Below are 44673 nucleotides of genomic sequence, written 5' to 3'. Positions count from 1 at the left end.
CTCAGACGCTTCAACGCAATCGTAGACGGCTTCGTTCTGGCCTCCCAAATATGAACCCGAAGCAAATCTGTGCGCACACTAGCCCCTTGTGGGAGAAGGTGGATCGGCGCGCAGCGCCGAGACGGATGAGGGGTGTTGGAAGGAATGAGGCTGCGGTGATTGCGTACGTCTCACTCCGCTGGAGCACCCTCATCCGTCCGAGCTTCGCTCGGCCACCTTCTCCCACAAGGGGAGAAGGGAAAGTCGCGCTCACCCCTCCACCGTCTCCGACTGGATCAAGCTTTCCAGCATATCCAGCAGGCGCTCGTGCTCCTCGGCGCCGTAGCGCTTTTCGATGGCGTCGTAGATGGCGATGCGCTCGGGCGCCAGTTCCTCGATCAGCGCCACGCCGGTCGGGCTAATCGCGAGCAGCGCTCGGCGGCCGTCGTCCTTGACCTTGTTGCGGGTGATGAACTCCCGCTCCTCCATCGCCTTGATGATGCGAGTCAGGCTGGGCGGCAAGATCGAGGCGCGGTTGGCGAGCTCGGTCGCTTCCAACGGCCCTGTCTCCGCAAGCACACGCAGCACGCGCCATTGCTGCTCGGTGATGTCGTGGCGGGCAAGCATCGGCCGGAAATGCGCCATGATCACTTCGCGGGCGCGAAGCAGAGCCATCGGCAGCGAACGGCGAGTGCTAGGCGGTAGCAAATCAGGTCTCCGAAAAATCCAGTACGACTCGCGGCAAATATTAAGGCTCGGGTCGCAGCTATATCCGCGATTTTGCCGAGAGCGGCAATCCCACCCGCGGAAGCTGCGTCCGCATAGAGAACGACGCTTGACATTCGGCCGTCAAGATGTAATTCACATGTTAACTACAAGGCGGAGGAAACCCTTGCCGCACATGGCGATCGAATATTCGGCGAATCTCGACACGAAGGTCGACATGACCGAGCTCTGCGCGCTGGTCGCGCGCACCGTCCTCGAAACCGGTCTGTTCGAGCCCGGCGCGGTGAGAGTGCGCGCCTTCCGCGCGGAAGCCTATGCGATTGCCGACCGGCTGCCTGAAAACGGCTTCATCGACATGAATTTCCGTATCGGCAAGGGCCGCCGCGCCGAGGAGAAGAAGCGCGCCGGCGAGGCGATCTTCGCGGCCGTCACGGATCATCTCGGGTCGCTGTTTGCCACGCCGCATTTCGCGCTGTCGCTGGAGATCCGCGAGATCGACGCCGAGCTCAGCTGGAAGAAGAACGCCATCCATCCGCGACTCCGTAGCAAGTAAACGGGCGCGGCAAATAATCGAGAACAGGAAAGACCATGGCGGCACTGGACGACAATCTGAGGAAGGCCGGAGCCTATCTCGAACGCTTCCGCAAGGACGGCGTGCTCAACCAGATCGGCGGCGACGCCGCGCCCGCGGCGGATGGCTCGACATATGAGACCATCTCGCCGATCGATCTGAAGCCGATCGCCAGGGTTGCGCGTGGCAAGGCCGCAGACATCGACCGCGCGGCCAAGGCGGCGAAGGCCGCGTTCAAGGACTGGGCTGCAATCTCCGGCGATGCCCGCAAGAAGCTGCTCCACAAAATCGCCGACGCCATCGTCGCGCGCGCCGAGGAGATCGCCTTCGTCGAATGCATGGACACCGGCCAGTCGTTGAAGTTCATGGCCAAGGCTGCGCTGCGCGGCGCGGAAAACTTCCGCTTCTATGCCGACCGCGCGCCGGAAGCGCGCGACGGCCGCTCGCTCAGGGCGCCCAACCAGGTCAATCTGACGACGCGCGTGCCGATCGGCCCGGTCGGCGTGATCACGCCGTGGAACACGCCGTTCATGCTCTCGACCTGGAAGATCGCGCCGGCTTTGGCCGCCGGCTGCACGATCGTCCACAAGCCGGCGGAGCTGTCGCCGCTGACCGCCCGGCTGCTGGTCGAGATCGCCGAGGAAGCAGGACTCCCCAAGGGCGTATGGAACCTGGTCAACGGTTTTGGCGAGGACGCCGGCCGGGCGCTGACCGAACACCCTGATATCAAGGCGATCGGCTTCGTCGGCGAAAGCCGCACCGGCTCTATGATCATGCGCCAAGGAGCGGAAACGCTGAAGCGGGTGCATTTCGAGCTCGGCGGCAAGAACCCGGTCATCGTCTTCGCCGACGCCGATTTGGAGCGCGCCGCGGACGCCGCCGTCTTCATGATCTATTCGCTCAACGGCGAGCGCTGCACCTCGTCGTCGCGCCTTCTGGTCGAGGCGTCCGTCCACGACAAATTCACCGACCTGGTGGCAGAGAAGGCCAGGCGCATCAGGATCGGCCATCCGCTCGATCCCGAAACCGTAGTCGGCCCGCTGATCCATCCGGTGCATGAGGAGAAGGTGCTGTCCTATATCGAGATCGGCAAATCGGAGGGCGCGGTGGTTGCCGCCGGCGGCGGCAAGTTCGCCGGCCCTGGCGGCGGCTGCTATGTCAGCCCGACATTGTTCGTGGGCGCTACCAATAAGATGCGCATCGCCCAGGAAGAAATTTTTGGACCGGTGCTGACCGCCATCCCGTTCAAGGACGAGGCCGAGGCGCTCGCTTTGGCCAACGACACGCAATACGGCCTGACCGGTTATCTGTGGACCTCGGACGTCACCCGCGCGTTGCGCTTCACCGATGCGCTCGACGCCGGCATGATCTGGGTGAATTCGGAGAATGTGCGCCACCTGCCGACGCCGTTCGGCGGCGTCAAGAGTTCGGGCATCGGCCGCGACGGCGGCGACTGGTCGTTCGACTTCTACATGGAAACCAAGAACATCGCGTTCGCCACGGCGCCGCATTCGATCCAGAAGCTCGGCGGCTGACCGGAGACACATGATGGCCCTGCCTCAAACCAACCTCCACCCTGCCTTCAATATCGTGCGGCTCTCCCATGTCGAGCTAACCGTCACCGACCTTGCCAAATCCCGCGCCTTCTATGTCGACACGCTCGGCCTTCAGGTGACCGACGAGACCAGCGACGCGATCTATCTGCGCGCGCTGGAAGAGCGTGGCCATCACTGCATCGTGCTGCGCAAGGCGACGACGCCGGAAGCGCGCGACCTCGGCTTCAAGGTGTTTTCCGACGAGGATCTCGACAAGGCAGCGCACTTCTTCGCGGCCAAGGGCCTGCCGGTGGAATGGGTCGAGCGTCCCTACCAGTCTCGCACCTTCCGCACCCGCGACCCGCACGGCATTCCGCTCGAATTCTATTCGAAGATGGAGCGGCTGCCGCCGATCCATCAGAAATACGCGCTGTATAAGGGCGTGAAGCCGCTGCGCATCGACCACTTCAACTGCTTCTCGCCGAATGTCGATGAAGCGGTGGCCTTCTACAACGAGCTCGGCTTCCGCGTGACCGAGTACACCGAGGACGCTGAAACCGGGAAGTTGTGGGCCGCCTGGACGCACCGCAAGGGCGGCGTGCACGACATCGCCTTCACCAACGGTCTTGGCCCACGGCTGCACCACGTCGCATTCTGGGTGCCGACGCCGCTCAACATCATCGACCTGCTCGACCTGATGGCGACCACGGGCTGGCTGCCGAACATCGAGCGCGGGCCCGGCCGGCACGGCATCTCAAACGCCTTCTTCCTCTACATCCGCGATCCCGACAACCATCGCATCGAGATCTATTGCTCGGACTACCAGACGGTCGATCCGGACCTCGAGCCGATCAAATGGGACCTGAAGGACCCGCAGCGCCAGACACTATGGGGCGCGCCGGCGCCCAGGAGCTGGTTCGAGGAAGGCAGCCTCTTTGCCGGGGTGACGCCGCGCCAGTCGGATCTGGCAGCCTCGCCGATCATCGCGCCCTAGTCTTTCGATGGCATCGTTCCTTCGCGCCCCCCTCTGTCCTGCCGGACATCTCCCCCACAAGGGGGGAGATCGGCAGCTTCTATGTGGAGTCTAAGCATGAGCGCGGGACGTCTCGCCACCTTCACCGCCGGCGGCAAGACGCGTTACGGCGCGATCACCGAAAAAGGCGTCGTCGACCTTTCTGCGCGCCATCGCGAATGGCCGACATTGCGCCAGGTGATCGAGGCCGGCGCGCTGGTGAAACTCGCCGAAGCGGCCGAAGGCTTCACCGCCGACTTCCGGGTCGAGGACATCGCCTACGAGATCCCGATCCCCTCCCCGGAAAAGATCATCTGCGTCGGTGTCAACTATCCGGACCGCAACGAGGAGTACAAGGACGGGCAGGCAGCGCCCTCGAACCCGTCGCTGTTCATCCGCTTCCCGCGTTCCTTCGTCGGCCATGGCGCGCCGCTGGTGCGGCCGCCGGACTCTTCGCAGCTCGACTATGAAGGCGAAATCGTCATCGTCATCGGCAAGGGCGGGCGACGGATCGCCCAGGTGGATGCGCTTGGCCACATCGCGGCGCTTTCGCTGTGCAATGAAGGCACGATCCGCGACTGGGTGCGCCACGCCAAATTCAACGTCACGCAGGGCAAGAATTTCGACCGCAGCGGCTCAATCGGGCCGTGGCTGGTGCCGTTCACCGATGAGGCGCAGATCGCCGATATCGGCCTCACCACCCGCGTCAACGGCGAGGTGCGCCAGCAGGACCGCACCGGGCGCATGATCTTTTCCTTCCGCAAGATCATCAATTACATCTCGACCTTCACCACGCTGGTTGCCGGCGACGTCATCGTCACCGGCACGCCGACCGGCGCCGGCGCCCGTTTCGATCCGCCGATCTGGCTGAAGCCGGGCGACGTCATCGAGGTCGAGGCCGAGGGCATCGGACTTCTGCGCAACGGCGTCGTCGACGAAGGAGCCGGCCGATGATGACGGAAAGCCAAGTCGAGGACGCCGCCTACAGGCTGTTCGAAGCCGAGCGCGGTCGCCGGCAGATCGGGCTGCTCAGCCTCGATTTTCCGCAAGCGACGATGGATGACGCCTATCGCGTGCAGGCGGCGCTGGTGAAGCGGAAGGTCGCATCGGGGCTCACGGTCAAGGGCTGGAAGATTGGCCTGACCTCGAAAGCGATGCAGTCGGCGCTCAGCATCGACATCCCGGATTCCGGCACCCTGTTCGACGACATGTTCTTCGAGGACGGCAGCACGGTGCCTGCTGGCCGCTTCATCCAGCCGCGCATCGAGGCCGAGATCGCCTTCGTCACGAAGGCGCCGCTCGCCGGTCCCGACGTGTCGATCGACGACGTGCTCGACGCCACGGATTACATCACGCCGGCGCTGGAGATCCTCGACACCCGCATCGAGCGGATGAACAAGGAGACCGGCAAGATCAGGACCTTCTTCGACACGATCTCGGACAATGCCGCCAATGCAGGCATCGTCGTCGGCGGCCGCGCGGCCGGACCGCGCGAGGCGGACCTGCGCTGGATTGGCGCCATCGTGTCGCGCAATGGCGAGGTCGAGGAGACAGGGCTCGGCGCCGGCGTGCTCGATCATCCCGCCAAAGGCATCGTCTGGCTCGCCAACCGGCTCCACCAATACGACATGCAGATCGAGGCCGGACAGGTCGTGCTGTCGGGTTCCTTCATCCGTCCGGTCGAATGCGGACATGGCGACCAGATCCTCTCGGATTTCGGACCTTTTGGTGCAATCCGCATCGCCTTCGCCTGATCCCGTTAATCTTCTCTTCTTTTTGCGCAGTTCCGGAGGGAAAACCGCCGCGCACTTTTGGAAAGAAAAAGGCCGGGCGCGAAAAGCGGCCCGGCCAAGAAATGAAGGTCATAACCTTCAGAGGGGAACATCGTCCGGCGCAATGGGAGGAAAACACCGGACGACACCCGTTATGTGGGCTTTGGCCGATCCGTTTGCGACGAACAGAATTCCAAAAACTGTCCAAAATGCGAAAAAATCTCGCTCGAGCAGTGCAAATGTTCAGCCGGCGGCCGCTGCTTTTTCCAGCAGATCGGCATAGTGCCGTCGCGCGACGTCCGGATGCGATCTCAGCCGGCTCTTCAGCACATTGGTTCCGACGTTGCGGAAGAGCGGATTATCGGGATCGCTGGCCGGGCCGCGCGCTTCGGCCGCCAGTTCCTCCGGCAGGTCGAGCAGCGGAATGGTCGCGTCGAGACGGGCGCTGAAGAAGAACGGCACCGAGATGCGTTCGACGCCAGCCGGCGGCGTGACGACGCGGTGCACGGTTGCCCTCAGATATCCGTTCGAGGCCAGTTCGAGCAGCTCGCCGATATTGACCACGAGCGTCCGCGGGATCGGATCCACATCGACCCAGCTGCCGTCATACTCGACCTGCAGCCCCTTGTTCTCGTCCTGAAGCAGAAGGGTGAGGAAGCCGCCGTCCTTGTGCGCCCCGACGCCCTGGTCGTCGCCGGTAGCGTCGCGACCGGGATAGCGAACGATCTTCATGCGGTGGTTCGGTTCGCCGCGATAGATCGGATCGAAGGCGTCTTCCGGCTGGTCAAGGGAGAGCGCGAAGGCCTGGAGCAGGCGGATCGCCACCTCGGTCGCCTTGGCCTGCCAGGCAAGCAGCACAGGCTTGAGATCGGGGAGCGCTGCAGGCCATTGGTTCGGGCCCTGCAGCCGTGTCCAGGCCGGCACATCTGGCCCTTGCGGAAGTGTCGCGCGCTCGACGCCGATGTCGAGCTGCTCGCGCCAGTCGGCCTTGCCCTTGGTCAGTTCGCCGCCGGAGCGCGTGTAGCCACGGAACTGCGGCGACTTCGCCATCTCGATGGCGAGCTTGTCGGCCTCCGGCAAGACGAAGAAACTTCGCGCGGCATCGAGCACAGCGTCGATGTCCGGCTGACTTATGCCATGGCCGCTGAGGTAGAAGAAGCCGACGTCGCGGGCTGCCGTGCGCAGATCAAACAAGAAAGTCCGCCGCTCCGACGCGCCCTGTTCCAGGCGATCGAGATCGAGCACCGGAATTATTCTGGCCATGGACAGGCTCCTCTTGCGACAACTCTTTGTTTTTCGCAATTCCGGACGGAAAACCGCTGCGCACTTTTCTTGGAATTGCTCTGGCGATCCCGCCGCACGATGACATGCGCGGCATTGCGGGTGAAGAAACGCGCCGACCAATCTCGCTGTAAACGGAGCAAGCCGGCGCTCAATTCACGGGCTTTGCGGCAAATAACGTTCGATGCGACCACCGCTTGCTGCGCGTCGCTCATCCGCGATGATCCAGCCGCGCCACCAGCCGGTCGCCGATCCACTGGAAGCCGCAGACCAGCACGATCAGGACGATGACCACGGCGATCATCACGCTGGTCTCGAAGCGCTGGTAGCCGTAGCGGATGGCGAGATCGCCAAGTCCGCCTGCGCCGATGGCGCCGGCCATGGCGGAGGCGCCGACCAGCGTCACCAGCGTCACCGTGAAGCCGGCGACGATGCCGGGCAGAGCCTCCGGCATCAGCACCTCGCGGACGATCGTCCAACGGTTGCCGCCCATGGCGCGCGCCGCCTCGATCAGGCCATGGTCCACCTCGCGCAGCGACACTTCGGCGATGCGAGCATAATAGGGCGTCGCCGCGATCGACAGCGGAACGATCGCCGCCCAGGTGCCGATCGAGGTGCCGACGATCAGCCGCGTCACCGGAATCAGCGCCACCAGGAGGATGATGAAAGGGACGGAGCGGAAGCCGTTGATCAAAGCGCCGAGAATGCGGTTCACCCAGAGGTTTTCGGCGATGCCGCCACGATCGGTGGCGACGAGCGCGAGACCGAGCGGCAGGCCGAAGACGAGCGAGATGAGGCCGGAAGCGCCGGTCATCAGGACGGTCTCCCAGATCGAGCGGAGCAGGAGTTCAAACAGGACCGGCGACATGGCCAAGCACCTCCACATGCGCGCCGCGGTTTTTCAGGAATGCGATTGTCCGCGCGAGACGCGCGGCGTCGGCGCCGGAGACGGCGAGGAACAGCGTGCCGACAGGCTGCTCTTGGACATGATCGATGCCGCCATGCACGAGACGGAATGGGCCAGGCACGCTGGCGCTTAGATCAGACAGCAGCGAACCCCGTGCCGCCTCACCTGCCACATCAACCTTAAGGATCGTTTCAGCGCCTTCGCCCGCGGCCAGCCGGCCGGCGATCTCGGGCGGTAATTGAGGCCGGATGCCGCCGAGCAGGCTGCGGGTGATGTCGGACTTCGGATCGGCGAAGACCTGCCAGACCGCGCCCTCTTCGACGATCCGGCCGGCATCGATCACCGCCACGCGGTCGGCGATCGAGCGGATCACTTCCATCTCATGCGTGATGAGCAGGATGGTTAGGCCGAGCCTGGAATTGATGTCCTTGAGCAGGGCGAGGATCGAGCGCGTCGTCTCCGGATCGAGCGCCGAAGTCGCCTCGTCTGAGAGCAGCAGCGCAGGACGAGCGGCGAGCGCCCTAGCAATGCCGACACGCTGCTTCTGACCGCCTGAGAGCGAGGCTGGATAGGCCTTGGCCTTCTCCGACAGCCCGACGAGCTGCAGCAGCTCGGCGGCGCGCGCCATGCGCTCGGCGCGCGGCCGGCCTTCGATCTTGAGCGGCAGCGCGACGTTTTCCTCAACGGTCTTCGCCGACAAGAGATTGAAGTGCTGGAAGACCATGCCGATGCGGCGGCGCAGCGGCTGCAAGTCGCGCTCGCCAAGTCGACTGATCTCGCGGCCCTCGATGAAGACCTCGCCCGAATCCGGCCGCTCCAGGCCGTTCAGGCAGCGGATCAGCGTCGACTTGCCAGCGCCGCTGCGGCCGATGATGCCGAGGATCTCGCCCTTCTGAACCGTGAGCGAGACCCCATCGAGCGCCGCCGTCGCGCCAAAGCGACGCTTCAGGCCGACGAGGCGGACAACATCTTCCAACCCCTTGGGCTGGATGGTGGCCGGATCGACCATCTTGGCCGTGACATGCTGGTTCATCTCTCTATCCGTTTCAGCGCCGCGCAAATGCGACGGCGGCCCGCTCAACGGCGGACCGCCCGTTCCTGCCAGCCAAGCCCCGATCAATAGGCGCTGATCCCCGTGCCCTTGTAGACCAGGTCGAACTCGGCCTTCACGGTGTCGTTCTGATAGGCGGCGACCAGGGTCTTCACCCAGGGCTCGTTCTCAGCTCCGGCCTTGACGGCGATGAAGTTGCGGTAGGGATTGTCGGCCACCGCCTCCTGCGCGATGCGGTTTTCGGGCGAAAGCCCGCTCTTCAGCGCCCAATCGGTGTTGACCACGGCGGCATCGAGATCGTCGACCGAGCGGCCGACGATGCCGGCGTCGAGTTCCTTGATCTCGAGCTTCTTCGGGTTGTCGGCAATGTCGGCGGTCGTCGCCAGGATGCCGGTGCCGTCCTTCAGCTTGATCAGGCCCTCATGCTCCAGCACATGCAGCGCGCGGCCCTCGTTGGACGGATCGTTCGGCAGGCCTATGACGGCGCCTTCCGGCAGGTCGGCGACCTTGGCGTGCTTCTTCGAATAGAGGCCGATCGGCCAGACGCCGGTATAGCCGACCGGCACGATGTGATAGCCTTGCGTCTTGATCTGGTTGTCGAGATAGGGCTTGTGCTGGAAGGCGTTGGCGTCGATCTCGCCGCGCTCCAGCGCTTCGTTGGGCTGGGTGTAGTCGTTGAAGACCACGGTCTCGATCGTCAGCCCCTTCTTGGCCGCCTCGGCGGTGACGACCCGCCAGACATCCTCGTCTTCGCCGCTGATGATGCCGACCTTGATCGCCTTCTTATCCTCGGCGAAGGACGGCGACGGCGCGGTGAGGCCGATGACGGCAAATGTCGCGGCGAGAAGCGCGGCAAGTCCGGCGCGCCTGGTGAGTGCCGTAGCGAGAGAATTTGAAGCGTTGCCGCGTTCGGACATGATGCGTTCCTTGCGATCCTGAAATCATTTCGGCCTGGCGGAATGCGAAGCCTCGATATCAGCATCACCAATGCTGCCCGCTTGGGCAAAGAAGCGCATTTCCTATCGAACGGAACGTGGAAAATATTCTCTCAAAGATTTTGTGACTTGGAGAATGCTGGCCGCCGGTGAGCAGATGCTCGATCTTCGACAGGTCGAAGCTGCAGCGCTATGAAGCCCGTTGCGCGGCGCGCCAGGGCAAGGGGTCATGCCCCGGCAGCCTCGATACGGTCGGCAGACCTCTGGCTTCCTGAACGCCGAAGCCCAATCGTGTCAGGCAGGCACGCGCCAAAGCCGCATTGCTGTCGATGACGATCAATCCGTTCGTATCATTGAGGCTGGCGGCCACCACCGATAGTTCGGTGCAGCCGAGCAGCGCGGCATCGGCGCCGGCCAATTGCGTGAGATGAAGCGCGCGCTCTGTCTCGGCCGCCGCATCGGCGATCGAGCCGGCCTTGACGAGAGCGATCGCGCTATCGACGCGTTCCTGAAACTCCGCGTTTGCGGGAAGGCAGAGCTCGAACCCCGCCGCCGATATCTTGTCCTGGTAGAAACCGGAGACGAGCGTGCCTCGGGTTGCAAGGTTCGCAACCCGGCCGCGGTTCAAGCTGCGACGGATTTCCGCCACCACCGCGTCGCCGATGTGGATGATCTCCGCATGCGAGTTCGCAGCCAGTTGATCGTACCAATGGTGGGCGGTGTTGCACGGCATCGCGATGCAGGCGACGCCGAGCGCATCGAGCGTCGCGACCGCGGCTTGCAGAGGCGCCAGCGGCCCATGATGGCCGGCGAGGATCGCTTCGGTCCTGTCCGGGAGCTGCGGCACGCTGAGGATGACGGCCGGCACATGTTCGTTGTCGCGCAGCGCCTCGGTCATCCGGGTCAGCTTGAAGTAGAAGTCCGCCGATGCAAGCGGGCCGAGACCGCCTATGATGCCGAGCTCAGGACGGATGCTGTCGTCGATCATCGGACGGGCTCGGCTTCGGGCACTTCCGAGACGGCTTCAACAGGCTGCGCCCCCTCCCTGTGGCTGGGCGCGATCATTGCCGTGCTCGCCGCGACGGTGCTGACGCTGGACAGCGTCATCAGCGTATCCACGGCCGCGTCCACCGCGACGAACAGGGCGAACGCCGCTTCGAAGGGAAGCTTCAGGTAACTGCACACGATGGACATCTGGGACAGGATGAGCAGGCTGCCCATGCCGCCGGTCGTGAGCGCGAGAAGCGCCGAAACAATGCCGACGAGCAGGAGGTCGGGCACGCCAAGCGGATGGCCGTAGAGCTGGGCGATGAACAGGGTGCCTGAGGTGTAGAGAAGCGCGGGGCCGGTCCGCAGCAAGGCCGCCTGCAGCGGCACGAGCAGCTCGACGACCACCAGGCTGAACCTCAGCCGCTCGCTCAACAGGTTGATGACCCACGGCAACGAGGCGACCGTGGAGCGCGTGGTGATCGCCACCATGAGAAGGGGCTGAAGGGTCTTGGTCGTGGTCCAGTAGCTGCGTCGCGACCGGATGGCGATAATTGCAAATGCAACGGCGAGGAATGTGAGGCAGGACAGGCCCATCACCAGCAGGTAGCCGCCCATCAACGTGAGCGGCTTGGTTCCGGTCGAGGCGGTCTGATCGGCGATCAGGACGAAGGTTGCGAAGGGCAGTCCCCAGACGAACCAGTTGGTGAGCACCGTGCAGGCCCGGTAGACGGCATTGAGCGCCTGGGACAGGCTCATGGACGAGGGCTGGGGAACCTTGCCCATTGCAAGGCCGAAAAGCAGGCAGAACAGCAAGACCTGAATGGTCTGGCCGGAGGCGAGCGCGTTGAAGACGTTGTTCGGCACCAGGTCGAGCAGGATCGAATGCTCACCGTTTGCGTTCCCGTTGGACGGCGGCGGCTGGAACGGGAATGCGAGATCGGTGGATACGCTGCCCTGGGAATTGATGAACTCGCCGAGCTCGATCCGCGACTGCGGATTCTCGATCTGGCCGGGCTGCAGGATCAGCGAATATGTGCCGCTCACCAGCACGGCCAGGAACGAGACGACCAGCACGGCTATGCCGACCTTGCCCAGGTAACGGACGGATTTCGGGTCCTGGACCATCGCCGTGATGGAGAAGATGACCGACGACACCAGGTAGGGCAGGACGACCATCTTGAGGAAATTCAAGTAGACCTGCGCGACAGGGCTGATCGCATGGGAAAAGGCTGGGTAGTAGAGACCGCACAGGATCCCGGCCAGAATCATCGCGATCGTCGTCACCGGCGAGCGCAATATGCGCCTCGCCGCCAGGCGCCAATCGAAAGGCAGGGGCGCGGCTAGTTCGGAGACGGCCATGGTCAGGCTTTGCTCCCCTGGCGATAGCGCGCGATGATCTCGTCGGTGTTGAGAACCTGCTGACCGCGCGCGAGATCGAGATAGAGGTCGACAAAGGCCGCGAGATGCGGATTGTCCGGCCTCACACCGATCGCGATGGTGTCGACCTTGTCCGTCAGCGTGATCGAACGCGCCACGACGGTCATCGACGGATCGTCGACCATCAGCTTCTTGATCTCGAAGTCGTCGCGATAGGCCATGTCGATCGTGCCGCTCCGGATCGCGTCGACAACCGTATTCCATCCCGCGAAGCGACGGATCTGCGCGTTCGGGAAGGTCGTGGCCGCATAGGTGGCGAATGAGGAGCCCTCGATCACGCCGAGATCGCCTGAGAAGTCGCGGATGATCTGTTCCGGCGGCTTGCCCTGCGTAATGCGCGCCAGGTTGAGGCGGTTGGCGAGCAGCCCCTGATGCAGCATGGCATAGGGTCGCGAATAGAGGATCGAGCGCCCGCGCTGAAGGGTGCGGCTGAGCTTGCCGATCGCCATGTCCGCCTGGCCGGACATCAGCTGTTTCACCATGCCGTCGAAGGTTACGGCGGATCGGTCGAACACCGGCTCGACGCCAAGCTCCGCGGCTATGCCGCGGGCCAGTTCCATGTCGATGCCCTTGTCCCCCGACCCATCGGCCGGGAAGAACGGATCGGAAGCGAAAGCCGGCATGGCGATGCGCAGCGCATTGTTGCCCGTGGCAGGCTTCGGGGCGTTCTCCGCCTGAGCGTTAGCTGATCGCACCTGCGCGATCAGCAACCCGCCGCCTCCGGCCGCAAGCAAGGTACGACGTGTAAGCGACATGCGCGTTCTCAATTCGTGCAAGAGAGCCGGACAAACAGATCTGACCAATTCGCAGTTATGCACGGCGAAGTTAAACAAACGTATCCTTTAAAGCTTTAAATATACTAGCAGACACAGCAACCCCGGCATCGCTTAACATGCAATTGCTCTAATATATCGAGAGCCGCGCAAGCACCGTCCAAGGTCCGCCGATCGCGCTACCCCGGCATGGATCGTCAGAATGTCTCGACCCATGGCCTGAGTTCGACCTCGAAGCTCCAGGCGCTGCGATGCTGGCGATGGACCGCGAGATAGGTCTCGGCGATTGCGTCGGGCGACAGGCGGCGATCGGGACGATCGGGATCGGCCGCCTGTCCGGGCGGTTCGATCTGGCCATCGATAATGAAATGCGCGACGTGGATGTTTTTGGGGCTGAGCTCGCGCGCCATCGACTGCGCCAGTCCACGCAGCCCGAATTTCGGCATGGCGAAGCCGGCCGAGCCGGAGAAGCCCTTGAGGCTCGCGGTAGCGCCGGTGAACAGGATCGAGCCGGAGCCGCGCTCAGCAAGCCGGCGCGCTGCCTGCTGGCCGACGAGGAAGCCGCCATAGGCACCGACGAGCAGGGCCTGCTTGACCACCTCGGGATCGAGCTCGGCGATCGGGCCGCGCGTGCGGCCGCTGGCATTGAAGACGGCAATTTCGAGCGGGCCGGCCTTGTCGGCCGCTTCGAACAGCCGTGCCACCGAGGCGGCGTCCGAGACGTCGGTTTCCACCGCCTGCGCGCCGGTCTCCTGGGTCAGCGCCGCGAGCTTGTCGATATTGCGGGCGGCAAGGACGACGCGATAGCCCTCCTTGCCGAGGAGCCGCGCCAGCGAGGCGCTGAGGCCCTGCCCAGCGCCTGCGATTACTGCAACATTGGCTGCCATGTCGTTCCTCCTTGCGATGTGACGTTCGGCCGGTGCCGACGGTCGCACAGGCTCGCGCCTTCCGCGGCAGGAGGCAAGAACGGCGTTGCTCGATTTTCACCGTTCGACGCAAAAAGCCGTGAAGCGATGCGAGGCTTCGCTGACTGCGGCGAAGGACTTGCCTGCCGGACAGATCCGTCCGACACGTGGTTCAACGGCGATTCGAGGAGCGACCATGGAACCAATCTGGGCCGTCGGGCTGATGACCGGCACGGTGCTCGACGGCAATGTCGACGTGGCGCTGATCAAGACCGACGGCGAGCGCATCGCCGACTTCGGCACCTATGCGCTAGCGCCCTACCCGCAATCGATCCGCAGCCTGCTCGAAGAGACGCTGCGGCAGGCGCGCGCCTGGAATTTTGAAGGGCCGGAGCCGGCGATCTTCCGCGAGGCCGAGGACGCGTTGACACGCGCTCAGTCGGCCGCGGTCAGGGATCTCGTCGAGAGCTATGGGATGAGCATGGCCGATATCGGCGTCGTCGGCTTCCACGGCCAGACTGTGCTGCATCGTGCCCCTCAGCCGGGACGGATCGGCCGGACGCGCCAGCTCGGCGACGGCGAGCTGATGGCGGCGCTTCTCGGCACCAAGGTCGCCTATGACTTCCGCTCAGCCGATGTGGCCGCCGGCGGGCAAGGCGCGCCTCTGGCTGCCGCCTATCATACGGCGCTGCTCAAGGAGGCGGACGCCAGCGGCGACACCGCCGTCCTCAACCTCGGCGGCGTCGGCAACATCACCTGGTGGGACGGCAAGGACGCAATCGTCGCCTTTGACACCGGACCGGCCAATGCGCCGGTCAACGATTTCATCAAGTCGAAGGGCCTCGGCGAGATGGACCGCGACGGCAAGCTCGCGGCCGCGGGCACGGTCGACGAGGCAAGGCTCGAGCAGTTGCTCCAGCATCCCTTTCTTACCAAGCCTTACCCGAAGTCGCTCGACCGCTTCGATTTCACGGCGGCGATGGCCGATGGGCTCGGCGTGGAGGATGGGGCTGCAACGCTGACGGCCTTCACGGTGTCCGCCGTCGGCAAGGCGCTCGACCTCTTGCCGCGCCGGCCGAAGCGGCTGGCGGTCAGCGGCGGCGGCCGCCACAACCCGACAATGATGGCGATGCTTGGCCGCCGCGCCGGCGTCGAAGTCGTGCAAGCCGAGACGCTAGGCTGGAAGGGCGACGCGGTGGAGGCGGAGTGCTTTGCGTTCCTGGCGGTGCGGGTGCTGCGCGGCCTGCCGATCAGCTTTCCGAGCACAACAGGTGCGCCGCAGCCGATGCGCGGCGGAAAGCTGGCAGGCTAGACCATGATCCCGAAAAGTGGAGGCCGATTTTTTGCTACGCTGACCTTCGGTTCGGAAAAGATCATCGTCAAAACAAGAAACTGATCACGAGGACAGCTTCTTCTGCAAGAACATCCGGCTGCGGCCGACCGGAAAGTCGGGAAGCGTACCGAACGGCTGGTAGCCCTGGCGCTGATAGACCTTGGCGGCAGTCGGGTTGAAAGTGTCGATCCAGGCGGCCTGGCAGCCGCGCGCCAGCGCTTCCCGCTCCGCGGCGTCCAGCATTTCAGCGGCGATGCGCCGGCCGCGCAGCTTTTCGTCGACCCAGAGCCATTGCACATAAAGCCAGCCCCACGCGGTGTAACCGGATATACCGGCGACGATCGCTCCGGCATCGTCGCGCACGAAGACGGCAAGCGCCTTCCGGGCTGAAGCGCCGACATCGCCGTCATTGAAAGCGGTGAGGCTCTCGCCGAGAAAAGCGAGGTCCCGAGGCAAGGGCTCGGCGGTAATCTCGAGCGTGGTCTTCATCGTGGCTCCGGGTGCGGTTCGCAAGCCAGCCTTAGCGAAGGAGCGAACAGAGACGCAAGCCTATTGCCTCCTATTGCCGGCCACCACCCGATGGCCATGCCGCGGCCGACGCAGCCACCAGCATCAGCAGGGCGGCGACCAGGGCGCAGTTGGCGAAGCCGAGGCCTGTGTAGAGCGGACCGAAACCGGCGGTGCCGACGGTCACGGCGAGATACGTGACCGCGCTGTTCAGGCCCATGATGGTGCCGCGCCGCGCAGGGTCGAGCGCGGTGAGGCGCATGACCAGCACGTTCAGCCCGAAATGGTTGGCCAGGCCCCAGGCGGCGATCGTCGCCATCAGCGGGCCGAAGCCACCGCTAACCAAGGCCATCGCGACATAGACGGCGGCGACCAGCAGATAGGCGAAGGGCATGACGCGACGCGCGCCGAGACGGTCGATGATGCCGTCGAGCAATGCGGCCGCGCCGAAGCCGAGGCCGTAAGCGACTGCCGCGAGGCCGTTGGCGCTGACCGGCTCGCCGAGGTCTTTGTGGAGATGGTCGCCGAGATAGCCGTAGACGCCGTAGAAGGCGGTCATGAAGGCGCCGCAAGCGATGAGAAGCGGAATGATCCCAGGCACGGCGAGCGCGCCAAGCGGCGAAGGTGCGGGACCGCTCTTCCTGGTGTCGCGCAGCGAGCTCATCGTCAGACCTGCGACGGCGGTTCCGGCGAGAAGCGCAACGGCGGCGAAGACAGCGCGCCAATGGACGAGATCGGCCAGCACGGCTGACAACGAGACGCCGGCGACCATGGAGAGCGTCCAGCCGGTCAACACGACGCCGATCGTGCCGCTCTCGCGGCCGGCCGGCGCGATCGCCGCCGAACTGGCATAGATCGCCGGCATGGCGATGCCAGCGGCAACGCCGGCAACAAGCTGGGCCGCGACCAGCGCCGTCACCGTCGGCGCGAGCGCGCTGGCCACCAGCGCCAGTGCAAGCAAAAGCAAAGCGCCCTGCAGCATGCGGCGCGCGCCGATCCTGTCGATGTAGCGGGCGAGAAAAAGCGCGCTGGCCGATGTGCCAAGGCCGAAGGCGGCAGCGGCCGTCATCACCGCCGGCACGCTTGTCCCGAACGATGCCGCGACAGCGGACGCGATCGGTCCGAGAACCAGCGAGTTGGAGCCGATGACGGCGATGCAGCCGGTGAGCAGATAGGCGGCCGCCGGGATGGGCGCGCGCGACGCCGCAGCCATAATTGCTGATTGATCACTGTTCGACATATCTCCATAATGGCCGAATTAAATTCAGCATCAATGGAGAACTTCCATATGGACGCAGAAACAGATGACGTTCAGCGGAACAGGCAACCTGCCCGCGATGTCGACCCGATCGACCGAAAAATATTAGGTGCGCTGGTCGATGACGCGACCATCAGCTATGCCGAGCTCGGCGAGCGCGTCGGCCTGTCGCCGCCGGCGGCGCATGAGCGGGTGAAGCGGCTCAGGCGCAGCGGCGCCATCCGCGCCACCTCGGCGATCATCGATCCGAAGGCGGTGAAGAAGCCGCTGCTTGCCTTCGTGCATATCGACACAAGAGGCTGGGGCAAGACACCGGAGCTGATGGCGATTTCGGAATGCCCGGAAGTCGAGGAGATCCATTCGGTCGCCGGCGACACCTGCATGCTGCTCAAGGTGCGCACCGAGGACACGCGCGCGCTCGAAGGTCTGCTGTCGCGCATTTACGAGACGCCGGGCGTGGTCTCGACGCGCAGCTATGTGGTGCTGTCGACCTATCTCGAACGGCCGGTGCAGCCCGAGATCACGGCCGAATGGCCGGCGCCTCGGCACATGGCGACGCCGGTGTACTAGACTGCCGTCAGACGATCAGGGGTCAGACTTCCCTGTTGTCGAAAAGGAACATTTGGACGCCCGAGTCATCAGGTGCATAGATTCGGCGATCCGCCCCGGCCGCCCGTCCCTCCGGGCTTGCGAACGCCTTTTCGATCGCCGCAAGGTCGTCGAAATACAGCGTTCCAATCCGGTGGATATTGGAAGTTCCTACCGGCGTTGCGATGGGACCGTAGCTGACTTCGTATTTCCTGAGACCTGGAATCTTCTTGGCGAGAGGTACGTGGATTTCGAAGTAATGTCGGTCGAATGCCTCCACGTCCTTCGGTGTCGGGTAGATTACGACCATCCGGGCCATTGTGGTGCTCCTTCTGTTCGGACACACCAAGGACGATCCGAAGGATCGATACGGAACGCGACGTAGAAGATTTTTTGAAGACCTTGAGGGCGCGTGCTTTGCCGAGCGTCGCAACGACCAACGCAGCTACCACAACCGACCGATCTTACAGGTTCGTGGCGTCGCGGTAGATGTCGAGGACACGCGTGACGCTGCCGATCAGAAGCTCGTGTGCGGTCGGCTCGATCCGGCCGGCGCCGACCTCGGCATCGAGATGCCCGAGATACTGGCTGATTAGCGGGCGCGGAATCTCGCGGTCGCCAAGTGCGGCCAGCAGCGCTTCGGTGGCATGCTGCGCGTCTGGAGACCGCCAGTAGTAGCGGATGCGGTCGCTGAAGGAGAAATGTCGCTGCAGGCGCTGCTCGTCGGGCGTGCCCGGATAGTATTTCTGCCAATTGCCGGGCGAGGCCAGCATGATGCGCTCCATGGCGGCCGGCAGGTTTTCGCGCGATGGGTGGGCTGCCAGCTGGTCGGCGATGGAACTCAAGCCATAGAGCGCCTCGCGCAGCGCGAAGGTGAGCCAGGGGCCGACCTTGAGGATGGCGAAGCCGTCACGCACCAGCGTGGCAAGCGCTTCGGCCGGCTGGTAGTCGGTCGAATGCGCCTCGAAGACGAATTGCGGCATGCTCTCGAGCGACGCCACCAGCTTCGTCGCCTTCTGAGGCGCATAGGCGATGATGTCGGCATTGCCGAACTCGACGCCGGGCTGGACGACGACGCCGACGGCGCGGGCGAAGGCGGCATCGAGGCCGAGGCGGGAGAAAGCCTGGCGATGGACCTCGACGGTGCGCAGCGCGTCAGCCGGCTCGGTCACATGCATATTATCGAGCGCTTCCAGCGCGCCGCCGGGCACCGGCACTTCGGTGCCGATGATGTAGACGGGTTTTTCACCGCCGGCGCGCGCGACCGCGGCCTCGGCGGCCACTGCAAGGTCGGCGGCGCGCGCGGCGATCGTCTCGTCGGCGAGCGCCACCGGATCGTCGGCGCAAGCCATGCTGGTGTCGAGATGCAGCTTGGTGAAGCCGGCGCCGGCATAGGCGTCGATCATCGCCGCTGCCTTCCGCATCGCTTGCGCCGCGGGCAGGTGCTTCCACGGATTCGGGCCGAGATGGTCGCCGCCAAGGATCAGCCGGTCGAGCGGAAAGCCGGTCTTGCCTGCATGCGCCTCGACGAAAGCGCGAAAAGCGGCCGGCGTCATGCCGGTATAGCCGCCCTCGTGATTGACCTGGTTGCAGGTTGCCTCGATCAGCACATCGGCGCCATGCGCTGCACCATGGCGGAGCGCCGCTTCGATCACCAGCGGATGCGCCGAACAGATCGAGGCGATGCCGCCTGCCGCGCGGCGCGCGGCGATCCCTGCGAATCTTGTCGTTGCGGCGCTCATGCGCGTGCCCCTGCCTTGGCGATAAAGGCCTCGACATCGGCGAGCCGGTGAATGCCTTCCATCGGCCCTTTGCGGGTGACCGCGAGCGCGCCGCAGGCATTGGCGATGCGCAACGCATCCGCGGGTGCTGCGCCGCGCAGCCAGAAGGAAACAAAGGCGGCGCCGAAGCAATCGCCGGCGCCGGTCGGATCGATCTCCTCGACGGCAAAGCCGGGTAAGGCGACCGTGCCCTGTCGGCCGTGATAGGCGGCGCCATCGGCGCCCTTCTTCAAAACAATGCAGGAGATGCCTCGCCCCAGCAGTTCGCCAACCGCGCCCTGCTCGTCGCCGGCCGAGGAAAATAGAAACAGCTCGTTGCCGCTCGGCAGGAAGACATCGGTCTGTGCGAGCACCTTGTCGAGCGCCTGACGCATGCCGGAAGCCTGCATGATCTCGCGGCGGATGTTGGGATCGAAGGACACGGTTCCGCCCTTGGCCTTGACGGCCGCGATCGCGCCAAGCGCGACTTCGGTGGCGCGGTCGGAAAACAGCGAGGAGCCCATGACATGGACATGGTCGGCGCTGGAAAGCAGCCGTTTGGCCGCGTCGTCCATCTTCAGCAGGCCGGCGGCGCTGTTGCGGATGTTGAATACGAAATGCCTGGAAGCATCGGGCCGATAGGTGACGAAGGCGGTACCGGTGGCGTGGCCTTCATGGACCGCGATTGCCGAAACGTCGGCGCCGAGCGCGCTGAGCCGATCGATATTCACTTGACCGAAATCGTCCTTGCCGACGGCGCCGATGAGACCGGCGGGCTGGCCGAGCGCCGCCGCCTGGCCGATGAAGATCGCCGGCGCGCCGGACGGGAACGGCCCGACCAGCGGTCCGGGCTCGAGAAAGCTCTGGCCGATGCGCTCGGCCATGATCTCGACGAGGATCTCGCCGGCTGAGACCAGCTTCTTCATCACGTCCTCCCGGCATTCGTCCGCGGAGTCCGCTCTCTGGATCACCGCAGATACCAAAAATTGAATACGGCCTTGGGTTTTTCACGTCAATTAATAAATTTACGCGTGGAATAATTTTACAAGGCACGTTGAAACTTGCAAAGTTGTCTGTAAAGTTTCAACTTGCAGTCGCGCGCCGACGCACCGTATCTAGGCACCGGAGCAGCGCATGGGAGCAAGGATTCCATGTCGCGAGGATTTGAATGCCGATGACGCATAAGACTATGGAGGATTTTGCCCGTTCCTGCGGCGTCTCCAGGCCGACTTTGTCGAAGTATTTCGACGATCCGACCAGCGTCAAGCCGGCGACGAGAAAACGCATCGAGGAGGCGCTGCGCTCGTCCGACTACCAGCCCAATCTGTTTGCGCGCAATCTCAACCGCAAGCGCACTCGCAGCATCGGCATCGTCGTGCCGACGGTGACCGACCCCTTCTATTCGGAGATGGTCAGCCGCATCGAGCTCAGGCTGCGCGACGAAGGCTATTGGCCGATCGTCATTTCCTCGCATGGATCGAGCGAACTGGAAGCCGAAGCGACGCGGACCATCCTGTCGCTGAAGGTCTCCGGCGCGCTCATCGCACCGCTCGGCCGGCGCTCCGACCCACGGGCGATCGAGAAGCTGACGCAGGCCATCCCGATCGTCTATTTCGACACCTATCTCGAGGGCGACACGCCCTTTGTCGGCAACAACAATGTGCAGAGCATGTCGACCATCGTCGAGTATCTCTGCCGGTCAGGCGACGCCCCGGTCTATTTCGACATCCCCCATGTCAACCACAATTCGCGCGAGAGGGTGGAAAGCTATATCGATGCCATGAGGCGGCTCGGACAGGAGCCGGCCGTGTTCGGCAACATCGAGGACTACACGTGGGAGTTTGAACGGATCGGCTACGAGCAGACGGAGAAGATGCTCGGCAATGGCGGCCTGCCGGGCAAGACGATCCTGTGCGCCAATGACCGCCTCGCCTTCGGCGTGATGGCGGCGGCCTTCTCGAAGGGGCTGAAGGTGGGCCGCAAGGCCGATTGCGACCTGCGCGTCGCCGCCCACGACGACCATCCGCTCAGCCGCTACACATGCCCGGCGCTCACCACCATGGCGCAGGATTTTGCGGCGATGGCCGGCCGCAGCGTCGAGACGCTGCTCGCCCTGCTCGACGAAGACGGCACGACCGTCGCGCCGAAGGTCAAGCTCGACGCGACGCTGGTGATGCGCCAGTCGGCTTAGGCTTCGCCGAACCCAGAGTCGAATTTTCGCCAAGCGGCGACGGCTACCTCAGGCGAGCAGGCTCGCCGCTTCGTCCTCGCTAAGCAGCGGCGGCTGGTCGACCGTGCCGACGACGGCGACGGAGTTGCGGCTCTCGCCGGAGGCCAGGATCGCTTCCATGATCTCCAGCACGTGCAGCGCCAGTTCGCCGGACGCGCGCGGCCTCCTGCCTTCCGACAGCGACCGCGCCAGGTCGGCGACGCCGAGCATGCGGTAGTTCGCCCGATCGGGCGCGGCATAGGGCCAGTTGCGCGCGCCATAGAGTTCGTTCTCGCTGGCAAAATCCTTCCAGTCGGCGCCGCGCGCCGATAGCGAGACAGTGCCGCCAAAAGTGTCGGGATCGGGCAGCCTGAGCGAGCCTTCCGTGCCGTGCAGTTCGATCGGGTGGTTGGAATGCTTGAAGACGTCCCAGGATGCGCCGAAGGCGACGGTGGCGCCGGAGCGGAATTCGAGCAGCGACAGGATGTTGGTCGGCGTGCCGACCCTGAAACTGGTGTTCTTGTATGGCCCCTCGGCGGTGATCAGCCGCTCCTCCTGGCCGCGCGTCGCCATCGCCATGACGCGGGCGACCGGACCGAGCAGGTTGACGAGCGTCGTCAGATAATAGGGCCCCATATCGAAGACCGGACCGCCGCCCGGCTGATAATAGAATTGCGGATTGGGATGCCAGTGCTCCATACCGCGCCCCATCATGAAGGCGGTGCCGGTCACGGCTCGGCCGATCGCGCCCTCGTCCATCAGCCGGCGCGCCCGGCGCCCGGCGGCGCCGAGAAAGGTGTCGGGCGCCGAGCCAAGGGCAAGCCCACGCTTGGCAGCCTCGGCGACCAGCCGGCGGCCATCGCTGGCCGAGGTCGCGAGGGGTTTTTCGGTGAAGACATGTTTTCCGGCCGAGAGCGCCGAAAACGAGATGTCGAAATGCGCCGAGGGAATGGTGAGGTTGAGCACGAGATCGACCTCCGAATCGGCGAGCAGCGCATCGACGCCGAGCGCGCGCAGGCCGTATTCCCCGGCGCGTAACGCCGCCATGTCGGCGGAGATGTCGGCACAGGCGCGCAATTCCACACCGGTGAAAAGTGCCGCGTTGCGCAGATAAGTCATCGAGATGTTACCGCAGCCGATGACGCCGATACCGAGCTTTGTCTTTGATTTCCCGTGCATTTTCGAAATGTCCTCCCAGCGCCGCCGCATCGCGGCCCTACCCTTGTATCGACAAGCAGCCGAATTTCCGACTTCGCTATAGCGCATTTTAAATATTGACGCGCGTAAAATTTTTATAGAGCATGTGAAAACGCTGGCGCAGCATTGGAGGCCGCCAGCCTTGAGGAGGAGAAAATGACTGACATGAAAAAACGGCCGACCGCCGGTACGAAGCCCGTGGGTCATGCGCGCATTGGATTTTCTCGCCGCGGTCAGGGACCGCGACGGGTTCAGGCATAGATCACCTTGGCCCCGATCCTATCAAGCTGGTTGCGTATCGGACCGGGCAGGCCATCGTCCGTGATCACCACATCGACGGTCGACAGCGAAAATGCCTTGGAGGTCCCGCTGACCCCCCATTTGCTCGAATCCGCGAGGAGGACGACGCGCCGGGCCATGCGAACGAGGTTTCGCTTCGTTCGCGCCATGTCTTCGTTCACGTCGACCACATCCAGTGACGAGTCTATCGCATGCGCTCCAACAAAGACCTGATGCGCCACCAAGCCGCCGAGAGCCGTGTCGGCATCGGTGATCAGCGTGCTCACCGTGTCGGGATAGACGCGGCCGCCGATCATGTGAACGTCGAGTCCGGGACGATGCATCAGATGCTGCACGATATTCATGGCCGTGGCCGCGACCACGACATTATTGAGCGGCGGTAACTGCATGGCAACCTGCATCAATGTCGAGCCGCCGTCGAAGATGACCGATTGGTTGTCCTCGAACAGGGCTACCGAAGCCCGGGCGATGCGCATCTTTGCATCGAGATTGGTTTGCATCCGCCGGGCGAACGCGGCCGTGGTTGAATCGGTGGTCCGGGTCACCGCCCCTCCACGGGTCTTGGTCAGCAGTCCCTTGCGGTCCAGTATCTCGAGGTCGGAGCGTACCGTGACTTCCGACACGCCAAAACCGTCTGACAGGTCCTTCGTGCGAACCTGTCCGCTGCGTTGCACCTCGCCCAGGATCGATTGGCGTCTCTGCTCCGACAACATTGCCCTGCCTTTGCCTCCCTGCGCCAAGCAACCGCTCCTCGGCTCACCTTACCAAAAATACGCGAATTCGAAAGCTTTCGAAAGATTGCATTTCTCATTTCTTTCGCAAACACTGGGTTCAGGGATTTCGAAATCAAACGATTGGGGAATTTTGCACTCATGAGCCTAGGAACCAAGGTGCGTCTTGCACGCCTCTTCTCGCATCCATCAGGCAACCTTTTTGGCGGCGCGGTCGACCACTTTGTCGGCTATGGCGACGTGCGCAAAGGCGGTCTTGCCGACCTGCCGGGCGCGCTCGCGCGCGTCATGGTGGGCAAACCCGACTACGTCAGCATCCAGCCTGGCACCGCCCGCCATCTGTGGCCGCAATACGCGGGCGAGGCTTCGCTGGTGATCCAGGCTGGCTGCTTCACCCCGGACGATCGCATCAGTGAGTTGATTGCAACGCCCGAGGATGCGGTACGCGCGGGCGCCGATGCGTTGGCCGTGGCCATTCCGGTGCGTGGCGCGACCGAGGGCAAGTACATACGCTGGCTGACCGATTCGGTGAATGCGGCGGCCCGCTACGGCATGCCGGTGGTGGCGCATATCTACCCTCGCGATTTCACCGACGGAGCAAAAATCGTCTTCACCCCCGACGAGATCGCCTATGCGGCGCGCATCGGCTACGAGTCCGGCGTCGACGTGATCAAGATCGGCTACACGGGCGATTTCGAGTCGTTCCGGGAGACCGTCCGGACCTGCCCGGTTCCGGTTGTGATCGCGGGTGGTCCGAAGACCGATACGCTGCTCGGCGCCCTTCAGCAGACGGCGGACGCCATCCGAGCCGGCGCGCGCGGTGCCGTGGTGGGCCGCAATCTCTGGGGGCATGGCGATCCGCAGAAGGCAGCGCTTGCCTTCCGGGGCGTCATCCATGATGGGCTTTCGGCAGAAGACGCCCTGGCGAAGGCGGGCGCCTGACCGATGCCCACCGTCCCTTCAATCCTCGGCTTCGGCGCTATTGCCATCGACGACATCGTCTATGTCGATCAGCCGTTGTCGGCGGGCAAGGGGAAGGTTCTGCAAAGTGCCCGCGCTTTCGGGGGAAATGTCGCGACGGCCCTTGCCGCCGTCGCGCGGCTCGGCGGAACCGCCGGGTTCGTCGGATGGCTGGGAAGTGCCGCGGACGACGCCGTGCTGTGCGATCTCGTTGCGAGCGGCGTTGAAACCGCATTCGCGCCGCGCCACCCGCACGCACGCCCGGTTCGCTCGCGGATCACCGTCGGCTCGGATGGGGAGCGGTTCATCGCGTATGACGACGACGCGATGCTGGGCACCGCGCCGGACTTTCCGGACGAGGTCCTCGGCCGCGCCACCGTCCTGATCGTCGATAGTTACGCGATCCGGTCGTTGGATGTCGTGGCTCGGGCCCGCGATCTCGGCCTTGCGATCCTCGGCGATGTCGAATGGAGCGGCGGGCCAGCCACCGAGAGGCTGATCGCGCTCTGCGACCATCTCATTCTCCCCCTCGGCTTCGCGCGGACTGCCACGGGCTGCCAATCGCCCGCCGAGATGCTCGATGCATTGTGGTTGCCGTCGCGGTCCGCCGTGGTTCTGACCGATGGCGGTAGAGGCGTCTATTATCGCGGACGCGACGAGACAGGGCTCTGGCACCTGCCCCCGCACCGGGTTGCCGTCGTCGACTCGACCGGCGCCGGTGACTGCTTTCATGGCGCCTATGCCCATGCATTGACGCGCGGCGCCGACACCGCAGGCGGGGTCGCATTCGCGGCCGCGGCGGCGGCCCTTTCGATAACGGGGCGTGGCGGGCGCGAGGCGCTTCCGACCGACGACCAGGTCACGGAACTCCTGGCATCGACGAGCGCTCCGTCAGCAGTCGAACTGAAATATGCGCAGCTCGATACTGGCACATAACCTTAAACTATCCGAGGAAATATTTCACAGGCGAACATAAGCCGAGCATAATTATAAAAATCATTGGCTTAGACTTGTGGAGGGAGGAAGATGGCAGAAGTCATTCTAGAGAATATCTGCAAGACCTACGGTAACAATTTTCACGCAATCGACCAATTGAACCTGTCGGTCGAGGACGGTGAATTCCTGATTCTCGTCGGGCCGTCCGGCTGCGGCAAATCCACCGCGTTGCGAATGATCGCGGGATTGGAGGACGTCACCAGCGGCAGCCTTCGGATCGGCGGAGTCGACGTCGTCGACATGCCGCCCAAGGACCGCGACATCGCGATGGTCTTCCAGAGCTACGCGCTCTATCCGCATATGACGGTGTTCGAAAACATCGCCTTTTCGATGCGGCTGGCAGGCAAGCCGAAGGCCGAGCGCAAGAAGCGCGTGGACGAGATCGCCAAAACCCTTCAGCTGACGTCTCTGCTGGACAGCAAACCCGCGAACCTTTCAGGCGGACAGCGTCAAAGGGTTGCCATGGGCCGCGCCATGGTACGCGAGCCGGCCGCCTTTCTCATGGACGAACCCCTTTCCAATCTGGACGCGAAACTGCGCGTGCAAATGCGCGCCGAAATCACCAGCCTGCAAAAGCAGCTCGGCGTAACGACCATATACGTGACCCACGACCAAACCGAAGCGATGACGATGGGCGACAGGGTCGCGGTGTTGAAAGGCGGCATGCTGCAGCAGGTCGACACACCCAAGAGGCTCTATGAATCGCCGGTGAACGCCTTCGTTGCCGGCTTCATCGGGTCTCCTTCGATGAACCTTTTCGAGGCGACCCTGACAGGCGACGAATTGACGTGCGGCACCTTCGCCATCCGGCTGCAGGACGCAGCCTTCGTGCGCAGGCCGGGCTTGAGGTCGTATACGGGGCGCAAGATCGTGTTCGGGATCCGGCCGGAGGATCTCTATGACAGCAACCTGGAATCCGGCCGCAAGTATCAGACGATACCGGCAAAAGTGACCTCGATCGAGGAACTCGGATCCGAACATATCGTCCATCTGAACATCGGCACGGTCCGGGTGGACTCCGGCGACCCGGACGCAGTGCAGGATTTTGGCCTAGCGTCGAATGCGGTGGCGAAATTCGAACCGGTCAGCGAAGTCCGCGCCGGCTCGGAAATCCGGTTGGCGCTGGATGATACCAAGCTCCATTTTTTCGATCCCGAGACGCATCTGACGATCTGAAGAATTGCGGCAAGGCCCGCAGGCGAGGGCGAGGCGCCTGCGAATGAAGACTTCTGAATAAGCCAGACGATCGTCCGCATTGTGCGGTCGATCCCAAAAGAAGGAGGAGAAAATGACGTTTCGGATACGACCCACGATGCTGAAAATGGCCGCGGCCGCATGGTTGCTCGGCGCGACCGGCGCCATGGCGGACACGACGCTGGAATTCACCCAATGGTGGGAGCCAGAGCTGCCCGCAGGCTCCTTGCGGAAAATCATGGATGATTTCGAGGCCGCGAATCCCGGAATCAAGGTGACGCTGGTCAGCGGCCCCTATGCGACCACGCGAGACCAGATCTCGGTTGGCGCTGCAACCGGAACGCTTAGCGACGTGGTCGGTCTCGACGGTGCTTGGGTGAACAACCTGAACGCGCAGAATGCGCTGGCCGACATGAACCCGATGATGGATGCGAGCGGCTTCGACAAGAGCCAGGTCGCGGATATCATCAAGGTTGACGGCAAGGCGGTGATGTTCCCCGTGGCTTCGTTCGTTTATCCGGTCTTCGTGAATTTGGACCTCGCCGCCCAGGCGGGCGTCACCAAGCTGCCGTCGACCCGCGCTGAGTTCCTCGAAGCCGCCAAGAAGATGACCCATGCCGACAAGAACCAGTATGGCTGGGTGCTGCCGCTGTCGCTGCAAACGCCGTCCGGTGTCCAGAACGACATGATGTCGTGGGTCTGGGCATCGGGTCAATCCATGATGGCGGACGGCAAGCCCGCCCTCGAGGGCAAGCCGGTGGTGGATATGCTCACCTTCGTCAAATCGCTCAACGACGCCGGCACCATCTCGCCCGGCATCGCCACCAAGACCGAACAGGAAAAGGTCGAGGAATTCGTCAACGACCGGGTCGGGATGATGATCGACTCGCTCGCGCATGTGAACCTCATCCGCAAACGCAATCCCAAGCTGAACTTCGACCTCATCCCGGTCCCGGTCGTGGAGAACTACAACGGCAAGCGCGGCCTTCCCTATGCCTCCTGGGGCATCGGCATCTCAGCGGGCTCGAAACATCAGGAAGAGGCCTGGAAACTCGTCCAGTACCTGATGAGCGAGAAGGTGAACGCCAAGCTCGTGTCGCTTGCAAACGCCTTCCCGGGCAACGTCAACGCCAAGCCGGACTTCGTGACCTCCGACAAGGCTTTCGGCAAAGCCTTCGAAATCTTCAAGACCGGTTATCTCGCGAACGAGTTTACGGGTCTGCCGGTCGCCGAAGACCTGATGACACAGTTCGATGTACAGGCTCAGAAGGTGCTGGCTGGCGAGCAGACCCCGGAACAAGCCGCAGCCAACGCTCAAAAAGGCTGGATGGCGAAATTCTGATAGGCCTGTTTCCCGTTTGCTATCTTCGACGGGGTGGCCTGACTTCGGCCAGGCCACCCGGCAACAACGGATCGGCAATTTGAGATGGACCTGGTTCCGAAGCCCCCCTTCTCTTGAAGGCGTATCGCAAGGTTGGCATATGACCCGGCAGAAGCGCTCCCGCCACAGACTGAAACGAGCGGTCGCACCGTACCTTTACCTGTCGCCCTCGCTGCTCATCATCGGCCTTTTGATGCTGCTGCCGATGGTGACGGTGATTGGCTATTCCTTCCAGAACAGCGCGGTGCTGCGTCGCGACCCGTCCTTTGCCGGACTGAAGCACTACGAGGCGATCTTTGCCGATCCCGTGTTCTGGGCCTCGCTGTGGCACACGCTCTACTTCACCTGCATGAGTGTCGTTTTCCACATGACCATCGGCATGGTCTTCGCGCTCATGCTGAACAGCGACCGCATCAATCCGACGCTGCGCAATGTCCTGCGCGTGCTCTACATACTACCGTGGCTGTTCACCGCGGTGATCATCGCGGTGATCTGGCGCCTGCTGCTCGAGCCGAACGGTGTCGTGAACAGCATTCTCATGCAGTTGGGCATCATCGGCTCCAAGGTCGAGTGGTTTTCCTCGCCCGAGACCGCGCTGCACGCCGTCACCTTCGCCAACATCTGGGCGGGCTACCCGCTTTTCATGGTCAGCCTGCTCGCGGGCCTGCAGGGCATTCCCAAGGATTTCTACGAGGCCGCCGATATCGACGGGGCGAAGGCCTACCAGAAGCTGATCTTCATCACCATCCCGCAGTTGATGCCGATCATCATCAGCATCTCGCTGCTCGACTTCATCTGGACCATGCAGGTCTTCCCGTTGATCTGGATAACGACGGGCGGCGGCCCGATCTACTCGACCGAGGTCCTCAGCACCTACACGTACAAGCTGGCATTTTCGAGCTACAACCTGTCGCAGGCGTCGGCGAGCGCCGTGGTCATCTTGTTGATCTCGCTCGGCCTTACGCTGTTCTACATCCGTTATCAAAAGGCTCGGTAGTCACCATGAGGAAAAGGCACACGACGAAAGTCAGGCTGATCACCGTCGCGCTCCATGCAGCGCTTGCAGCGGGGCTCTTTTTCGCGGCCTTCCCAATCTACTGGATGCTGAGCAGCTCGTTCAAATCGAATACCGAAATCTTTGCCCTGCCACCAACCATCCTGCCGAAGGCCTTCACTCTGGAGGCGTATGCAGCCATCCTTGGCGATCCGGTAAAGCTGCGCTTCTTCTTCAACAGCTACTTCGTGGCCGGAGCGGTGACCGTGCTGACGGTGCTGATCGCGTTGCTGGCGGCCTATGGGTTCAGCCGCTTCAACTTCCGCGGCAAGGGCAGCCTGAACACACTCATCATCAGCACGCAGACGATTCCGCCGATCACGCTTCTGATCCCCTTCTTCGGGCTTGTCGTCTCCTACGGCATCTTCGACACCTACGTCGCACTGATCCTGACCTATCTGGTGTTTACGCTGCCCTACGCGATCCTGCTGATGACGGGATATCTGAACACCTTGCCACGCGATCTCGATGAAGCGGTGGCTGTCGACGGCGGCACCAGTTGGACAGCGCTCTGGCGGGTGATCGTCCCGATCTCACTGCCTGGAATCGTGGCGACGTCGGTCTACACTTTCCTGTTGTGCTGGAACGAATTTCTCTTTGCGCTGACGCTGACGAAGTCAACGTCCATGCGCACCGTGCCGATCGGCATCCAGCTGTTGATGGGGCAGCACGCCTTCGAATGGAACCAGATGATGGCGATGAGCGTGCTCGGCTCGCTACCGCTCCTGCTCATCTATCTCGTTGCCCAGAGGTTCTTCCTCGCCGGCATGACAGCGGGCTCGGTCAAGTAGGATGTCCATCGCCGCGGCCTCAGGGCGGCATCAAGGAATGAAAGGATGAACGTGAAAGACCTCAAAGTCGGCTGCCAGACCTTCACCTGGGAGATGCTGGGAGACCGCTTCACCGGTGGCCCCGACGATCTGCTGAAGGCAATCACCGACGGCGGCTATGCCGGCATCGAGATCACCGACACGATGATCGGCCGCTATGCCGGCAAGCCGGCGGAGTTCGCCGCGGCGCTGCGGTCATGCGGCCTGACGCTCGTTTCCTTCGCTTTCGGCTCGAAGAGCGGCTTCACGCTGAAGGACAAGATCGACGCCGACCTCGACACCGCCAAACGCTGGATCGATTTCGCCGCCGCCTTTCCCGGCGCGCTGGTGTCGATGGGCTCGGCGACCGTCGTCTCCGACGGCGCGCGTGACGACAAGTTCACTATTGCCGCCGACGTCTACAACAAGGCCGGTGAACTCGGCCGCAAGGCCGGTGTCCAGGTCGCAGTGCATCCGAGTTCGCACCACAACACGCTGCTCTTCGATCGTGCCGACTATGACCGGATCTTCTCCCTGATCGACGCCTCGCTGGTCGGCTGGGTGCCGGACACCGGCCATATCTTGCGCGGGCACAAGGACATGGCCGACACGCTCACCACCTATCGCGACCGCATCCGCTACGTGCACCTGAAGGACGTCGATGCCAGCGGCACCTGGGCAATGCTTGGCAAGGGCGTCTGCGACACGGCAAAGGTGATCGAGATCGCTAGCGCCGCGCCCAACTTCAACGGCTGGCTGGTGCTGGAGGAAGAGTCCGAGACCGCCGCCGCCGATCCGGCTGGGGCCGTGAAGACCAACCGCCAGACCATGCGCGGCTACGGGGCCTGAACGATGATCCGCAAACAAGACCGTCGCCTTCGTGTCGGTGTGCTCGGCTGCGGCCCGATCGCGCAGTTCGCGCATCTGGAATCCTGCGTGAAGGCAAGCAACGCCGACCTCTACGCGATCTGCGACGCCGCGCCGGACCTGCTCGCGCGCATGGGCGCCACCTACGAACCGGAAAAGATGTATGGCGATTATGACGAGATGCTCGCCGATCCAGAGCTCGAGGCGGTGATCGTCGCTACGTCGGATGCCTATCACGTGCCGATGTCGATCAAGGCGCTGGAAGCCGGCAAGCATGTGCTGTGCGAAAAACCGATCGGCGTTTCGGTCGAGGAAGGCAAGACGCTGGCCGAAGCGGTCAAGCGCTCGGGCAAGGTGCTGCAGGTCGGGCACATGAAGCGCTTCGATCCGGCGCTGGAAGCAGCGCGCGATTTCGTCCGTGACGAGATGGGCGAGATCCTGGCGCTGAAGGCCTGGTATTGCGATTCCACCCACCGCTACACCAACACCGACGCCGTGCAGCCGCTGCCCATCACCAGCAGGCTGGCGAAGAAGCCGGGCGGCAATCCGAAGGCGGATCTCAGACAATATTTCATGCTGGCGCATGGCTCCCATCTGGTCGACACGGCGCGCTTCCTGTGCGGCGAGATCACGGCCGTGCGCGCGCGCCTCAACGAGCGTTTCGGCGCCTATTGCTGGTTCGTCGAGACCGAGTTCGCCAACGGCGCGCTCGGCCATCTCGACCTCACCGTCGCCGTGCGCATGGACTGGCACGAGGGCTTCCAGCTCTATGGCGAGAACGGCTCGGTGATCGCGAAGACCTTCAATCCCTGGTATTTCCGCGCCAGCGAGGTCGACATCTTCCACGAGAAGGACGCGACGTCGCGAAGGCCGCTCGGCGCCGACGGCCATTTCTTCCGCCGCCAGTTGGAAGGCTTCGCCGAGACCGTGCTCGACGGCAAGCCGCAGCGCGGCGCCAATGTCGAGGATGGGCTCGCCTCGATCCGCGCCATGGTGACGATCGCCCGCTCGGTCGAAAGCGGCGAGCGTGTCGAGCTCGCCGGCGTGACGGGAGCGGTCTGATGCAGGTCGGGGTGTTCGCCAAGACGTTTCCAGGCAGCGAACCGGCCGGCGTGCTGGCCGCCGTGCGCGGTGCCGGCTTTGCGGTCACCCAGTTCAACCTGGCCTGCGCCGGCCTGCCATCAATGCCGGACGATGTTCCAGACGCAGCGATCGACGCCATCGATGGCGCCGCCAAGGCTTCGGGCATAGGTCTCGTTGCGCTGTCGGGCACCTACAACATGGCGCATCCGGACAGCCGGGTACGCGACGACGGGCTGCGGCGGCTGGCGGTCGTCAGCGAGACTGCGGCGAGGCTTTCGATCCCGCTCGTCACGCTCTGCACCGGAACGCGCAATCCTGACGACCAGTGGGCACACCACCCCGGCAATGCCGATCCTTCTGCTTGGGCCGACATGGCGCGCGAGATGGAAAAGGCGCTTCAGCTAGCCGAGCGCCACGGCGTCGATCTCGGCATCGAGCCGGAGCAGGCCAACATCGTCACCTCGGCCGACGACGCGGTCCGGCTGATTTCCGAGATGGGCTCGAAGCGGCTGCGCATCGTGCTCGATCCCGCCAATCTGTTCGAACAGGCGAATGCGGAGACGGCGCGCGCCGTCGTTGCCGAGGCAGTCGAGATGACGGCGGGCCGCGTCGCGCTGGCGCACGCCAAGGATCGCTTTGCCGACGGCCGCTTTGCCACGGCCGGACAGGGCGTTATCGACTTCGCCGACTTCATCGCTCGCCTGAAGGCCACCGGTTTCGACGGACCGCTGGTGACGCACGGGCTTTCGGCCGAAGAGGCGCCGGGCGTCGCCCGTTTCCTCAAGGGACTGGTGTGATGGCGAGCCAAACGCTTCTTCGCGACGGCGCGACGCTGCTGGCCACCGACACGGGCGAGGGCCCGGCGGTGCTGTTCCAGCACGGGCTGGGCGGCGGCGAGGCGCAAGTCGCCCAGACTTTTCCCGCCGGCTTCCGCCGCATCACGCTGGAATGCCGCGGTCACGGCGGCTCCGGGCTCGGTGATCGGCGGCCGTTCTCTCTCGAAATGTTCGCCGATGACGTTCTGGCCGCGGCCGACGAGGCCGGCCTCGACCGCTTCGTCGCCGGCGGCGTCTCGATGGGCGCTGCGATTGCGCTGCGCCTCGCCTGCCTTCATCCACGGCGCGTCGCTGGCCTGATCCTGGTGCGGCCGGCATGGACGTTCTCGCCGGCGCCTCCGAACATGCAGCCGATTGCCGAGGTCGCCGGGCTCATCCTCGAGCACGGGACCGACAAGGGGCGCACGATCTTCGCGCAATCCGAGACCGCCACGCGGCTTTATCGCCAGGCGCCAGACAATCTTTCCTCGCTGCTCGGCTATTTCGACCGGCCGGACGCCAAGGCCTTCGCGCAAGTGCTGGCCAACATCGCCGGCGACGGACCCGGCGTTTCCGAACGCGACGCGGCCGTGCTCGACATTCCGGCACTTGTCTTCGGAAACGAAATCGATGCCGTGCACCCGCTGTCGACCGCCTACACGATTGCTGCCGCGATACCCGACGCGGTCTTCGCCGAGATCCCGCCCAAAGCGCGCGACAGCGCGAAGCATTTCGGCGAACTGCATGAGCAGATCAGTTCCTTCCTCCAGTCCCACTCGATTACCCGGAGCCTCATTCCGTCATGACCGCCAAACCCCTCTCCGGACCCGCCGCCATCGCAGCCCTGCCCCGCAACCGGCTCATTGGCGAATTCTCGCTGTGGTCGGCGGATCTCGCCAACATGGAGCGCGACCTGAAGCGCATCGAAGACCATGCCGATCTGCATCACATCGACGTGGCGGATGCCCGCTTCACCCCCGGCTTTCTGTTCTTCCCCGACATGGTGGCGCGCATCGCCAGGCTGACGGTGAAGCCCATCCATGTGCATCTGATGGTCGAGGCGGAAATCGTCGAGGCGCAGACGCGCCAGTTCATCGAGGCCGGCGCTGACCTCGTTACCATCCATGCGGAGAACGGCGAGGCCGGCCTGCGCGCGGTCAAGCTGGCGCATGAGCTCGGCGCCGAGGCCGGCGTGGTGCTGCGGCTGGAGACGCCGGTGCCCGCCATCGAACCCTTCCTGCCGGACGTCGCCTTCGTGACGCTTCTCGGCACCTCGATCGGCGTCAAGGGCCAGAGCCTGTCGGACCAAGCCTGCCCGCGCTTGATCGAAGCGCGCGCCCTGATGAGAAAAGCCGGTCGCGAAGCCGGCATCATCCTGGCCGCCGATGGCGGCATCCGCCATGAGACGGTGCCGCTGCTGCGCGCCGCCGGCGCCGACACAGTGGTGCTGGGCTCGCTCGCCTTCGGCGATCCGGACCTCGCCGAGCGCATGGCCTGGCTGCGCGGACTGAAAGCCGCCGCCTGATGAGCACGCTTGCACTTGCCTTCGATCTCGGCGGCACGGAGCTGCGCGGCGCGCTGGTCGAGCGCAGCGGCGACGTGGTCGCGCGCGTTTCGGCGCCGACGCTTGCCGGCGCCGGATCGGAAGCGGTGATCGGCCAGATCATCGCCCTGGCGGACAGACTGCTCAAGGAGCACCCGCGGGCCAAGGTGATCGGCATCGGCATGTGTGCGCCGGGGCCGCTCGACCCCAAGGCAGGCATCGTCATCGGGCCGCCGACGCTCGCCGGCTGGCATAATGTGCCGCTGATCGACATCCTCAGCCGACAATTCGGCCTGCCGGTGCGGCTGGAGAACGACGCCAATGCCGCGGCGCTCGGCGAATGGCGCTTCGGCGCTGGCCGCGGCGCGGGATCGCTGGTCTTCGTCACCGTTTCGACCGGCATTGGCGGCGGGGTGGTCGCCGACGGTCATATCTATCATGGACGGCGCGGGCTGGCGGCCGAGATCGGCCATATGACGATCACCGGCGAAGGCGACCGCTGCTTCTGCGGTAATGTCGGCTGCTTCGAGGCGGTCGCCTCCGGCACCGCGCTCGGGCGCCGGGCGACGCGCCTCACCGAGCCCGGCGACGGCTCGCTGCTCAGGCGTCTTTCCGATGACGGCGACGTCTCCGCCCGGCATGTCGTCGAGGCCGCGCGCGCCGGCAATGCGGCTGCCCGCGAGCTGGTCGAGGCGGAGGCGCGGTGGCTCGGCATCGGCTTCACCAATCTTTTGCATCTCTATTCGCCGGACCTGATCGTAATGGGCGGCGGCCTTGCCAACGGGTTTGACCTTCTGGCGCCAGGCATCAGGGCAACGGTCGAGGAACGCGCCATGCAGGCCTATCGCGACGTGCCGATCGTGCCGGCCGAACTCGGCGACCGCGCCGGCCTGGTCGGCGCTGCAGGCCTCATCCTGTGGGAGGGCGAGCCGGGCACGGCGCTGGCGATGGTACAGAACGAAGAGACGAAGAATGACGCCGGCGAAAAACCCTGCGCCAGAGAGGCAAGCCATGGCTGAGATGAACCTGATGAAGGTGAAGGTGGAGTCAACCGGAGCCGAGGGCGTCAGCGTCACTCTGCGCGGCGGCAAGGCGCTCATTGTGCCTGTCGAGGCAGGGGGCACCAAGGCCGGCGACGAACTGCTGCTCGGCATGCGGCCGGAGCACCTCAAAGTCGCGTCCGACGGGCCGTTCAAGGGACAGGCCGCGCTTGCCGAGCGGCTCGGCAGCCTGACCATCTTCCATGTCGAGACCGCGCCCGACGTCACGCTGGTGGTGCAGGCCAAAGGCGGCGACGCGACCCCGCTGCACACGCCGATCGCGCTCGATATCGCGCCCTCCGCCTGCCATCTGTTCCGGCCGCAAGGGCCGGCGCTGAGGCCGCTTGGGACGGCCTAGGCTTTCCTCGTCATTCCAGGGCGGAGCAGGAGCGAAGCTCCGTCGCGCAGACCCTGGAATCCATGCTGCTGCTTTCGAGTGTTGCGGAGCAGGCGTTCTCTTCAACCGCAGGGTCAAAAATTCTGCATCGCGGCGGCGCGTCAAGGGAACGGCATGGATCCTCGGGTCTGCGCGCTCGCTTCGCTCCCGCTCCGCCCGAGGATGACGAAAAGGTGCGACGCCTCCTTCCAAATCCTACCACACCGCAACACATCAAAATGCACAGCGCATCATTTTAATTCTTGACGCGTGTCAAAATTTTCTAAAACATGCGGAAATGCTGGCAAGGCCTAGGCCAGCGCTCTGGGAGGAGCAATGCCTGACATGGAAAACCCGAGCCGGGTCGCAGCCAGCGCAGGTCGCGGTCGGCGTCCGGTCATCACTTTCGCAAGACAAGCGCCGGGGTCGCTTGTGTCCCGTCGGGTATTGGCACTCGCAGAAAACGAGGCGACAACCAAAAATTCGGAGGAGGAATATCCATGCGCATCTTCAACGGCCTGACGTTTGGCGCGGGCCTGCTTGCAACCATCATCTCGGCGCCAGCCTATGCGGGAGAAGCGAAGGTCGCGGCGATCGTGAAAGGTCTCGACAATCCCTTCTTCCAGTACATGCAAAAGGGCATCGAGGAGCAGGCCAAAGCCGACGCTGTCGCCGTCACCGTGCAGGCTGCCGCCAACATGGGCGACGCGACCGGCCAGGCCGACAAGCTGACCGCCATGGCGATGCAGGATTACGACTGCTACCTGACCAACCCGATCAGCGTCTCCAACCTGGTGCAGGCTCTGGTGCCGGTCGCGCAGAAGAAGAAGCCGATCGTCAACATCGACAGCACCATCGACGCCGAGCAGGCCAAGGCCGCGGGCTTCGCCGTCTCCACCTATATCGGCACCGACAACGTTGCCGCCGGCGCACTGGCCGGCGAGGAAATGCTGAAGCTGGTGCCAAAGGGCTCCAAGGTCGCGCTGATCGCCGGTATTGTCGGCGACGTCGGCTCCAACGCCCGCATCAAGCGCTTCAAGCAGGCCGTCGAGGGCAAGCTGGAGGTGGTGGCGATGGTGAGTGCGGACTGGGATCGCGAGAAGGCGCTGACGGCGGCCACCGACATCCTGCAGGCGCATCCCGATCTCGCCGGCTTCTTCGCCGCCAACGACATCATGGCGCTCGGCGTCGAGCGCGCCGTGCAGACCTCCGGCAAGGGCGTCAAGGTGATCGGCCTCGACGGCATCGTCGACGCGCTGAAGTCGGTCGCAGCGGGCGAGCTTTCGGCAACCGTAGCCCAATATCCTTACGTTGTCGGCGCGATGGGCGTCGAGGCCTGCAAGGCGGCGGCGATCGGCAAGGAACTGCCAGCCAACGTGCCGGCGCCGGTGCTCTTGATCAACAAGGACAATGCCGAAGCATCGCTGAAAAACTTCCCGCGGCCCGGCGGCGACTATCCCGATCCCTTCCGCGAGATGCTGAAGTGAGCCTTCCGACAGACAACGCGCCCGCCAGCCCACAGGCGGGCGCGATGGAGGAGAGCCGTCCCTCCCTTGCGGCTCTCCTCCTCGATCCTTCCTTCTGGGCCGACTGGGCATCCGTCGTCGGCCTGGTCGGCCTCGTCATCCTGTTCGGCATCACGCAGCCGGTTTTCCTCAGCGTCGCCAATCTGCAAGCGCTGCTGCTCGCGGCGGCGATCCTGGTGGTGCTGTCGATCGGCCAGACCTTCGTCGTCGCGACTTCCGGCATCGACCTCTCGCTCGCCGCCTCCGTCATGCTCGGCGCCGTCATCCTCGGCCTGGTCCACGCCGCCAGCTGGGGTGTCTTGGCGGCCTGCGTGGCGGTTATCGTCGCCACCAGCGCGATCGGCCTGCTCAACGGCGTGCTGATCACGACAGGCCGCATTCCCGATTTCGTGGTGACGCTCGGCACGCTTTCCGGCATCACCGGCCTCGGCCTGATCATCTCCGGCGGAGAGCCGACCATGGTCGGCTCGACCTTCCTGCTCAAGCTCGCCTCCGGCTCCTTCGGGCCGTTCGGCTATCCCGTCTGGGTGGCGATCGCGGCGGTCGTCGTCGCCCATGTCGCGCTCTATCATACCCGTTTCGGCGTGCATCTCTTGGCCACCGGCGGCCAGGCCGAAAGCGCTGCCGCGCTCGGCATCCGCACCGACCGGGTCAAGATCGCCGCCTATACGATCTCGGGCTTCTGCGCCGGCATTGCCGCAATCCTCTTGGTGGCGCGCATCGGCTCGGCCGAGCCGCAGATCAACACCAGCCTCTTGTTGAATTCGGTGGCGGCCGTGGTGCTGGGCGGCGTCAGCCTGTTCGGCGGCCGCGCCAGCATCCTTGGGCCGGCCATCGGCGCGCTGATGCTGACGGCGCTCGTCAACGGGCTGACGCTGCTCAGCGTCTCGGCCTTCTACCAACCGCTTGCCGTCGGCGTCATCGTGGTGCTGGCGGCGCTGATCATGCGGTACCAGAAATGAGCGCCGCCAGTCACACCCCGCCCTCCGAAGCGATCCTTGCCTGCCAGGGATTGAGCAAGCATTTCGGCGGCATCCGCGCCTTCACCGATGTCGGCTTCGAGGCGCGCCGCGGCGAGGTCACCGCGGTGATCGGCGACAACGGCGCCGGCAAGTCGACGCTGATCCGCTGCCTGGTCGGCGTGCACCGACCCGACGGCGGCGCGATCTATTTCGATGGCCGTGAGCATCCGTTCTCCAATCCGGACGAGGCGCGCAAGGCCGGCATCGAGACGGTGCACCAGAACCTGGCGCTGATCGACGAGCTGACGGTGGCGCAGAACCTCTTCCTCAATCGCGAGATCGTGCGCCACATCGGCCCGTTCGCCCTGCTCGACCGCAAGGCGATGAAGAGCCAGGCACGCGCGATGCTGTCCAAGCTGTCGATCAACGTGCCCTCGGTGAGCCAGCGCGTGCGGCGCCTTTCAGGCGGACAGCGGCAGGCGATCTCGATCTGCCGCGCCGCCGGCTCGGGCGCCAAGCTGGTGGTGATGGACGAGCCGACGGCGGCGCTTGGCGTGCAGGAGACGGCCAATGTCGAGGCGCTCATCCGCAAGCTGCGCGAGCAAGGCGTGAGCGTCATCCTGATCAGCCATAATTTCGATCAGGTGCGGCGCCTCTCCGACCAGATCTGGGTGATGCGCGCCGGCAAGATGGTGGCGACGGTGCGCGCCTCCGAAACGACCGGCAACGAGCTCGTGGCGCTGGTGACCGGGGCGGCGTGACGCGCGGTGCCGCAGAACTTGAAACAATTGCGTGAAATAGGGGTGTTGCTATGGCGCTGATCCGTGTCGGGCTTGTGGGTCTTGGAGAGGTCGCGCAGTCGATCCATCTGCCGGTGCTGGCCGACCAGCGCGACCGCTGGGTCATCGCCGGCGTCCATGACGTCTCTCCGAACCTGGTGTCGCTAATCACGGCGGAATATCCGACTGCCGGGGCCTATGAGAGCGCGGAGGCGCTGATCAACTCGCCCGACATCGACGCGGTCTTCGTGCTCTCCTCCGACGACACGCATAGCCGCTTCGTGCGCTCCGCGATCGCAGCCAGCAAGCATATCCTGCTCGAAAAGCCCGCCTGCCTGACGGTGCGCGAGATCGACGATCTGCTGGCGCTGAGCAAGGACTACGGCAAGACGATCTTTATCGGCTACATGCGCCGCTACGCCCCGGCCTATCTGGCGGCGCGGGAAGAATTGCCGGCGCATGGCGACGTCACCCATGTCCGCATCTTCGACCTCATCTCGGAGGGCCGGCACTTCCTGAAAAGAAGCCAGAACATCCTCTATCCGAACGACATCGACCCGGCGATTCTTTCGCGCGGCGCCAAGGAACGCGACGCGCTGATCCGCGAGGTGGTGGGAGAGAATGCTTCCGCCGATCTTGTGCGCGCCTATCGCGGGCTGACGGCGCTTTCCTCGCACCACATTTCGGCGATGCGCGGGCTGATCGGCGAGCCGAAGCGCGTGGTGGCGGCGCACCGCACCAATGGCGGCGCCAACACAAGCGTGACCTTCGACTACGGCCATTTCGCCTGCCTCTACGACGCGGTGGTCGACGATCTCGGCCTGTTCGACGCCATGATCGAGGTGCGCTCGAACACCAAGCGGGTGCGCATCATCTATGACACACCCTATATCCGCAGCCTGCCGACGCGACTGGAAGTGACGGAGGCCGGCCCGCTCGGTCCGGTGACGAAGGCGTTCGGGCCGCTCTATGGCGATGCCTTCTCCAACGAGCTCGAGACTTTCCACCGCCACATCATCGAGGGCACCAAGCCGCTCACCGACCTCGCGGATTCACGCCGGGATCTGGCCCTGATGGCCGAGATCATCGAGCGGATGAAGGAGAGCGGCGGGAACTGAGGGCCCGGGCACATCTCCTTCTCACTAACTTGACTTTGGAAAGGCTTATAGTTCAATAAAATAGGAAACTATTGATTGGCAGAAGACTGCCGTGGGGGCTTTATGTCAATAGATCTTCAATCGATTGCAGCTGCGTCCGAGATTCTATCGGCGATCGAGAATCACTTAGAAAGTGATGATGTCGATCATTCTTTAGGTGATGAATTATGCAATGCCCTCCGTATCATCTATTTTGTTCCCGATAGTGTGCTCTCGTTCCTCCGGGACGTCAGCGAAGGCCTGCCCGTTAGCGACGATCGGATCAGAGCCGTCCTGAGTAGCTTTAACGATAGGCAATGGAACGTGGAGGAGGCTCTCGATAAGATCGATTTTGCACGGCTTGGCAAGGATTTGCGTTTAAACCTCCGAACTGCGAGTAGGCTACAAGCTATTCGCGTGGGTAAAATAAGCCTGCGCCGCGATATTCAAAATGAAATTAATTACTACGGTCAGCGCGGCATCAAACCAGATCGCAAACGTGTCGCCGAATTGACAGCCGCTATTGAGAAACTCAACAATCTAATAGAAGAGGTTGAGATGCTCATAAACAAGAGGCCCAACCGCTAGAATTCTGCGCGCTGCGGGTCGATCAAGGCGAGAACCAGACCGCTCACCGACTCTCCGACTCTCGCCGCGACCCTCGCGCTAACGGCCGAGATCATCGAGCGGATGAAGGAGAGCGGCGGGAACTGAGGCCGCCTCCTGCTTCGCTATCGTCGGCGGCCGGCGCCGCCTTGGACTGCGGGCGCGCCAGCAGATAGAGGGCGGCGGCATGCGTGATCATCAGCAGGGGCACATAGACGATCGGGATCGCGTAGGTGGCGCCTAGTTGCCCCGCCAGGGCCGGTAGATCGAGCACAGTGCCGTGATAGTAGTCGACGACAAGGTCGACAACTCCGACAAGATTGAAAGCGACGACGAGCGGCCAGAAGATCGAAGGTCTCCTCACCGCCAGCAGCGCCAGCATGGCCAGCAAGCCGGTCGCGAAGTCGCCATAGGCGGCGAAGACGGCGAAGCCTGCGGGCAGGTTCGGGCCGACCACGCCGGGAAGCAGGAAGACCAGCCCGAAGAAGCGGAAGCTGTGCAGCGTGGCGATGGCGCGCTGCGCCTCGATACGGTCCATGAGCTTGAGCCTTGGCCAGATATAGGCGCCGAAGCAAAGCAGCCACGGCACGTAACCCAGGACGAGATGGATGTTGAAAATCATCGCCGGCGACATTTTTTTCTCTCCCGTCAGCGGTTGGCCTGAACGGCTTCGAACACCGCCGTCAGGACGCCGAGCCGGCCTTCCATCAGGTTGCGTCCGAGATTGGCGGCAAAATCCGCGAAACTCCGGCCCATGACGACGCCGAGGTTCAGCGAAGGCGGCGGCCCGGACGCGCGCAGCGCCGCGAACCAGGTCTTGGCGTCCGCGGTGTCGTCCTGCTGGACAAGCATGCGGAACCCGGCGGCCTCGATCGCCTCGCAGGTCGCGGCGGCAGACAGCAGAAAGCTTTCCGCCGGGGTCTTCGCCCAGGGAACCGGATAGTGCGGGTCGCCGCCGTTGAGCACGACGTCGAAGGTGGCGAATTTCCCGCCCGGCTGCAGCATGCGCCTGATCTCGCGATAGAGAAGCGGCCGGTCCGTGATGTTCATCGCCACATGCTGCAGCAGCACGACATCGAAGCCGCCGTCGCCGAAAGGAAGCGCCAGCGCGCTGCCCGCCTGGAACGACACTTTTGCGGCCTGCCCCGTCCGCTCAGTGAGATAGACAGCGGCTTCGACGAAGGGTTCGCTTAGGTCGACGCCCGTGACGTTGCAGCCATAGGTCGCGGCGAGAAAACGGGCCGGCCCGCCCACCCCCGACCCGACGTCCAAGACCGCCATGTCGGCCGTGATGCCGGCCAATTTGGCAAGCTCGGCGGTCGCGGCGAGCCCGCGTGTGTGGAACTGGTCGAGGGTCGCCAGTTGCTCGGGCTTCAGCCGCTGCTCCTCCGGCCCCAAGACGGCCAGCGCCGCCTTCAGCCGCTCGGCCAGGCCGGTTGCGCGGTAGTGATCGCGAACGCCATTCAAATCGTCTGTCATTGCCGCTTCCCTTCAGGCTTCCAATCGCAACAGAGATACGATCGCTTTGTGCCGTCCACTATCCGCGATAATGTCGATAGGTCATGAAACAGAACTTCACAGTCCGACATGGCGCGCTTGACGGTGTCGAGGCGTTCCTGAGCGTCGCCAAGCACCGCAATTTCCGCAAAGCGGCGGCAGAGCTTGGTGTCACGCCGTCGGCGATCAGCCAGGCGGTGCGGACATTGGAAGCGCGCATAGGCGCCGCACTCTTCACACGCACGACACGCAGCGTCGGCCTGACCGAAGCCGGCGAGCGTTTTTTCTCGCGCGCACGGCCAGCATTCGAGGAATTGATAGCCGCGAGCGAGACCGCGCGCGAAATCGGCCAGCGGCCGGCCGGACTCTTGCGCCTCTCGGTACCGCCCGCGGTGGTGCCGACCCTGCTGGAACCGATGATCGCGTCCTTCTGCCGAGCCTATCCCGAGATCGAGCTGGAGATCGTCGCAAGCGGCGAGCTGGTCGACCTCGCCGCCGAGGGGTTCGACGCCGGCATCCGAATGGGTGATTTGATCGCGCCCGATATGGTCGCGGTTCGACTGGCGCCGTCCTTCCCGATGGTGGTGGTCGGCAGTCCCGATTACCTACGCCACCGAACGGCGCCGGAGCGCATCGAGGATCTGCGCCACCACGCCTGCCTGCGCCTGCGTCGATCGAACGGTTCAGTCGCGCCGTGGCGCTTTGCCAAAGGCAACAAGGCGATCGAGGCAATCGTCGCCGGACCGCTCATCGCGCACGACTACCCCACGCTTCTTGGGGCCGCGATCCAGGGCGCCGGACTTGCCCAGGTGCCCAGTCCGATTGCCGGCTCGGCGATCGAGGAAGGGCGCCTCGAGACGCTGCTTTCGGCATTCGCCGTCACATCGCCGGGTGTCTTTCTCTACTACCCGGAACGGCATCAGGTCCTGCCCAAGCTGCGCGCGTTCATCGATCATATCAGGCGCCAGGGCGACACCGAGGCTTCGCGAAAGCCACTACCGGGACGGCGCGCCTGAGGTATCAGACTGGTTTGATCGAGGAAGCTTCTGGCTGGGCATCGTCAAACCTCCACCCCCCCGCGCTACCCCTTGGCGTGCCAGGACAGGAACCTGCGGATTTCCTCCCGCTTGTCTTCCGACAAACCCGAAAGCTGGCTCTCCTCCAGATAGCCTTGTCGGATCAGGCCGGCAAAGACGATGAGAAGCTGTGAATAGCGATAGTCGAAAAGCTGATCGATCTTTCGCCGTTGCTGCCGCAGATAGTCCTCGATCTAACACATGGCCGCCGGTGTCGTCACGGCACTGACCTTGCTTTTGAGTTCGGCCATCATCTTGCCGAGTGCTACCTCCAGCGCTGCATCGAAGGCGCGGCGTGCAACCTTCTTTTCGGACGGAGACCATTTGAGATCGAAATTCATGGAATGCCTCCGCTCGCGCCTGAGGCGGCGCAGCTTTCCCGGTTAAATGGGTGGATGCGTCCCGGATATCATATCGGTCCACGGCCGGATACCAACACCACCGCTCGCTATGCCCGCAGCAAGTCGGCGAGGCTGTCCGACTTCTCGACCTTGTCGGTGAGATCGAGCCCGGACAAGAGGTCGACCAGATGACTGTTCATCAGCGCGGCGGCATCGGCGCTGTCGCCGGCTTCGATGGCGTCGACCAGCGCGTGGTGGGCGTGCTTCTCGCAGGTTGCGTCGCGGCGCTTCCAGTAGAGCGCGATGATCAGCGAGGAATGTGAGACGAGGTCGCGCACGAAGTTGGTGAAGACCGAATGCGCGGCGATCTCGGCGATGCCGACATGGAAGCGCGCCGACAGCATGATGGCGTCGCTGTCGCGACCATCATGCAGCGCCTCGTGCTCCTTCTCGAGGTGCGCCCGCAGTTGCGCGATGTCGGACGGCACCGCCGTCCTGGCGGCAAGGGCCGCGACCTTGGGCTCGATCAGCGCGCGTGCCTCGAACACCTCGCGCGCCTCGATCTTCGACGGCTGCGCGACGAAGGCGCCGCGATTGGGCTCCAGCCGCGCCAGCCGGTCATGCGCAAGGGCCTGCAGGGCGGCGCGGACGACGGTGCGGCTTACAGAATAGATCGAGGCCAGCTCGTCCTCGGGGAGCTTGGTGCCAGGCGCGAGACGATGGCTGACGATGGCGTCCCTCAGCCCATAATAGATCGGCGACCAGCGCGCTGCCGGCTTGTCGTCGCGATCTTCTTCCCTGAGTACCGTCAACATGCTTTCACTGCGCAGGCCCGACGCGGCCCGTTCTGCCCCCAAATCGCCAGCAGCCCGTTC

The 44673-nt window shown here is 64.1% G+C and carries 49 protein-coding genes; 27 read left to right on the top strand and 22 right to left on the bottom strand.

Features of this window, described 5'->3' with window-relative positions:
- Nucleotides 1-249: 249 nt before the first annotated feature.
- A complete protein-coding gene (hpaR, locus tag RFM40_RS22115; RefSeq protein ID WP_320224308.1) occupies nt 250-654 on the bottom strand; it encodes a homoprotocatechuate degradation operon regulator HpaR in 405 nt (134 codons plus the stop codon).
- A 217-nt stretch (nt 655-871) separates the two neighbouring features.
- Between hpaR and RFM40_RS22110 the strand changes: the two genes are divergently transcribed.
- The 5 genes from RFM40_RS22110 (at nt 872) to hpaH (ending at nt 5577) form a co-directional block, all read left to right on the top strand.
- Nucleotides 872-1258: a 5-carboxymethyl-2-hydroxymuconate Delta-isomerase gene (locus tag RFM40_RS22110; protein WP_320278228.1), complete on the top strand. Its 387-nt coding sequence runs from the start codon at nt 872-874 to the stop codon at nt 1256-1258.
- A gap of 35 nt (nt 1259-1293) precedes the next feature.
- Complete coding sequence (gene hpaE, locus RFM40_RS22105; protein WP_320224310.1) at nt 1294-2811, top strand: 5-carboxymethyl-2-hydroxymuconate semialdehyde dehydrogenase; 1518 nt, start codon at nt 1294-1296, stop codon at nt 2809-2811.
- Nucleotides 2812-2824: 13 nt separating this feature from the next.
- Nucleotides 2825-3805, top strand: a complete 981-nt coding sequence (gene hpaD / locus RFM40_RS22100; protein WP_320224311.1) for a 3,4-dihydroxyphenylacetate 2,3-dioxygenase — start codon at nt 2825-2827, stop codon at nt 3803-3805.
- Between the two features lie 96 nt (nt 3806-3901).
- Nucleotides 3902-4777: a fumarylacetoacetate hydrolase family protein gene (locus RFM40_RS22095; RefSeq protein ID WP_320278227.1), complete on the top strand. Its 876-nt coding sequence runs from the start codon at nt 3902-3904 to the stop codon at nt 4775-4777.
- The gene (gene hpaH / locus RFM40_RS22090; protein WP_320278226.1) at nt 4774-5577 is read left to right on the top strand and encodes a 2-oxo-hept-4-ene-1,7-dioate hydratase; all 804 of its coding nucleotides are present in this window, start codon (nt 4774-4776) and stop codon (nt 5575-5577) included. Before RFM40_RS22095 ends, hpaH begins: the two co-directional genes overlap by 4 nt.
- A gap of 261 nt (nt 5578-5838) precedes the next feature.
- On the opposite strand, the gene RFM40_RS22085 is transcribed toward hpaH, so the two are convergent.
- The 9 genes from RFM40_RS22085 to RFM40_RS22045 all read right to left on the bottom strand — a co-directional run bounded on the left by RFM40_RS22085 (nt 5839) and on the right by RFM40_RS22045 (nt 13856).
- Entirely contained in the window at nt 5839-6858 is a 1020-nt protein-coding gene (locus RFM40_RS22085) for an isopenicillin N synthase family dioxygenase (protein WP_320278225.1), read from the bottom strand.
- Nucleotides 6846-7091 carry a hypothetical protein gene (locus RFM40_RS22080; RefSeq protein WP_320224315.1) on the bottom strand — a complete coding sequence of 82 codons (246 nt, stop codon included), beginning with the start codon at nt 7089-7091 and terminating at the stop codon, nt 6846-6848. The genes RFM40_RS22085 and RFM40_RS22080 overlap by 13 nt, the downstream gene beginning before the upstream one ends.
- Nucleotides 7088-7744, bottom strand: a complete 657-nt coding sequence (locus RFM40_RS22075) for a methionine ABC transporter permease (protein WP_320224316.1) — start codon at nt 7742-7744, stop codon at nt 7088-7090. Before RFM40_RS22075 ends, RFM40_RS22080 begins: the two co-directional genes overlap by 4 nt.
- Nucleotides 7725-8816, bottom strand: coding sequence for a methionine ABC transporter ATP-binding protein (locus RFM40_RS22070; protein ID WP_320224317.1), 1092 nt, complete (start codon nt 8814-8816; stop codon nt 7725-7727). The genes RFM40_RS22075 and RFM40_RS22070 overlap by 20 nt, the downstream gene beginning before the upstream one ends.
- A gap of 83 nt (nt 8817-8899) precedes the next feature.
- The gene (locus RFM40_RS22065; RefSeq protein WP_320278224.1) at nt 8900-9751 is read right to left on the bottom strand and encodes a MetQ/NlpA family lipoprotein; all 852 of its coding nucleotides are present in this window, start codon (nt 9749-9751) and stop codon (nt 8900-8902) included.
- 208 nt (nt 9752-9959) lie between these two features.
- Nucleotides 9960-10757, bottom strand: a complete 798-nt coding sequence (gene cuyB / locus RFM40_RS22060; RefSeq protein ID WP_320221770.1) for a cysteate racemase — start codon at nt 10755-10757, stop codon at nt 9960-9962.
- On the bottom strand, nt 10754-12118 hold the full coding sequence (locus RFM40_RS22055; RefSeq protein WP_320278223.1) for a dicarboxylate/amino acid:cation symporter: 1365 nt from the start codon (nt 12116-12118) through the stop codon (nt 10754-10756). Before RFM40_RS22055 ends, cuyB begins: the two co-directional genes overlap by 4 nt.
- A gap of 2 nt (nt 12119-12120) precedes the next feature.
- Nucleotides 12121-12951 (bottom strand): substrate-binding periplasmic protein, encoded by an 831-nt coding sequence (locus RFM40_RS22050; RefSeq protein WP_320278222.1) that lies wholly within the window; start codon nt 12949-12951, stop codon nt 12121-12123.
- A gap of 215 nt (nt 12952-13166) precedes the next feature.
- Nucleotides 13167-13856 carry an SDR family NAD(P)-dependent oxidoreductase gene (locus RFM40_RS22045; protein ID WP_320224321.1) on the bottom strand — a complete coding sequence of 230 codons (690 nt, stop codon included), beginning with the start codon at nt 13854-13856 and terminating at the stop codon, nt 13167-13169.
- Nucleotides 13857-14070: 214 nt separating this feature from the next.
- On the opposite strand from RFM40_RS22045, the gene RFM40_RS22040 reads away from it, so the two are divergent.
- Entirely contained in the window at nt 14071-15186 is a 1116-nt protein-coding gene (locus RFM40_RS22040) for an anhydro-N-acetylmuramic acid kinase (protein WP_320278221.1), read from the top strand.
- Between the two features lie 84 nt (nt 15187-15270).
- Here the strand turns inward: RFM40_RS22040 and RFM40_RS22035 are convergent, their stop codons facing one another.
- Complete coding sequence (locus RFM40_RS22035; protein WP_320224323.1) at nt 15271-15696, bottom strand: GNAT family N-acetyltransferase; 426 nt, start codon at nt 15694-15696, stop codon at nt 15271-15273.
- Between the two features lie 70 nt (nt 15697-15766).
- Nucleotides 15767-16954, bottom strand: a complete 1188-nt coding sequence (locus tag RFM40_RS22030; protein WP_320278220.1) for an MFS transporter — start codon at nt 16952-16954, stop codon at nt 15767-15769.
- A gap of 48 nt (nt 16955-17002) precedes the next feature.
- Between RFM40_RS22030 and RFM40_RS22025 the strand changes: the two genes are divergently transcribed.
- A complete protein-coding gene (locus RFM40_RS22025) occupies nt 17003-17542 on the top strand; it encodes an Lrp/AsnC family transcriptional regulator (RefSeq protein ID WP_320224325.1) in 540 nt (179 codons plus the stop codon).
- 22 nt (nt 17543-17564) lie between these two features.
- Here the strand turns inward: RFM40_RS22025 and RFM40_RS22020 are convergent, their stop codons facing one another.
- The 3 genes from RFM40_RS22020 to RFM40_RS22010 form a co-directional block, all read right to left on the bottom strand.
- Nucleotides 17565-17879, bottom strand: coding sequence for an EthD family reductase (locus tag RFM40_RS22020; protein ID WP_320274137.1), 315 nt, complete (start codon nt 17877-17879; stop codon nt 17565-17567).
- 145 nt (nt 17880-18024) lie between these two features.
- Nucleotides 18025-19302 carry a D-tagatose-bisphosphate aldolase, class II, non-catalytic subunit gene (locus tag RFM40_RS22015; protein ID WP_320278219.1) on the bottom strand — a complete coding sequence of 426 codons (1278 nt, stop codon included), beginning with the start codon at nt 19300-19302 and terminating at the stop codon, nt 18025-18027.
- Nucleotides 19299-20246 carry a sugar kinase gene (locus RFM40_RS22010; RefSeq protein WP_320224328.1) on the bottom strand — a complete coding sequence of 316 codons (948 nt, stop codon included), beginning with the start codon at nt 20244-20246 and terminating at the stop codon, nt 19299-19301. Before RFM40_RS22010 ends, RFM40_RS22015 begins: the two co-directional genes overlap by 4 nt.
- Before the next feature lie 242 nt (nt 20247-20488).
- Here RFM40_RS22010 and RFM40_RS22005 point away from each other — a divergent pair, with 242 nt between their 5' ends.
- Entirely contained in the window at nt 20489-21511 is a 1023-nt protein-coding gene (locus RFM40_RS22005) for a LacI family DNA-binding transcriptional regulator (protein WP_320224329.1), read from the top strand.
- 48 nt (nt 21512-21559) lie between these two features.
- On the opposite strand, the gene RFM40_RS22000 is transcribed toward RFM40_RS22005, so the two are convergent.
- Both RFM40_RS22000 and RFM40_RS21995 read right to left on the bottom strand, forming a co-directional pair.
- Nucleotides 21560-22708 carry a Gfo/Idh/MocA family protein gene (locus tag RFM40_RS22000; protein ID WP_320224330.1) on the bottom strand — a complete coding sequence of 383 codons (1149 nt, stop codon included), beginning with the start codon at nt 22706-22708 and terminating at the stop codon, nt 21560-21562.
- A gap of 269 nt (nt 22709-22977) precedes the next feature.
- Nucleotides 22978-23739, bottom strand: coding sequence for a DeoR/GlpR family DNA-binding transcription regulator (locus RFM40_RS21995; protein WP_320224453.1), 762 nt, complete (start codon nt 23737-23739; stop codon nt 22978-22980).
- A 159-nt stretch (nt 23740-23898) separates the two neighbouring features.
- On the opposite strand from RFM40_RS21995, the gene RFM40_RS21990 reads away from it, so the two are divergent.
- The 18 genes from RFM40_RS21990 (at nt 23899) to RFM40_RS21905 (ending at nt 40866) form a co-directional block, all read left to right on the top strand.
- A complete protein-coding gene (locus RFM40_RS21990) occupies nt 23899-24699 on the top strand; it encodes a class I fructose-bisphosphate aldolase (protein ID WP_320224331.1) in 801 nt (266 codons plus the stop codon).
- Nucleotides 24700-24702: 3 nt separating this feature from the next.
- Nucleotides 24703-25653, top strand: coding sequence for a PfkB family carbohydrate kinase (locus tag RFM40_RS21985; protein WP_320224332.1), 951 nt, complete (start codon nt 24703-24705; stop codon nt 25651-25653).
- Between the two features lie 90 nt (nt 25654-25743).
- The gene (locus RFM40_RS21980) at nt 25744-26889 is read left to right on the top strand and encodes an ABC transporter ATP-binding protein (protein ID WP_320224333.1); all 1146 of its coding nucleotides are present in this window, start codon (nt 25744-25746) and stop codon (nt 26887-26889) included.
- 112 nt (nt 26890-27001) lie between these two features.
- Nucleotides 27002-28249, top strand: a complete 1248-nt coding sequence (locus RFM40_RS21975) for an ABC transporter substrate-binding protein (RefSeq protein ID WP_320224334.1) — start codon at nt 27002-27004, stop codon at nt 28247-28249.
- Between the two features lie 139 nt (nt 28250-28388).
- The gene (locus tag RFM40_RS21970; RefSeq protein ID WP_320278218.1) at nt 28389-29285 is read left to right on the top strand and encodes a carbohydrate ABC transporter permease; all 897 of its coding nucleotides are present in this window, start codon (nt 28389-28391) and stop codon (nt 29283-29285) included.
- A gap of 5 nt (nt 29286-29290) precedes the next feature.
- Nucleotides 29291-30133, top strand: coding sequence for a carbohydrate ABC transporter permease (locus RFM40_RS21965; RefSeq protein WP_320278217.1), 843 nt, complete (start codon nt 29291-29293; stop codon nt 30131-30133).
- A gap of 45 nt (nt 30134-30178) precedes the next feature.
- Complete coding sequence (locus tag RFM40_RS21960; protein WP_320224337.1) at nt 30179-31000, top strand: sugar phosphate isomerase/epimerase family protein; 822 nt, start codon at nt 30179-30181, stop codon at nt 30998-31000.
- A 3-nt stretch (nt 31001-31003) separates the two neighbouring features.
- Complete coding sequence (locus RFM40_RS21955) at nt 31004-32080, top strand: Gfo/Idh/MocA family protein (RefSeq protein ID WP_320224338.1); 1077 nt, start codon at nt 31004-31006, stop codon at nt 32078-32080.
- The gene (locus RFM40_RS21950; protein WP_320224339.1) at nt 32080-32898 is read left to right on the top strand and encodes a sugar phosphate isomerase/epimerase family protein; all 819 of its coding nucleotides are present in this window, start codon (nt 32080-32082) and stop codon (nt 32896-32898) included. Before RFM40_RS21955 ends, RFM40_RS21950 begins: the two co-directional genes overlap by 1 nt.
- Nucleotides 32898-33722: an alpha/beta fold hydrolase gene (locus RFM40_RS21945; protein ID WP_320224340.1), complete on the top strand. Its 825-nt coding sequence runs from the start codon at nt 32898-32900 to the stop codon at nt 33720-33722. The genes RFM40_RS21950 and RFM40_RS21945 overlap by 1 nt, the downstream gene beginning before the upstream one ends.
- Nucleotides 33719-34441 carry a ribulose-phosphate 3-epimerase gene (locus RFM40_RS21940; protein WP_320224341.1) on the top strand — a complete coding sequence of 241 codons (723 nt, stop codon included), beginning with the start codon at nt 33719-33721 and terminating at the stop codon, nt 34439-34441. The genes RFM40_RS21945 and RFM40_RS21940 overlap by 4 nt, the downstream gene beginning before the upstream one ends.
- Entirely contained in the window at nt 34441-35478 is a 1038-nt protein-coding gene (locus RFM40_RS21935; protein WP_320224342.1) for an ROK family protein, read from the top strand. The genes RFM40_RS21940 and RFM40_RS21935 overlap by 1 nt, the downstream gene beginning before the upstream one ends.
- On the top strand, nt 35471-35857 hold the full coding sequence (locus tag RFM40_RS21930) for a TOBE domain-containing protein (protein ID WP_320278216.1): 387 nt from the start codon (nt 35471-35473) through the stop codon (nt 35855-35857). Before RFM40_RS21935 ends, RFM40_RS21930 begins: the two co-directional genes overlap by 8 nt.
- Before the next feature lie 518 nt (nt 35858-36375).
- Complete coding sequence (locus RFM40_RS21925; RefSeq protein ID WP_320278215.1) at nt 36376-37362, top strand: sugar ABC transporter substrate-binding protein; 987 nt, start codon at nt 36376-36378, stop codon at nt 37360-37362.
- A complete protein-coding gene (locus RFM40_RS21920) occupies nt 37359-38363 on the top strand; it encodes an ABC transporter permease (protein WP_320278214.1) in 1005 nt (334 codons plus the stop codon). Before RFM40_RS21925 ends, RFM40_RS21920 begins: the two co-directional genes overlap by 4 nt.
- Nucleotides 38360-39124, top strand: a complete 765-nt coding sequence (locus tag RFM40_RS21915) for an ATP-binding cassette domain-containing protein (protein ID WP_320224347.1) — start codon at nt 38360-38362, stop codon at nt 39122-39124. Before RFM40_RS21920 ends, RFM40_RS21915 begins: the two co-directional genes overlap by 4 nt.
- Nucleotides 39125-39174: 50 nt before the next feature.
- Complete coding sequence (locus RFM40_RS21910) at nt 39175-40260, top strand: Gfo/Idh/MocA family protein (RefSeq protein WP_320224348.1); 1086 nt, start codon at nt 39175-39177, stop codon at nt 40258-40260.
- Nucleotides 40261-40335: 75 nt separating this feature from the next.
- Nucleotides 40336-40866: a hypothetical protein gene (locus RFM40_RS21905; protein WP_320278213.1), complete on the top strand. Its 531-nt coding sequence runs from the start codon at nt 40336-40338 to the stop codon at nt 40864-40866.
- A 91-nt stretch (nt 40867-40957) separates the two neighbouring features.
- Here the strand turns inward: RFM40_RS21905 and RFM40_RS21900 are convergent, their stop codons facing one another.
- Nucleotides 40958-41518, bottom strand: coding sequence for a hypothetical protein (locus RFM40_RS21900; RefSeq protein ID WP_320224350.1), 561 nt, complete (start codon nt 41516-41518; stop codon nt 40958-40960).
- A 14-nt stretch (nt 41519-41532) separates the two neighbouring features.
- Nucleotides 41533-42363, bottom strand: a complete 831-nt coding sequence (locus tag RFM40_RS21895; protein ID WP_320278212.1) for a class I SAM-dependent methyltransferase — start codon at nt 42361-42363, stop codon at nt 41533-41535.
- A gap of 83 nt (nt 42364-42446) precedes the next feature.
- On the opposite strand from RFM40_RS21895, the gene RFM40_RS21890 reads away from it, so the two are divergent.
- Nucleotides 42447-43397, top strand: coding sequence for a LysR family transcriptional regulator (locus RFM40_RS21890; protein WP_320224353.1), 951 nt, complete (start codon nt 42447-42449; stop codon nt 43395-43397).
- A gap of 65 nt (nt 43398-43462) precedes the next feature.
- Here RFM40_RS21890 and RFM40_RS21885 read toward each other — a convergent pair whose 3' ends face one another.
- From RFM40_RS21885 to RFM40_RS21875, 3 genes are all read right to left on the bottom strand, one after another.
- A complete protein-coding gene (locus RFM40_RS21885) occupies nt 43463-43639 on the bottom strand; it encodes a hypothetical protein (RefSeq protein WP_320278231.1) in 177 nt (58 codons plus the stop codon).
- A 12-nt stretch (nt 43640-43651) separates the two neighbouring features.
- A complete protein-coding gene (locus RFM40_RS21880; protein ID WP_320278211.1) occupies nt 43652-43798 on the bottom strand; it encodes a hypothetical protein in 147 nt (48 codons plus the stop codon).
- 107 nt (nt 43799-43905) lie between these two features.
- Nucleotides 43906-44613: a GntR family transcriptional regulator gene (locus tag RFM40_RS21875; RefSeq protein WP_126101661.1), complete on the bottom strand. Its 708-nt coding sequence runs from the start codon at nt 44611-44613 to the stop codon at nt 43906-43908.
- Nucleotides 44614-44673 lie beyond the last annotated feature (60 nt).

Origin of the sequence: Mesorhizobium captivum, assembly GCF_033977165.1 — a bacterium.
GTDB lineage: Bacteria > Pseudomonadota > Alphaproteobacteria > Rhizobiales > Rhizobiaceae > Mesorhizobium > Mesorhizobium captivum.
This window is presented reverse-complemented; position numbering and strand designations above follow the sequence as displayed.

What these genes read in the sequence shown, in the direction of transcription:
- RFM40_RS22040 (WP_320278221.1), top strand. Translation starts at nt 14,071, where the DNA reads ATGGAACCAATCTGGGCCGTCGGGCTGATGACCGGCACGGTGCTCGAC.
- RFM40_RS22080 (WP_320224315.1), bottom strand. Translation starts at nt 7,091, where the DNA reads ATGAGCGACGCGCAGCAAGCGGTGGTCGCATCGAACGTTATTTGCCGC.
- RFM40_RS22095 (WP_320278227.1), top strand. Translation starts at nt 3,902, where the DNA reads ATGAGCGCGGGACGTCTCGCCACCTTCACCGCCGGCGGCAAGACGCGT.
- RFM40_RS22000 (WP_320224330.1), bottom strand. Translation starts at nt 22,708, where the DNA reads ATGCACGGGAAATCAAAGACAAAGCTCGGTATCGGCGTCATCGGCTGC.
- RFM40_RS22075 (WP_320224316.1), bottom strand. Translation starts at nt 7,744, where the DNA reads ATGTCGCCGGTCCTGTTTGAACTCCTGCTCCGCTCGATCTGGGAGACC.
- RFM40_RS21915 (WP_320224347.1), top strand. Translation starts at nt 38,360, where the DNA reads ATGAGCGCCGCCAGTCACACCCCGCCCTCCGAAGCGATCCTTGCCTGC.
- RFM40_RS21935 (WP_320224342.1), top strand. Translation starts at nt 34,441, where the DNA reads ATGAGCACGCTTGCACTTGCCTTCGATCTCGGCGGCACGGAGCTGCGC.
- RFM40_RS22045 (WP_320224321.1), bottom strand. Translation starts at nt 13,856, where the DNA reads ATGGCAGCCAATGTTGCAGTAATCGCAGGCGCTGGGCAGGGCCTCAGC.
- RFM40_RS21875 (WP_126101661.1), bottom strand. Translation starts at nt 44,613, where the DNA reads ATGTTGACGGTACTCAGGGAAGAAGATCGCGACGACAAGCCGGCAGCG.
- RFM40_RS21965 (WP_320278217.1), top strand. Translation starts at nt 29,291, where the DNA reads ATGAGGAAAAGGCACACGACGAAAGTCAGGCTGATCACCGTCGCGCTC.
- RFM40_RS22020 (WP_320274137.1), bottom strand. Translation starts at nt 17,879, where the DNA reads ATGGCCCGGATGGTCGTAATCTACCCGACACCGAAGGACGTGGAGGCA.
- RFM40_RS22030 (WP_320278220.1), bottom strand. Translation starts at nt 16,954, where the DNA reads ATGTCGAACAGTGATCAATCAGCAATTATGGCTGCGGCGTCGCGCGCG.
- RFM40_RS21900 (WP_320224350.1), bottom strand. Translation starts at nt 41,518, where the DNA reads ATGTCGCCGGCGATGATTTTCAACATCCATCTCGTCCTGGGTTACGTG.
- RFM40_RS22070 (WP_320224317.1), bottom strand. Translation starts at nt 8,816, where the DNA reads ATGAACCAGCATGTCACGGCCAAGATGGTCGATCCGGCCACCATCCAG.
- RFM40_RS21975 (WP_320224334.1), top strand. Translation starts at nt 27,002, where the DNA reads ATGACGTTTCGGATACGACCCACGATGCTGAAAATGGCCGCGGCCGCA.
- RFM40_RS22005 (WP_320224329.1), top strand. Translation starts at nt 20,489, where the DNA reads ATGCCGATGACGCATAAGACTATGGAGGATTTTGCCCGTTCCTGCGGC.
- RFM40_RS21950 (WP_320224339.1), top strand. Translation starts at nt 32,080, where the DNA reads ATGCAGGTCGGGGTGTTCGCCAAGACGTTTCCAGGCAGCGAACCGGCC.
- RFM40_RS21955 (WP_320224338.1), top strand. Translation starts at nt 31,004, where the DNA reads ATGATCCGCAAACAAGACCGTCGCCTTCGTGTCGGTGTGCTCGGCTGC.
- RFM40_RS21930 (WP_320278216.1), top strand. Translation starts at nt 35,471, where the DNA reads ATGGCTGAGATGAACCTGATGAAGGTGAAGGTGGAGTCAACCGGAGCC.
- RFM40_RS21990 (WP_320224331.1), top strand. Translation starts at nt 23,899, where the DNA reads ATGAGCCTAGGAACCAAGGTGCGTCTTGCACGCCTCTTCTCGCATCCA.
- RFM40_RS22065 (WP_320278224.1), bottom strand. Translation starts at nt 9,751, where the DNA reads ATGTCCGAACGCGGCAACGCTTCAAATTCTCTCGCTACGGCACTCACC.
- RFM40_RS21985 (WP_320224332.1), top strand. Translation starts at nt 24,703, where the DNA reads ATGCCCACCGTCCCTTCAATCCTCGGCTTCGGCGCTATTGCCATCGAC.
- RFM40_RS21945 (WP_320224340.1), top strand. Translation starts at nt 32,898, where the DNA reads ATGGCGAGCCAAACGCTTCTTCGCGACGGCGCGACGCTGCTGGCCACC.
- cuyB (WP_320221770.1), bottom strand. Translation starts at nt 10,757, where the DNA reads ATGATCGACGACAGCATCCGTCCTGAGCTCGGCATCATAGGCGGTCTC.
- hpaE (WP_320224310.1), top strand. Translation starts at nt 1,294, where the DNA reads ATGGCGGCACTGGACGACAATCTGAGGAAGGCCGGAGCCTATCTCGAA.
- RFM40_RS21960 (WP_320224337.1), top strand. Translation starts at nt 30,179, where the DNA reads ATGAACGTGAAAGACCTCAAAGTCGGCTGCCAGACCTTCACCTGGGAG.
- hpaH (WP_320278226.1), top strand. Translation starts at nt 4,774, where the DNA reads ATGATGACGGAAAGCCAAGTCGAGGACGCCGCCTACAGGCTGTTCGAA.
- RFM40_RS21880 (WP_320278211.1), bottom strand. Translation starts at nt 43,798, where the DNA reads ATGAATTTCGATCTCAAATGGTCTCCGTCCGAAAAGAAGGTTGCACGC.
- RFM40_RS21980 (WP_320224333.1), top strand. Translation starts at nt 25,744, where the DNA reads ATGGCAGAAGTCATTCTAGAGAATATCTGCAAGACCTACGGTAACAAT.
- RFM40_RS21890 (WP_320224353.1), top strand. Translation starts at nt 42,447, where the DNA reads ATGAAACAGAACTTCACAGTCCGACATGGCGCGCTTGACGGTGTCGAG.
- RFM40_RS22055 (WP_320278223.1), bottom strand. Translation starts at nt 12,118, where the DNA reads ATGGCCGTCTCCGAACTAGCCGCGCCCCTGCCTTTCGATTGGCGCCTG.
- RFM40_RS22085 (WP_320278225.1), bottom strand. Translation starts at nt 6,858, where the DNA reads ATGGCCAGAATAATTCCGGTGCTCGATCTCGATCGCCTGGAACAGGGC.
- RFM40_RS21910 (WP_320224348.1), top strand. Translation starts at nt 39,175, where the DNA reads ATGGCGCTGATCCGTGTCGGGCTTGTGGGTCTTGGAGAGGTCGCGCAG.
- RFM40_RS22050 (WP_320278222.1), bottom strand. Translation starts at nt 12,951, where the DNA reads ATGTCGCTTACACGTCGTACCTTGCTTGCGGCCGGAGGCGGCGGGTTG.
- RFM40_RS21970 (WP_320278218.1), top strand. Translation starts at nt 28,389, where the DNA reads ATGACCCGGCAGAAGCGCTCCCGCCACAGACTGAAACGAGCGGTCGCA.
- RFM40_RS22015 (WP_320278219.1), bottom strand. Translation starts at nt 19,302, where the DNA reads ATGAGCGCCGCAACGACAAGATTCGCAGGGATCGCCGCGCGCCGCGCG.
- RFM40_RS22025 (WP_320224325.1), top strand. Translation starts at nt 17,003, where the DNA reads ATGGACGCAGAAACAGATGACGTTCAGCGGAACAGGCAACCTGCCCGC.
- RFM40_RS21895 (WP_320278212.1), bottom strand. Translation starts at nt 42,363, where the DNA reads ATGACAGACGATTTGAATGGCGTTCGCGATCACTACCGCGCAACCGGC.
- hpaD (WP_320224311.1), top strand. Translation starts at nt 2,825, where the DNA reads ATGGCCCTGCCTCAAACCAACCTCCACCCTGCCTTCAATATCGTGCGG.
- RFM40_RS21940 (WP_320224341.1), top strand. Translation starts at nt 33,719, where the DNA reads ATGACCGCCAAACCCCTCTCCGGACCCGCCGCCATCGCAGCCCTGCCC.
- RFM40_RS21925 (WP_320278215.1), top strand. Translation starts at nt 36,376, where the DNA reads ATGCGCATCTTCAACGGCCTGACGTTTGGCGCGGGCCTGCTTGCAACC.
- RFM40_RS22035 (WP_320224323.1), bottom strand. Translation starts at nt 15,696, where the DNA reads ATGAAGACCACGCTCGAGATTACCGCCGAGCCCTTGCCTCGGGACCTC.
- hpaR (WP_320224308.1), bottom strand. Translation starts at nt 654, where the DNA reads ATGGCTCTGCTTCGCGCCCGCGAAGTGATCATGGCGCATTTCCGGCCG.
- RFM40_RS22010 (WP_320224328.1), bottom strand. Translation starts at nt 20,246, where the DNA reads ATGAAGAAGCTGGTCTCAGCCGGCGAGATCCTCGTCGAGATCATGGCC.
- RFM40_RS21995 (WP_320224453.1), bottom strand. Translation starts at nt 23,739, where the DNA reads ATGTTGTCGGAGCAGAGACGCCAATCGATCCTGGGCGAGGTGCAACGC.